Below are 57671 nucleotides of genomic sequence, written 5' to 3'. Positions count from 1 at the left end.
GCACACGCAACTGCCCAGGCTGCGGGTAGCGCTGGCGCAACCAGTCGAGCATGCCCAGCCGGTTGCCGACAGCCTCACGCCGCGCGGCAAGCTGAGTCTTGGCGATGAACACTTCAAGCTGCTGCCAGAATGGCGCGGTGCGTTCGACGTAGCGCGGCAAGGCCTGGTCCAGGTTTGCCCTGGCCAGCTCGAGCGCATCGGGCTCATCGAGCATGGCAAAGCCGATGCAGCCAAAGAAACTGTTTTCCAGGAAGGTCCGGTCAATACCCTGCCCTGGCATGAAAATCACCGGACAACCGCACAGCACTGCGAGCACGCAGGTCATCGACCATTCGTAGGTGTACAGCACTTGAGCCTTACGCAGCACCCCGGCAAGTTCGGGCAGGGGCAGCGCCTTCGCAATGCTCAGCAGCTGGATGTCCGAGGGCAGCTGCCCGTAGTCGATCCGCTCCAGGGGATGGCGATTCTGATACAGATAGCGGCCTTGGCGGGGGCTGTCGCAGGGGTCAGTGCGAAACAGCTGGATATCGACGGTCGGCAGGCACAACAGATCACCGCCCGGATTGCCATGGTGCTCGGCCAGGCGCGGGGCGTAATAGAAGAACAGGTCATCGGCCCTTGCGTGCATGGCCTTGCCGGAGATGAACCCTTCGAAGTTCAGGAGAAAACGCACCACCACCGGCAGGTTCAGCGGATTGCCTGAAGTGACTTCCGGGTACACCGCGATCGGCACCTTCCCCGCCACCTGGTGGCGCTCGGCTATTGCCGGCTCGAGCAACGGTGTCTTGAGGTCCGAATTCACGACCTGGGCGCCGCATAGATAGGCCTCACGGCCATTGAGATTGAGCAGATGGCAGAGGTAGTGCAGCGACACGATCCCTGAGGACGTCTCGTGGTAGTCGGGCGCGTAGATGTAGTAGGGATGTTCCGGCTTGGCAAACATCAGCCGCAAACGCGCCAGCGCCTCTTCGTGCGGTAGCAGGTCTGGCTGCGCAGGGTTCGACATCGGTGAACTCCAGGTTCAGATCACAATCGGGCAATCACGGCACCTGCCTTTTCAGGCAGCCCGTCGTTCCAGAAACGCCATGGCGTCGGCGCCGGTGTTGAACAAAAGATCGATTACGCTCACCGCGTGCTGGAACTCGCCAAACAACTGCGGGTACTCGGGATAACCTGCGTAGCTCATGTACGACAGCCCGATGCCAGCCGCGGCAAACGCCGCCTCGTCCAGGTAACAGCTGGCGGCCGGGCCGGACAGGTAATCGGTGCCCTGCACCGCCTGGCACAGGTGAATCAGGCGCTCATTGCGACCCTCTGCCTGGCCAAGCGCTTCGGAGCGGTACAGGGGCGTATGGATGCCCAGCAACGGGCACAGGCCGGCGATGAACAGCTGGTTGATGGCCGACAGGTGAGTCATGCTGCCCGCCTGCTCGTAGAGCGCGCGAACCTTGCCCTCCAGCTCGGCGAAGCAAGGCGCGCGCCGGTAGCTCATGGCGAGGGTCTTCCAGTGCTGCTCGGCCCAGTTCGGATCGCTGATCTCCACTTCATTGATCAACTGCTCGAAGCGCCCTTTGTTCTTTACCGGCACGCTCAGCCAGTGCTCGCCCTGGGCGGTCTTGATCTTGTTGCGGTTGCGCCAGTCGCGACGGGTGTATTGCACATCGTCGTAGAACACAAAAGCATCGACGCTGCGGATCAGGTCGAAGTAGCCCTTCCAGGGTATGTAGTTCGACTGCAGAACAGCCACTTTCTTTGGCATCGCTAACCCCGAACCAAGGCTTCAAATGCCAGCCCTGGCCTGTCAATAATTCGCCGCCCGGCATAAAAAAGCTGGGCCATTGGCCCAGCTAGTGCAAAACCCGAGCCAGCTATATCAACTACGCCAACTGAGCCAGCCATTGCAGCTGGGCGCTTGGCGCCGCGCCGCCACCGCACTGCGCCTGCCCGGTGAACACTGCAGGCCAGCGTGCAGCCAGTGCATCCCACGCGTGGGCCTCAGCCGCGCCAGGGGTGCTGACCTGCAGCTGCGAACGTGGTGTCCACAGCACCATCAGGCCGGCTTCTTTGGCGGCCAGGCACAAGTCGATGTCGGCACCTTGCAGCGTCTGCAGCCCGCCACAGTGGTCGAACAGTGCCTTGCGCACCATCAGGCAATCGCCGGACACGGCCGCACAGCTGCGCACCGAGCTGACCCAGTGTTCCTTGCGCGCCGCTTCGCTCGACAGCCCCTGCCACGGCGAGAACACCTGCGGGCCGGCAAGCAGCTCATAACCGGCATGCGCCAAGGTACCGTCAGCGGCATGCAGGCGCGCCCCGACAACACCGACTTCCGGACGCTGGGCCTCGTTGAGCAGGCCTTCGATCCAGGCCGGCGTGAGCACATTGCAATGCGCCGACAACAGCACCAGGTACTCGCCGCGAGCGTGGCTGGCGGCAAGGTTCAACAACTGCTCACGCGAGGCACCTGGCTCACCCGCCAGCAACTGAATGCGCCCGCCCAACGCCTTGCCGGCAGCACCGTCCAGGTCGAACTCACCCTGGGCACAGGCCACCAGTACTTCGTAACGCGGGTAGCGGCTGCGTTGCAGCACGGCGGCCAGGCACGCCTGCAATTGCGCCGTGTCGCCTTCGAAAGCCAGAAGGATACTGACCAGCGGCGTGGCGTCATGACGGAAATCGACCGTCAAGCCCGCATGTCCCTGGTCACTGACCTGGCTGCGATAACCCAGTTGCGCCAGATGCCTGCCCAGAACCGCCTGCGCTTGCTCTGCCAGCGCTGGCGAAGCCTGCCGCGCGACGACCAGGAACTCATCCATGTGCGCCAGGCTGCCCAGCCCCTGCGTTTCGACCAGACGCAGCAGCAGGTCGAGCTCGATGGCCTGACCGTTCGTCTCACTGTAACCGCCCAGCGCTAGCACCGCCTCGCGGCGCACCAGCCAATGCCGCGACATCAGCCCGGGTTGGCTACGCAGCAGGTCGAGGTCAGCACCAGGGCGCACGACACTGAACAGACGCCCTTCGTCGTCACGCTGCACTTCATTGGCCGCGATGGCCTGGCACGCTGGGGCCTCGCTCAACTCCACCGACAGGCGCAGCAGACCGCCAGCCAGCAGCTCGTCGCCGGCATCGAGCAGCAGCAGCCACTCGCTCGGCAGCTGGCGCACCGCCTGGTTAAGGTGGGTCACCCAGTTGCTGTCATTGACCTGGATGAAGTGCAGGGTATCGCGTGGCGTGGTGATCGCTGGCGCTTTGCCGGCCTTGAGCACCAGCAGCTTGAAATTGCGCAAGCCACTTTTGAGCAGGCTGTCGAACGTGGCTTGCAGTGCCAGGTCGTCGTTGCCGAGGTCGAGCACTATGAAGGCGACCTGCGCAGCGGGATGTTTAGCCAGGTGCGCAAGTACGCGCTGGCAACCGACCTGATCCGGTGTGGCGGCGGCAATGGCGGCAATGACCTGGCCGGATGCAGTACCCTGCAGGCGTTGCTGCTGATCGCCAGACGGGACCTGCTCAAGCCGCGCCAACCAGTCCGCCAATTCACGTGCACGCGCGATATCGGCGCCACCGCGCAGCATCGCCAACAGACGTTGGCACACTTCGATATTGAACAGGCCCAGCGCCAGGGCTTGCCAGTAGCGATGCAGCTGGCTCTCGGCATTATCGTTGGGGTGTTCCTGCAACAAGTCACGCTGACGCACCCAGATGCCTTCCAGCGCGTGCCGTTGCTGTTGGCCGGCGGGCCAGGCGTGGCAGAGGAACTCCAGGTGGGTCAGCTGCGCAAACAATGCACCGTTGTAGTAAGGCAGCTCGACATCCTGACGCGGCTCGAACTCACGCTCCGGCTCATCGAGCACGCTGCCCCAGCGGGAAGTGAAGATCAACGCTGCCGCGTCCTGGTCATAGCTGTTGCGCACGAACTGGTTGAGCACGGTGAAGCCGTCTTCGCCACCACACAGCTGATGCACGTCGGCATCCCACTGGCGCAGGGTTCGCACCAGCTGCGTCAGGTGCTCTTCGCGGGCGACCGGGTTGAGCGCGGGCGGCGCATGTTCGACGATCACGTCAGTCTGCGCCAGGTGCACCACCGGCCCCTGGGCCAGCAACGCATACGACAGGGCCACCCGCAGGGCAGCCGCATCAAGCTCATCTGGCAGCGTGGCCACTGCGCGCTGCAGGGCCGACACACGCATTACCGCGCGCCACGCCTGCTGCCCAGCCAGGGCATATTGTTCGAGCCTTGCCCAGGCTTGACCCTCGGCCAGCGGTGCAAAGGCCGCCCCCATCCTGTAGTAACGGACCAGCCCGCTGCCTACGGCGTGACCCAAGGCGTAGCCTTGGGCCGCCACTGCCGAGGGCTGAGCGGCCAGGCGGATGACCGCATTGTCCAGCGCCGACGCCAGCACGAAATCAGCATCCAGGGCCAAGGTCACAAAGGGGGTCGTCAGGTTGCCGAGCACTTGCAGCAAGGGCTGGATCTGCTCATCGCGGGCTGAACCGGACAACGGTTCAAGCACCACGCAAGGCACACCGGCCTCACGATAGTAGTGCTGCGCGCGGGCACGGCTGTCTGCTTGCCCCTGCCCCAGCAGTACAACGGTCACATCATTGCGCGAGCCAATTGCGGTTTCCATCATCATGCACCTGTTCAGTTTTCATTGCGGCGCGGGCACGGGCCTGCGCCAACGTTCAGTCCGCCAGCCAGGCGTTGGCCCAATGCTGCAAGTGGTGCGGCATCAGCATGTAGTCCTGCAGCACCGCCTCGCGCAGGGCATCACCCTGGCGATAGCTGGCCTGCGGGTCGGCCAGGTGCATGCGGATCGCATCCAGCCACTGTTGCGTGGTGTTGTCCTTGACCCGGGTGCACGGCAGATAGCCGGCGTAGGCCTTGGCATCCGTGCAGATGACCGGGAACCCGCAGGCACCGTACTCCAGCAGGCGCAGGTTGCTCTTGCAGTCGTTGAATAGATTTTGCTCCAACGGTGCCAATGCCAGGTCCAGGTTGAGGCTCGCCAGCTTGCGTGGGTAGTCGGCCATCGCAATTGCGCCGTGGAACTCCTTCACGTAAGGGCGCAAGACCTCCGGGCACATCCCGAAGAAGACCCAGTCCACCTCGTTGGCCAGCGTCCTGACCACTTCCAGCAGCAGCTCCAGATCACCCCGATGGCTGGTACCACCGGCCCATCCGACACGTGGCCGAGCGCTGGTCTGGCGTTGGCTGGCAAGGCCCGCCCACAACTGGGCCGACAACATGTTGGGTACCACGCGAATATCGTGGTGCATGCTAGACAGTGCATCGGCCAGAGGCTCGGTGGAGCAGACCACGCGATCACACAACGCAATACCTTGGGCAACCAGTTCACCGATGTTGCTGGGCAGGTTGCGGGCATGGTCGTTCTTCTTCGGTGGCTCGATGATGTAATCGTCCAGCTCGTAGATTCGCCGTGCATGGGAGAATCGCTTGAAGCGGGCCATTTCCTTGAGATTGGTCGGCGTGTAGCGGCACTGCAGGATCAGCACATCGGGCTTCTCCCGCTCCAGTTCGATCAATCCGGGGGTCGTATGGTTGATTCGCCCCTGGATCCAGCCCGCACGCTCAAGCTCGGTGAACGGCTGGATCACCCGGTAATGCCCAATCGCCGTGGTGTTGCTCGGCAACGCCAGCACCGAAGGCATCGCACGTGCAATGAAGGGGTCCCAGCCTGTGCGCAAGCCTGGCTCGAGGTTGAAATTGGCAAGCTTGAGGCTCAGGTTGTCGTTGTACGCCGGGTCACGTGCCAAGCGGGGCAGCCAGCGGTCGTAAACAACGTCCTGGTCGGCTTGTGTCACTTCATCTGCCGATCCAATTGCAGCGTCGCCGGACAGTTTGGCGACGCGTGCAAACGGCGTCCACACCACCAGATAACCTTGCTCGCGGGCACGTAGGCAAAGGTCGACGTCGTACAGCGTGGCCTGCAGGGCGTTGTCATCGAGGCCACCCAGGGCTTCGAAGAGTTCTCGACGCACCGCCAGGCAGTCAATGCTCACCGCACTCCAGTTCTGTACCTGGCGCAAGCGGCCCATGTATCCCTCTGCGCCCAGCTTGCTGCCCACAAACGGCGTGCCGGCGGTGCCATTGTTCAGGCCAAGCACCAAACCCGCGCAGACGACCTTGCCATCGCCTGCACAGAGCATTGGGCCAACGATGCCAACTTCGGGCCGCTGCGCCTGGCTCATCAACGTGCTCAGCCAGTGCTTCTCGAACAACGCACAGCCTGGGTCGAGCAGCAGCAGGTAGTCGCCACGTGCGAAACGGCTGGCCTGATTCAGCGCCGCCGCCCTGCCCTGCGCCTGCACGTCAACGATACGTAACTGATCGCCGCCCAGGCCGCGCATCGCCGTAAGCCAGTCGGCGAGGTCGCTAGACGCATTGCCGTCTGCAATTATCAGAACCTCGAAATGGCTGTAGTCGGTGTGCTGGAACAGCGATTCCACGCAACGCCTGAGCCCATGCAGATGCTTACCCGCCGGGATCAGGATCGACACGCTGGCCACACTGTCATGCAGGTAGGTCACGCGCGAAACCAGGCCAGTGCCGCCCCCTTCCACCGTGGCCGCCACACCCAGGCGCTGCAGGTGCGCCTTGACCACCTGCAATGCCTCCCGCTGCGCCTGCGGCTCATTGAACCAGTCTGCATAACCGCACTGACAATGCACCAGCATCTCGGCGACATGCTCCACCACCTGCAGACCATGGGCCTCGACCATTCGCCAGAGCAGGTCCTGCGGCGCCAGGCTCTGGTACTGGGTATCGAAACCGCCCAATGCTTGCAACGCCGCACGGTCGAACGCCAGCATGCGGCCCACATAAGGCACGCTACGCATCAGATCGAGGTTGAAATCGGGTTTGAAGATCGGATTGGAAGGCGCCAGGTTGTCGAAGGTGTCCTCGTCGCTGTACAGACACAGGCTCTGGCTGCGCAACGCCATGCGCTCGGCCATGATCACCAGCGCGTGCGCCTGCAAACGGTCCCCGGCACGCAACAGCAGCACCCAGTCGGCCGCCGCCGGGCTCGCCAGCCACTCATTGAGTTGCCCATAGCCGCTGCCGCGCAAAGTCAGATACTGCACGCCTGGAGCAGCGACTTCAGCGAAACCTTCCGGGACCAGAACCAGGACGCCCGCTGTCGCATACGACTGCACAGCGAGGCTGTCCAGGGTGGCAAGCAGGGCCCTTTCATCCCCTGCCTGGCACGACACCACCGGCACGATGCGCGGCCGAACCGGCCATTGCGCGATGCGCTTCGACAGCAGGCGCAGTTGCCCGGCGGACAGCGTTCGGCACTCCAGCCAGTCGGCATAGAGTTCGGAAAAACTCAGCGCGTGGCTGCCGACCTGCTGAGCGAAGTTGGCAACCTGCCCGGCAAAGAACCGTCGAATATCGAACTCTTCCCAGACCTGATCGGCATCCCCGGTGTAAGCGTCCAGCGCCAGATAGCGCACCCACCCGTTGGCCGGCGCAGGCTCGCCGGTGCGCGCTGCCAGCATCTGCTGCAGCCATTGGGTCTCGCTCTTGTAGGCTTCGGTCATGCCGACGTGATGGCTGAGCCGGCCGGCATGCATGCGCTCGACACTCAGCACCTGCTCCAGGCTGGCAAGGTGACCTCGACGCAACAGGCAAGCGTACAAGGCAAGGTCCAGGCGGGCCGCGAACCCCTGCCCATCAAGCACCAGTTGAGCCAGGTAATCCTCGACCTGGGCACGGCGGAACATCGCATGGCTCAGCCCACCGAACAGGTTGGGGGCATTGTCGGCGATACTGGCCAACAGGTCCGTGCCGATCAGCACTGCACTGTGCGGCGCGATCACGCTATTGAGGGCCCGGGACGGCAGCAGAATGTCATCCGCAGAGCAGATCAGGCGCTGAGCGATGACCATGCTGACCTGCTGCCACTGGGTCAGTACGCTGGCCTGACGGCTGATGCAACTGTCCAGCAGCAGGTCGTCATCACAGAGGAACTTGATCAGCTCCCCGCTCGCTTGCGCCAGGCAAGCCTGCAGGTTGCGCGCAAAGCCCATGCGGGCGGGGTTGCGAACATAGCGCAGGGGGGCCGCAGCGTCCTTGCTCAACGCGGCGCAGATCGCCTCGATCTCGCCGTCGGCACTGTCGTCGCAAACGATGATTTCCAGGTTCGGATAGTCCTGAGCCACCGCGCTGGCCAGGGTGCCGCGAAAGAACTCGGCATTGAAAGCTGGAATGGCGATGCTGACGAGAGGCTGCTCAGTCACGATGACGACCTTGATAAGGGGTGGCGCGGTTCGCCTGGAGAACGGGCCGGCTTCAAGCCGTTAGCGAAACAAGGGCACCCTGGCTTGGCATTGTCAGCCACCGCCGGAGCACCCTTGTGGAGGACCTGGCGAAGGTCCGGGCCAATCAGATGTAGTTGACCAGCGAAAGCCCGGCGACCTTGGCATAGGCCTGCAGGGACGCTTGCAGCATGTTGCTCTGCATCTGCAGGCGCACCATGACCTCGGCCTGATCGCTTTCGCGGATCGAGCTCTGGGTCTTGGTGTTTTCAGCGCCCAGGGCTTCGTTGGTCTCGGCCTGCACATCCAGCGCCTGGCCGCGGCCACCGATGGCACTGACCGACGAGGACACCTGGTTGATCGCGCTACCGACGTTACCGATGGCCGAGTCCAGCGCGGCCTTGAAGTTCTGCTTGGCTACCGGGTCGCTGTCTTGCGGCGTGCTCAGCGCCGCGCGCAGTTGGCTGATGGTGTCGAGCACGTTCTGGGTCTGGTGGGTGTCAACCTTCACCGAGAACGAGTCACCTGCCGCCGGCGCGCCGGACAGCTCGAAGCTCACGCCCGCCGCAGTGGCAGTGGTACCGTTCGGCCCACCCAGCGTGCCCGAGGCCACTGGGCGGCTGTCGGCACTGACCGGCGAGGCATACAGTTCAAACGTATTGGTGCCGGTGAACTTGAGCACGGCGCCGCCAGAGGGGAATGCGGCCTTGTAGGCATTCGGGTCGGTGATGGTCGCTCCTGTCACCTGCTCCGAGGACGCGTTGCCAGGGCTGCGGGTACCGGTTACCGCGTCGGCCTTGGAGCTCAAGGTGAAGGTATGGCCGGCGATCACCGCGTCTTCATTGCCCTTGTCACCGTCCTGGAATTTGATGCCCAGGCGCAAGTCGACACCGCGAAAGCTGATGGTGGTGTTGGTACCGTTGGGGTCGAACTTGCCACCCTGGCCCGCCTCCAGGGTGACATCGTTGCCGCCGGCGTCGGTGATCTTGAATTCGGTGCTGCTGACGAACTCGACCGTGTAGGGTTCACCGCTGCGGAAGCGGTCGTTATAGGTCGAGCTGCCCGAAACCTGGCCATTGGACAGGCTGACACGGCCATCGTCGATGGCTGGCGCGGTCATCTTGGTTTCGCTGCGGCTGGTATTGAGCGCCTGCTCGAAGGCGTCGTAACCGGTCTCGTTGGCCGCCAGGCTGAGCATGTCACCCACCTGCAGGTTCAGCTTGCCCTGGTCGCCCTGATAGCTGTAGGTGCCATCAGCATTACGCGAGTAAGGTGGGGTATCACCCTTGGAGCCGGAGAAGATGTACTTGCCGTTCTCGTCCTTGCTGTTCATCAGCGAGAACAGTTGGTCTTCCAGCGAGGCCAGCTCATCGGCATTGGCCTTGCGATCGGAATCGGTGAACGAGGCGTTGCCCGAGCTGATGGCCAGTTCGTTGACGCGCTGCAGGACGGTGCCGATCGCCTTCAAGGTGCTCTCGGCAGTGCCCAGGGCATTACGCACATTGACGATATTGCCGCTGTACTGCTTCAACATGTTCTGCTGCTGCTCCAACTGCAGCAACCGCGCAGCACCCACCGGGTCGTCCTTGGCCGACCGCACGCGAATGCCATCGCTGGCCTCCTGCTGCGTCCTCACCGTCTTGGCGAAGTTGCTTTGGTAGTTGGCCTGGTTGGTGTTGTAAAACTGCGAAGTAGAGATGCGTACACTCACGATCTACGGCTCCTTAAAGACTGTTGATCAGGGTGGCGAAAGTTTCCTGGGCCGCCTTGATGATCTGCGACGACGCGGTGTAGTACTGCTGGAACTTGACCAGGTTGCCCACTTCTTCGTCGACCGACACGCCCGACAGGCCGTTGCGGCTGTCCAGCGCAGAGCTGTGCAGCGCCGTGGTGGCGTCGGTGTCCATCTGGGCCTGGCCGGCTTTGCCGCCGACGTTGGACACCAGTTTGGCGTAGGCATCGGTGAAGCTGATGCCTTTGCCGTCGGCACCGACCTCGACCGTCGACTTGGTCTGCAAGTCGATCACCGACTGGCCATTGCGGTTGTCTGCCGAGCCTGCGCCGGTCAGTGCCACGGTGTAGCTGTCGCCGTTTTTCGGCGCACCGGACACGCTCATCTCGAAGGTGAAGTTGCCACCCAGCGCGTTGCCGTTGCCATCGACCAGCGGCACCGACAACTGCAACTTGTTCTCCTGACCCGGCACGATGGTGCCGCTGCCGATCTCGGTGCCCTTGGCGTCGTACATCTTGTAGGCCTGGGGCGAGGTGCCCTCGTCGCCGAACACCAGTTTGACCGGGGTCGAGTACTTCAGGCCGTTCTGCAGCTGCGTACGCTGGGCAGCATCATAGATGTCCAGCTTGGAGGTCAGCGTCGGTTGCGTGATAACACCGGTGCCCTTGTTGCCAGAACCGTTGGTGGCGGTCAGTGGCGAGGCCAGCGCCAGGCGCTTGGGGTCGCTGAGCACGGTGTCGATGTTGGCCGCAGCGTTGCGGGTCGGGGTGATCTTGAAGCTGTCACCAGCGCTCAACCCACCGCCGTTGAGCGACAAGGTAAAGCCATCGATCACCGGCGGCGGCGTATCAGTGAGGTCGAAGCTGCCCATGTCGGTGCCTTCGGGCAACTTGCGCACGCTGTAGCCGGTGGCGCTGGTAAAGGTCACCTGATAGTCGCTGGTGGACAGCTTGCCGGTATCCTTGATGGTCACATCCAGGTTGCCGGAGCCCGCGCTGTTGCCGGTCTTGGCGACACTGCGCTCGCTGATGGCCTTGGCGCTGTTGATGTCGCCGAACAGCGTGGCGCCGAAGTTACCGTTCTTGTCGATACCCTGGGCCAACTGGCTGTTGATCGCGTCGGCTACCACCAGCGCGACGCGGCCCAGCTCATTGAGGGCAGGGTCGAGGGTTTCCTTGCGATAGCGGATCAAGCCACCCAGCTCGCCACCGGTGGCGCTGCTGGTGATGTCCATCTTGGTCGAGCCGCGGTTGAGGATCAGGCTCATGCGGGTCGGGTCGGTCGCGCTCGGCTCCACGCCCAGGGTCTGGGTGGTCTTGCCCAGCACCAATGACTGGCCGTTCTTCAGGTAGATGTCGTAGTTGCCGTCACGCTCGACCACGTCGGTGCCGATCAGCGCATTGAGCTCGCGCACCGCGCCGTCGCGCTGGTCAAGCAGGTCGTTTGGCTGACCGGAAATGGAACTGACCCGAGAGATCTGTTCGTTGAGGTCGGCGATGGTCTTGGTCAGGTTGTTCACCTGGTTGGCCAGCGCGCCCATGTTGCTGTTGACGTTGCTGTTCTGCTGATTGAGCTGCGACGACAGGGTGTTGAAGCGCTTGGCCAGCGACTGCGCACTGGTCAGCAGGAGCTGGCGCGAAGCATCTTCGGTTGGCTTGGCGGCCGCATCCTGCATGGCGCTGAAGAAGCTTTGCAGCGCGGCAGTGATACCGGTGTCGCTGCTGGACAGGGCAGTGTCCAGGGGTGTGATCTGGTCCAGGTACGAGGAAGCCTCGCTGCTCAGCGAAGTGGTGGTGCGCAGCTGGTTCTCAAGGAACGCGTTGTACACCCGGCGCACATCGGCCAGCGTGGTACCGCTGCCGATGAAGACCTGGCCGACCTGCTGGCCGCCCTTGGTCTTTTGCACGTTCTGCTGGCGCGAGTAGCTTTCGACGTCGGCGTTGGCGATGTTGTTACCGAGGGTGTACATCCCCGACTGCGCGGCGCCAAGCCCCGACATACCAATGTTGATCAGACTCGCCATGGTTCCATGCCCTTAAAGTTGTGTTGTGGTACCAAGCGATGCATAGCTCTGGTACGACTTCATCTGTCTTGCAATCTGCGAGATCTTGCTGGCGTAATTCGGGTCGGTGGCGTACCCGGCCTTCTGCAACTCTTGCACGAACTGTTCTGGTTTATCGGCCGCCTTCACCGCATCTTGATAGCGGGAATTGTTCTGCAGCAGGCTGACCAGGTCGTGGAAACTGTCCTGGTAGGAGTCGTAGGAACGGAACGCTGCGGTCTCCTTGACGAACTGGCCGTCGCGGTATTCGCTGGTGATCGCCCGCGCCGAATCGCCTTCCCAGTTGCCGGTGGCCTTGATGCCGAACAGGTTGTGGCTGCTGCTGCCGTCGCTGTTGCGCATCACCGACCTGCCCCAGCCGGTTTCCAGGGCGGCCTGGGCCACCAGGTAACGCGGGTCGACGCCGATGCGCTTGGCGGCCTGCTCGGCCATCGGCAGCATGGTGGCGACGAATTGATCGCTGTCGGCGAACGCCTTCTGCGGCGCCAGCGGCGGCTGTGCCACGGCTCGCCCGGTGATGCGCAGGCCACGCTCAGGCACAGCGAAGCTCTGTGCCACCTGCTGCCCGTCACGGGCCGGCACGGCAGCGGTATTGGTCGCCGCTACCGGGCTGCCAGCCGACGGCACGATGCCGGCCAACAGGCGGTCGGTCAGCTTGCTCGGCAGGGCCAGGCGCCGTGCGTTGAGCGCGGCAACATCGTTGCGCGTGGCGCTCGACGGCGTGGCATGCACAGGTTCGGCCACCTTGTTGCCCCACAGCGGCGGTGCGCTGCCCTCGCTACGCGCAAACGGGCTGGTGCTGGGCGGGGCGCTCTTGTGCTTGGACAGCTGGCGAACCAGCACATCCTGCAAGCCGATACCGCCGCCTTCGCGGGACATGCTCACGGCCAGCTGCTGGTCGTACATGTCGCGGTACTGCTTGACCGTCTCGCTGTTCATCGGGTTGTCGTCGGCCAGTACATCGCTGGCCTTGCGCGAAGCCTTGAGCATCTCGCTGATGAACAGCGACTCGAACTCCTGGGCTACCTTGCGCACGTTGGCGTCGCTGTCGCGGTCACCATGCTTGAGCGAGCTCAGGCGATTGAGGTCGGTATAAGCGCCGCTGTCGGCGGTGCTGGAAACCAGGCTTTTCGAGTTCATCCGCGGCCTCCTCAGATCACGATCAGGTCGGCCTGCAGGGCGCCGGCCTGTTTCAGGGCTTCGAGGATGGCCATCAGGTCGCTGGGCGCCGCCCCCACCTGGTTCACCGCACGGACGATTTCATCCAGCGTGGTACCCGGGCCGAACTTGAACATCGGCTTGGCTTCCTGCTGCGCATTGACCCGCGAACGCGGCACCACGGCGGTCTGGCCATTGGAGAACGGCCCTGGCTGGCTGACGATCGGGTCTTCGGTGATGGTGACGGTGAGGCTGCCGTGGGTCACGGCCGCAGGTGAGACCTTGACGTTCTGGCCAATGACAATGGTGCCGGTACGCGAGTTGATGATGACCTTGGCCACGGCCTGGCCCGGGTCGATCTCCAGGTTCTCGAGGATCGACAGGTAATCGACGCGCTGGCTCGGGTCCATCGGTGCACTGACGCGCACCGAGCCACCGTCCACGGCCTGGGCCACGCCTGGGCCGAGCAGTTCGTTGACCTTGTCGACGATGCGCTTGGCCGTGGTGAAGTCGGGGCGATTGAGGTTCAAGGTCAGGGTGTTGCCCTGGTTGAAGCCACTCGGCACTGCCCGTTCTACAGAGGCACCACCGGGAATACGGCCAGCCGACGGAACATTGACGGTGATCTTCGAGCCGTCACGGCCTTCGGCGTCAAAACCACCGACTACCAGGTTGCCTTGGGCGATGGCGTAGACGTTGCCATCGATACCCTTGAGCGGGGTCATCAGCAGGCTGCCGCCGCGCAGGCTCTTGGAGTTACCGATCGACGACACGGTGATGTCCACCACCTGGCCCGGCTTGGCGAAAGGTGGCAGGTCGGCATGTACCGATACGGCGGCTACGTTTTTCAACTGCACGTTGCCCGAGCCAGGCGGCACCTTGATGCCGAACTGCGACAGCATGTTGTTGAAGGTCTGCAGGGTGAACGGTGTTTGGGTGGTCTGGTCACCCGTACCGTTGAGCCCTACCACCAGGCCGTAACCGATCAACTGGTTGGAACGCACGCCAGAGATGCTGGCGATGTCCTTCAGGCGCTCGGCATGGGCACCGAACGCACAGGACAGAAGCAGGGTTGCGGCAATCAGCTGCCTGAGGTTGAACATGTTCATCCGTACTCAGAAGGGCCAAAGCGGGCTGAGGAAGAAGCGGTCCAGCCACCCGGGCTGGCTGGCGTCGGCGAACGAACCCGTCCCTGAATAGGTGATACGCGCATCGGCCACGCGGGTCGACGGCACGGTGTTGTCGGTGGCGATGTCGTCGGCACGTATCAGGCCGGCAATGCGTACCAGTTCTTCACCTGTGTTCAGGGTCATCCACTTCTCGCCGCGCACGGCGATGATGCCGTTAGGCAGCACCTCGGCCACGGTGACCGTGATTGAGCCGGTCAGGGTATTGCCCTGGGTGGCCTTGCTGTCGCCCTTGGTGGTGCGGTCGCCGCTGTAGCCGGCTTCAAGCGACAGGTCGCCTCCGCCAAACGGGTTGTTGGTGTTTGGCGTGGAGCCGAACAGCGAAGTCAGGCCGATGTCTGCCTTGCTGTTCTTCTGGATCTGCGAGCCTGCGTTCTTGCTGGCCGACGTGCGCTCGTTGAGGGTGATGGTGATGATGTCACCCACGCGGAACGCCTTGCGGTCGGTGTACAGGCTCTGCTCGAAACCGGCCTGGTAGATCGAACCGTTGTTGGCCGCTGCCGGCAACGGGGTGCGCGGCAAAACCGGCGCATAGTACGGGTCGTTGGGCTTGGGCGTCGGTGCGACGCAACCAGCCAGAACCACCACCCCCCCCAGGGCGAATACGGACAACAAACGCTTCATGACGCATACCTCACGGTGTAACTGAACTAGGGCGGCCAGGGCTTACAGCTGCTGAGTGACGAACGACAGCATCTGGTCGGCGGTGGAGATGACCTTGGAGTTCATCTCGTAGGCACGCTGGGTGGTGATCATGTTCACCAGCTCTTCCACGGTGCTGACGTTGGAGTTTTCCAGGGTCTGCTGCAGGGTGGTGCCAAAGCCGTTCAGGCCTGGTGTACCGACCTGTGGCGCACCGCTGGCGGCGGTTTCCAGGAACAGGTTTTCACCGATGGCCTGCAGGCCAGCCGGGTTGATGAAGTCAGCGGTCTGGATGTTGCCGATAACCTGCGCAGCCGGGTTGCCGGCGGTGGTGATCGACACGGTGCCGTCCTGGCCGACGGTGAAGGTCTGGGCATCGTTGGGCACGACGATCGCAGGCTCGAGGGCAAAGCCGTTGGCGGTCACGATCTGGCCGTCGGAATTCAGGTGGAAGGTGCCGTCGCGGGTGTACGACACGGTGCCATCGGGCTGCAGAACCTGGAAGAAGCCACGGCCGTTGACGGCCATGTCCAGTGGGTTTTCGGTGGTCTGCAGGCTGCCGGTCTGGAAGTTCTTCTGGGTGCCGACGATGCGCACACCGGTACCGACCTGCAGGCCCGACGGCAACTCGCTGTCCTGAGTGGACTGCGCGCCTGGCTGGCGTTTGATCTGGTACAGCAGGTCCTGGAACTCGGCACGGTCACGCTTGAAACCGGTGGTCGAAACGTTGGCCAGGTTGTTGGAAATGACCGTGAGGTTGGTGTCCTGGGCGGACAGGCCGGTTTTAGCGACCCAAAGAGCCGGAAGCATCAGTATTCTCCTCGTGCGCCTGTTTTACGGCACCCGTTCAAGTGTGGTTAGCCGATTTGCAAAACACGCGCCATGGCTTCGTCGCCTTCCTTGGCCGCGTTCATCATCTTCACGTGCAGTTCGAATTGACGGGACAGCGCCAGCACCGAAGTCATTTCTTCCACGGCGTTGACGTTGCTGCCCTCCAGGAAGCCTGACACCACACGCACATTGACGTCGGCGGCGGCCGGCTGGCCATTCTGGGTGTGGATCAGCCCATCAAGGCCTTTGCTCAGGCCTTTGGTGTCCGGGTTGACCAGCTTGATGCGGTCGACTTCGGCCATCACCCGCGGGTCTTCGCCCATGGAGCGGATGCTGATGGTGCCATCGGCGCCCACTTCGACTTTCTGCTCTGGCGGAATGGCGATCGGGCCGCCGTTGCCGATCACCGGCATGCCATTGCCGGCGCGCAGGACGCCCAAGGCATCGATGTTCAGGCTGCCGGTGCGCACGTAAGCTTCACGGCCATCCGGTGCCTGCACGGCGATAAAGCCCTGCCCGGCCACGGCCACGTCCAGATCGCGCCCGGTCTCGACCATCGGCCCTTCACTGAAGTCCGTGGCAGGGCGCTCGGTCATGGCAAACGCCCGCGACGGAAAGCTGTCGCCGAACACCGGCATCGAACGCGCCTGCTCCAGGTCACGCTGGAAGCCGTTGGTGGAAATGTTCGCCAGGTTGTTGGCGTGGGCCTTCTGCGCCAGCGCGTTCTGGCTGGCGCCGGTCATGGCCACGTAAAGCATCTTGTCCACAGTCATCCTCCGCTGCACTGGCGATCGTTTGCCGCTCGCCGCTGCTGTGCAGGCGTAGAAGCAAGTTCCGAACCAACTTTTTGAAAGTGTGAAAAAGCCCGTGAATACGGGCCTTTGCGGGTGAGGGTGGCGAGGGGGACGCCGGTTATCCGGCGCCAGGTTGCCGATTGCGGCAAACCTGTACCGGCCTCTTCGCGGGGCAAGCCCGCTCCCACAGGTTTGAGGGCGCAACACAATTCCCTGTGGGAGCGGGCTTGCCCCGCGAAGAGGCCGGCACAAGACTCAACGATCGCGGCAACCACCATTGTTGTAGGGCCCGGCAAAACGCTTCCAGCCTTCCCCCGGCGACCACTGCGAACACACCAGGCGGCCATCCACCTGGCTCTCCCAGCGCCACCATGGCGCGGTGCCTGCCTGTGCCTGGTAAAGGCAGAAAGCGGCCAGCAATGCGACAACCCACTTTTTCATGTTCCCTCCCGCAGATGCGACAAACCCCTTCACGAGAAAGGGGTTCGCCCAAACACCATCACCCCGTGACCATCACGTCATCTGGATGATGGTCTGCATGACGGTGCTTTCGGTGGAGATGGTCTTGGCGTTCGCCTGGTAGTTGCTCTGCGCCTTGATCAATTCCACCAGCTCCTGGGTCAGGTTGACGTTGGAGCCTTCCAGCGCATTGGACTCGACGCTACCCAGGGTACCGGTCTTCGGCGAATCGATGCCGGGAATGCCAGAGGTGTAGGTTTCAGTCCAGCGGGTGCCGCCGATCTGCTGCAAGCCCTGCTCGTTGGCGAAGCTGGCCAGGGCCACCTGGCCGATGGCGCGCGACTGCTGGTTGGTGAAACTGGCGAACAGCACGCCGGTGGAGTCGATGCTCAAGCTCGACAGAATACCGGTGGCATAACCGTCCTGGGACTGCGACATACGGGCAGTGTCGGTGTTGTAGGAGGTGGTGCTGTTCATCGACAGCTTCATGCCATCGGGATTGCCATTCGCGCCGTTGGCGGCCCATGCTCCCGACGCATCCTGCACTGCTGGCACCCAACCGGCCATGGTGAAGACGTTGTTGGTCACGCTGAACGATGCGCCAGGCGGGTGGCCGGTGTTGTCGGCCGCCATGCTCTTCACCGAACCATCGCTGTTGAAGCTGATAGTGCCGGTCAGGGGCGTGGTGGAAGACGGGTCGAACGGGTTGCGACCGTCGACCAGGGTGTACATGGTCCACTCGTTGGTGCCGGTCTTGCGGTAGAACTGCTCCATGGTGTGCTCGTTGCCCTGGCTGTCATACACCTTGGTCGGGAACGACTTGGAGTAGGTGGTTTCGTCCGAGGGATCGAACACCTTGTTCGGCACCAGGTTGCCCGTGCCGTCATCGACTTCCAGCGGGATGTCGACAGACGACGAGTTCAGGTTGATGCCCTGGTCGATCAAGGTCGTGGCCTTGGGCTTGAGTGCCGACGTGTCGATTTGCAGGTCGGTCAGCACACCCTTCTGGATCTTGCCGTTCGAGTCGGCCGCATAGCCTTGCAGACGCAGGCCATCGGAAGTCACCACGAAGTTGTTCTTGTCGGGCTGGAACGCACCGGCACGGGTGTACACCTGGGCCCCGTTGTCGGACAGGACGAAGAAGCCTTGGCCCTGGATGCCCATGTCCAGCACGTTGCCGGTATTGTTCACGTCACCCTGGGTGAACTGCTGCGAAACAGCCGCCAGGCGCACACCGTTGCCGACCTGGTTCTTGCCTACGCCCAGGCGGTTGGCGCCGGCGTAGACGTCGGCGAACTCGGCGCGCGACGATTTGAAACCGGTGGTGTTGACGTTGGCAATGTTGTTGCCGGTAACGTCCAACTGCTTGTTGGCTGCGTACAGACCGCTAAGGCCGATATTGAAAGACATGAATTCACTCCTGTGCCGCGCTAGCGGGCCTTAGATACCGATGGTTTGTACGTCGGAGAGGGAAACCTTGCCGACACCCGCGAGGTTGAGCACCATTTCGCCCGTGGCGTTGAAGCTGACACTGGTCACCTTCGCCGGCAGCAGGGTGTTCATTTGCACTGTTTTGCCATCGACCGTGGTGCTGGCGGTGAAGGAATAGGTACCCGGGTCGACCTTCTCGCCCTTGGCGTTGGTGCCATCCCAGATGAAATCGGCGTAACCGGCTTTCTGCTCGCCCAGCTCGATGGTCTTGACGGTATTGCCGTCCTTGTCCTTGATGGTGATCTTCGCCTCGCTGATCGCTTGCGGCACGACGAACTGCGCGTTGAAGCTTTCCGTGGTATCGACCACCGCCTTGTCGTTCTGTACCACCACCGAACGGCCGACCAGCGAGGACGCCTGCAGGGCCTGGGACGAGGCCATGGCGTTGGTGATGCCGCTGACCGATTCGTTCAGCGTCGTGATGCCTTCCAGGCTGCTGAACTGTGCCAACTGGGCCACGAATTCGCCGTTGTCCTGGGGGTCCAGCGGGTTCTGGTGTTGCATCTGGGTAACCAGCAGCTGCAGGAACGCGTCCTTGCCGAGCGTGTCGGTACCGGTCTTGGATGCGGTGTCGGGGGTTTTCTTGGCGCTGCCACCCACGCCCGATGCCGACAAGACATCGTTGAGGTTCACACCGTTGGTGCTATCGACTGCCATGGTCTGGATTCCTTATCACTGACCGAGGGTCAGGACTTTCTGCATCATGTTCTTGGCGGTGTTCATCAGCTCGGCGTTGGTCTGGAACGCCCGGCTGGCAGAAATCATGTCAGCCATTTCCTCGACCACATTGACGTTCGGGTAGTACACGTAGCCGTCCTTGTTCGCCGCCGGGTGGTTTGGCTCGTAACGCGCCTCCAGGTTGCTCTGGTCTTCGATAATCCCCTTGACCTGCACGCCCTGCCCTGCCTCGCCCTGGTCCTCGAACAGCGACTGGCTGACACCGGCCTGGGCGTTCTGGAAGGTGGTGGCGAACACCGGGTGGCGCGCACGGTAGGTCTGGTCGATGCTCGACGAAACGGTTTCGGCGTTGGCGATGTTGGAAGCCACGGTGTTGAGGCGGGTGTTCTGCGCGCTCATGCCGCTACCGGCAATGTTGAAAACACTGGAAAGGGACATGGTCATTCTCCGCGCAGGGCCGAAACCAGCCCTTTGAATTTACTGTTGAGCAGCGTGAAGCTGGCTTGGAAGCCGATGGCGTTTTCGGTGTAGTTTGATTGCTCGATCTGGGCGTCCACGGTGTTCTGGTCAATCGACGGCTGCGTCGGCGTGCGGTACTGCAGCGTGTCGTCGGCCATCGCCAGGCCTTCGGCCTCGATGTGACGGCTATTGGTGCGCTCCATGGCGAAACGGCCACCGCTTTGCTGCTTCTGGCTTTCGGCAGCAAGCACCGAAGAGAAGTCCATGTCACGCGCCTTGTAGTTGGGCGTGTCGGCGTTGGCGATGTTGTTGGCCAGCACTTCGGCGCGCTGGGCACGGAAGCCCAAGGCCTTTTCATGGATGCCAAGCGCCTTGTCGAAACTGATGCTCATGTCGGGGAAACCTTCAAAGGTTGACCGGAAGATCGTTGACCAAGCTATAGCAAGGGCTGTGCCAAACCTTCAAAAACCCGAAAACACTGGGCTGCGCCAGGCATCAAGGGGCGGAGGATGCCAGAAAAGCGGCAAAGTGCTTCCGCTTGATGAGGGGAAAGCGGCAATTGCCGGACGGCAAAAGCGGCAAACCAAAAAATTGACGTCAACTGAAAGCGGCCACTGGCCTTGAAATCGGTGCAGCAGCAGGAGCCGGCTTACTGGCGACAGGGGGTCGAGCAAACAACAAAAAAGGCCGGCATCGTTACTGCCGGCCTTTTGCCTACTTGGCCTGGTAGATGATCCCCGGGCTGCACTGCACCATCTGGTAATGGTCCGGCAGCCCGTTGAGCGCTTCGGAGGCGCCCAGGAACAGGTACCCACCCGGCTTCAGGGTGCTGTGAATACGCAACAGGATGTCCCTCTTGACCTGCGCCGAGAAGTAGATCAGCACGTTGCGGCAGAACACGATGTCGAATTTGCCCAACGCTGCGTAGCTGTCGAGCAGGTTGAACGAACGGAACTCGACACGGCTGCGAATGGCCGGCTTGACCGCCCAGCGCCCCGGCCCCTTGGTATCGAAGTAGCGCTGCAGGCGCTCCTGGGACAGGCCGCGCGCGATCGCCAGGCTGTCGTATTCGCCGGTCTTGCAGTTGTTCAGCATCGACCCGGACAGGTCGGTGGCGACGATCTGCGCGCCCATCTTCAGTTGGCCAAGGTTGCTGCGCTCGAATTCGTCGATGGCCATCGAAATGGAATACGGCTCCTGGCCCGAAGAACAGGCCGCCGACCACATGCGCAGGCGCTGGCCTGGATTGTTCTTGATGAACTCCGGGATGACCTTGTTCTTGAGCACTTCGAACGGGTAGGTATCGCGAAACCACAAGGTCTCGTTGGTGGTCATGGCATCGACCACCTGCTCGCGCAGGCCGCTACGCGGCTGAGTCTGGATGCGCTGCACGAGCTCACCCAGGCTCTTGATGCCCTGTTGCTCCATGAGCTTGTTGAGACGGCTCGAGACCAGGTATTGCTTGTTCTCGCCCAGCAGGATGCCACAGGCTTTCTCCAGGAATACCCGGAACTGTTCGAAATCCAAATTACCCGTAGACACTACTGCAGCCTCTTTTCAATCACTGGTGCCGGGAACTGCCTCCCGGCTGCTTCAATGCGTTGCCTTGATCCGGTCGACCACTCGCTGGGCCAGATCGTCCGGCTTGAACTTGGCAAGGAAGTCATCCGCCCCGACTTTCTTGACCATCGCCTGGTTGAACACCCCGGACAGCGAAGTATGCAGGACGATGTGCAATTTTTGCATACGCGGGTCGTTACGGATCTCGGCCGTCAGCGTATAACCGTCCATTTCCGGCATTTCAATGTCCGAGATCATCATCAGGAACTCTTCTTCCGGCTTTTTGCCTTCGTCGACCAACTTGCGCAGGTAGTCCAAGGCCTGACGACCGTCATTGAGCGCCACCACCTCGACCCCGACGGTTTGCAGGCAGCGGCTGACCTGCTTGCGCGCCACCGACGAATCGTCGACAGTCAGCACCCGCAGCAGCACGGCCTTGTCCTGCACATCGGCATCGACCACACCGGCAGACACCGATTCGGACGATGGCGCTACCTCGGCCAGCACCTTTTCCACGTCGATGATCTCCACCATGCGGTTGTCCACACGGGTGACCGCGGTCAGGTAGTGATCACGGCCGGTACCCTTGGGTGGCGGATGGATCTCTTCCCAGTTCATGTTGACGATGCGCTCGACCGAATGCACCAGAAACCCCTGGGTCTTGGTGTTGTACTCGGTGATGATCACGAAGCTGTTGCGTGTTTCTTCCTTCAACCCAGGCAGGCCCGTTGCCATCGACAGGTCGAGGATCGGGATGGTTGCCCCGCGAATGTTCGCCACGCCGCGTACCACCGGGTGGGATTTGGGCAACAAGGTCAGCTCCGGGCACTGCAGCACCTCGCGCACCTTGAATACGTTGATCCCGTAAAGCTGCTCGCCATTGAGGCGGAACAGCAACAACTCCAGGCGATTCTGCCCCACCAGCTGCGTGCGCTGGTTGACCGAATCCATTACCCCCGCCATGCCTGACTCCTTATGGTTTGTGCTTTTCGTCGCCACTCGGTTAACGAGTCGGCACGGGCTTTGCTTTTTTGAGCGCCATGTACACGAAAACGACAATTTTCCGACGACTGCCCCACCTGCTCAGTGGCGCACTGGCCGTGCTGAGCCTGCTGGCGCCCGGCCTTCGTACGCTGGCGGACGCAGTTACCTTGCCTGAACAGCTTATCGGTGTCACCCAAGGGTTTCTTGAATTCACCGTCGAGGATTACCTGGCCACCACCCAGACCGCCGGGCGCTACGAGATCCAGGTCAACCCACTCGATCCGCGCCTGCGCATGCCGCTGTGCAGCCAGCCGCTGGACGCTTCGCTGGAAAGCCCGGCGCAGCCTCTGGGCCGGGTAACGGTGCGGGTACGCTGTGACAGCAGCGCGCCGTGGACCCTCTTCGTGCCGGCAACGGTGCGCTTGTTCCGCGACGTGGTGGTGGTCACCCGCCCGCTCAAGCGGGAAAACATCATTGCCGAGGGCGACGTAGCCTTGCGCGAGCGCGACGTGGGGACCCTCGGCCAGGGTTTCCTCACGGACCTCGACCAGGCAGTGGGCATGAAAATGCTGCGCCCTACGGTCATCGATCAGGTGCTTACCCCGCAGCACCTGGAACAGGCCGAAGTGATCCGTAAGGGCGACCATGTGGTGATCATCGCCCGCAGCGGCAGCCTCAGCGTGCGCATGCCGGGCGAAGCCTTGAGTAAAGGCGGCCAGGGTGAGCAGATACGGGTGCGCAACCTCAATTCGCAGCGAGTGGTGAAGGCCAGGGTCACCGGGCCTGGCCAGGTCGAGGTGGCCATGTAGATTGGGCTGGCGGTGGGGAACCGCTTTTCCTAAACTGTGTCAGAAAACGGGTACGCGGGCTTGCCGACAGGCGGCTGAGCATTTGTGCCTAAAGTTTCTTTCGGGTTGGCCGAAAACAAGGCAAGCGTCCAAATACCCAGAGGTTTCTGATCATGGTCATCGACTTCAGTCGTTTGAATAACTCTCCGTCCATCACGGGCGGCGTTCGCGGCAACACCGCGACCGGTAACGCCGACAAAGCCGGCGAAACCCACGAAGCGCCGAAAAGCGCTGGCGCCAGCGGAGAAGCGGTACACCTCAGCCAAGAGGCCCAGCAGTTGCAGAAGATCAGCGACAAGCTGCGTGATCAGCCCGCCGTCGACAGTGCCCGTGTGGCGCAGTTGAAACAGGCGATCGCTGATGGCAGCTACCAGGTCAATGCCGGCCGGGTCGCCAGCAAACTGCTCGATTTCGAAGCCCAGCGCTAACCGTTCGGCGCGCTGACTTCACGGACGCTATAAAAGCCAAGAGTTAGCCATGCACGACATCACCTTGCTGCAACTGATCGAAGACGACATCGCACCTACCCAGGAACTGCTCGACCTTCTGCAGAAGGAGTCGGTCGCCCTGCATGGGCGTGACATGGAACCGCTGGAAGGTATCCTGGCACGCAAGCAGTCACTGATCGTTCTGCTCGAGCAGCAAGGCCTGCGCCGCAACAACCTGCTCACCAGCCTCGGCCTGAGTGCCGACCGCGCCGGTGTCCAGGCGGTGGCCGAGCAGTCAGCCAATGGTGCCGTCATCCTGCAACAACTCAACGTGCTCACCCAGTTGATGGACGCCTGCCAGAAGGTCAATGAAACCAATGGCCGGATTATCCAGGTGCAGCAGCACGTCACGGCCAACCAAGTCAGAATCCTCATGGGCGGCGATTCCCCGTCGCTCTACGACAGCCGTGGCGCCACCTCGCCGCTGGCCAAGCCTCGGGCCATCAGCCAAGTGTGATTATTTCTATCAAGGCACGGAACATACTGGCAAAATGCCGTTACTTGCGTGTGTCGTTTTTGCCTGGAGATTGATAACCCGTGTTCAATGAAGCCGATGCCCCGCAGCCGCCAAAGGTGCTGAACACCCCTTTGGAGATCGCGGCCAACTTGCGCCAGCTGCAGGAGAGCCATGATCCTTTGATCATCACCTTCCACGAGCGCAGTCAGCGGTTCCAGAGCTACGTGGTGCATGTAGACCGTGAGAGCAACACCCTGGCGCTGGATGAGATGATCCCGCGCGACGGCGAAAAATACATCGAGAACGGCGAACCGTTCCGCGTCGAAGGTTTTCACGATGGTGTGCGCATTGCCTGGGACTGCAACCACGAACTGAAAATCACTGAAGTCGATGGTCACCGCTCGTACCGCGGTGCCCTGCCTGATGAAATGACCTACCACCAGCGCCGCAATGCGTTTCGTGCCGCGCTGAAACTGTCGCAACTGGTCGATGTGATCCTCGATGGCACCCACCTCAAAGGCAACGGTGCCCTGCGCGGCAAGCTGCTGGACATCTCGGCCACCGGTTGCAAACTGCGCTTTGAAGGCAATGTCGAGGACCGACTGCAACTGGGCCAGGTATACGAGCGCTTCAAGGCCAGCAACCCACTGGGCCTGGTGGACACCATGGTCGAATTGCGCCACCTGCACTACGAAGAGCGTATCAATACCACCTTCGCCGGCGTGCGCTTCCATAACCTCAATGGCCAGGCGCAGCGCAAGATCGAGAGCTTTGTTTATCAACTGCAGCGTGAGGCGCGGCGGTTTGATAAAGACGACTACTGATTTCGTCCTCAGTGTACGAACGCCACCTTTGGGTGGCGTTGGCTATGCGCCTGGGCGGTGCAGGCTATCAGACCAGTCGGTCGGCCTGGGCCTCAGGCTTGACGCCGTTCTCTGCCTGCACCGGCTCTTGCTCGGTATCTTCCGCTGCCACCGGCGCCTGCATCACATCCTGAACGGTCTGCTCATCAACCCGTGGGTCAAGCGCCGCCGACAACGGTGAACCGGCAGCCGGCATTGCCACGTGCCCCAGCGGTGCATCCTGCACCTGGTGCAGGCCGGTAACGGCTTTCGGGCGGATGCGCCATACCAGCACCAGGGCAAAGAACACGAAGAAGGCATACAGCATCTGAGCGCCCAGCACCTTCATCAGCACCCCCGCCGCCAACGGCCCGATGCACGCGCCCACCCCATAGGTAACCAGCAACATGGCGGTCAGCGAGACGCGTCGCTCGCTTTCCACATGGTCATTGGAAAACGCCACGGCCAAGGGGTACAGGCAGAACTGCAGCAGCGAGATGAGGAAACCAATGCCAAACAGCAACTCCAATGGCACGTCAGGCAGGATGGCCAGCGGCGCCGCCGCCAGCGCCAGGCCCACGGCCACACTGCGGATGAGCAGCGCACGGTCATAGCGGTCGGAGAGCCAGCCCAACGGCCACTGCACTACCAGGCCGGCGAAGATGCAGCTACCCATGAACAGGCCGATCTGTTCGGTAGAAAGCCCCTGGCTTGAAGCATACAGCGGCGCCAGGCCGTAGAACGAGCCGACGATCAGCCCTGAGCCCAGCACCGTACTCAGCGATTGGGGTACGCGCTTGATGAAAAACTTCGGCTCCATCGGTGCGGGGCGCAGCGGCGCCGGGTGGATGCGCCGGGTCATCGCCACCGGCACCAGGCACAGCGCGAAGCACATGGCGACCAGCATCAACAGTTCCGGACCGAGCTGCGGATGCACCACCAGGATCAACTGGCCGAGCACCAACCCCAGGTAGGAGGCGATCATGTAGCCACTGAACACGGCACCACGATGCTTGGCGTCGGCCTGCTCGTTGAGCCAGCTCTCGATGACCATATACTGGCACATCATCCCCAGGCCCACGATCATCCGCAGCCCGACCCAGGCCGGTAACCAGTTGGTCAGCCCATGCCCCAGCACGGCGGCCCCGACGATGCCGGCGCAGGTGGCATAGGCGCGGATATGGCCGACCCGGCCGATCAACCGGTGCCCGACCTTGCCGCCCACCGCCAGGCCAAAGTAGTTGGCCGCCATCAACGCACCGACCCAGAGGCTGTCGACATGGTCGGCCGCCAGGCGCAGCGCCAGGTAGGTACTGAGCAGACCCGAACCGATGAGCATCATCAAGGCAGCAAAGTACAGCGACTGAAACGGCTTCCAGATGTTTCGCATACGTCCCGTCGGGCTCCCTGTTCAGGTGGCGTTGGCTTGCTGGCAAGCATAAAAGCAAATGCGCCGCGGCGCAGGCCCCTGCAAGCGAAAATCTTGGCCAGAGGCGCGACCCATGGCGGTCATGTCGCGTTCAGGCCTGTCCCGCCAGCACGCGCCGCTCCCACGGCGTGATCTCGTCGAAGAAATCGGTCAGCTCCAGCGTCTTGGTGGCAACGTAGCCTTCGATGAACTCACGGCCGAACAGTTCCCGCGCCAGGGCGCTGCGCTTGAGGCGCTCGAGCGCTGCGTGCAGGGTACACGGCAGGCTCAGGTGGCCAGGCACCTCGAACTCGCCCTGGATGGCCGGCGCAGGCTGCAACCGTTGCTCGATACCGTGCAAGCCGGCCGCCAGGCTCGCAGCAATGGCCAGGTACGGGTTGGCATCGGCGCCCGGCAGGCGGTTTTCGACCCGCCGGGCCGCTGGCGCGCTGGCAGGAATACGCAGGCCGGCAGCGCGGTTGTCCTCGGACCAGCAGGCATTGTTGGGTGATGCATAGGGGTGGCAAAGGCGCTGGTACGAGTTGACGTTGGGCGCGAACAACGCCGTAAAGTCCGCCATGCAGGCCTGTAGGCCGCCAATGAAATGGTGGAACGTTTCGCTCGCCTGCCCCTGCTCATCGCTGAATACGTTACGCCCCGTGGCGGGCTCGACCAGGCTCTGGTGGATGTGCATGGAACTGCCTGGCGTATGCGCCAAAGGCTTGGCCATGCACACCACGTTCAGGCCATGCTTGAGCGCGACTTCCTTGAGCAGGTGCTTGAACAGGAAGGTCTGGTCGGCCAGCAGCAGCGGGTCGCCATGCAGCAGGTTGATTTCGAACTGGCTGACGCCCATTTCGTGCATGAAGGTATCGCGTGGCAGGCCCAGTGCCGCCATGCACTGGTAAACCTCCTGGAAGAACGGCCGCAGGCCATTGTTGGAACTGACACTGAACGCTGAGTGGCCGAGCTCACGGCGGCCGTCCTGGCCCAGCGGTGGCAGGAACGGCTGGAGCGGATCGCTGTTGGATGCAAAAACGAAAAACTCAAGCTCAGTGGCCACCACCGGCGCCAGCCCGCGTGCAGCGTACCGGGCAATCACCGCCTTGAGTAAACCGCGGGTAGACAACCCCGACGGCTGGCCGTCGAGCTCGTTGGCGTCGCAGATCGCCAACGCCAGCCCGTCGTCGTTCCAGGGCAGACGATGAATCTGCGTCGGCTCGGCCACCAGCGCCAAGTCGCCATCATCGCTGCCGTAGTATTTCGCCGGCGGGTAGCCGCCCATGATGCACTGCAGCAGGACGCCACGCGCCATCTGCAGGCGCCGCCCTTCGAGAAACCCTTCAGCGGTCATCACCTTGCCGCGCGGGACGCCGTTGAGGTCGGGTGTGACGCATTCGATCTAGTCGATGCCCTGGAGGTGCTCGGCGAGCGAGCGCGGGGCTGCAGTGCTCATGACGCGTGTCCTTGTTGTTATAGGCTGGCAACAACATAGGCTGGGGGTGTTTAAAATATCAAGCACCCTAAGCAGGCCCTCCTATTCCCGCAACGTCATGCCATTCGCAGGCAGCGGCAAGGCGGTCTTGTAGCGCACCTGCTTCAAGGCGAAACTCGAGCGGATGTTCGCCACCCCCGGCAACCGCGTCAGGTAGTCGAGAAACCGCTCCAGCGCCTGAATGCTCGGCAACAGCACGCGCAACAGATAGTCCGGGTCGCCGGTCATCAAGTAGCACTCCATCACCTCGGGCCGCTCGGCGATTTCTTCCTCGAAGCGGTGCAGCGCCTGCTCGACCTGCTTTTCCAGGCTGACATGGATGAACACGTTCACATCCAGCCCCAGCACCTGCGGCGACAGCAAGGTCACCTGCTGGCGGATCACGCCCAGCTCTTCCATGGCCTTGACCCGGTTGAAGCACGGCGTCGGCGACAGGTTCACCGAACGGGCCAGCTCTGCGTTGGTGATGCGGGCGTTGTCCTGCAGGCTGTTGAGAATACTGATATCGGTACGATCGAGTTTGCGCATGAGACAAATTCACCGGTTTTTTGTGTTTATGAGGAATGTTTATCTGCACCGACCGGCAAAGGCAATCAACTTGAGAGAAAAATTCTTTCGCGCTGTCTCTACTATGTAATTGACGCTGACCTACCAGTCACAAGCCGGTAGTTCAGCGGCGGCCGCTTCAGAGCTCACAAAAACAACATTCGAGCGAGCGTAAAAAGCATGAACGAGTACGCCCCCCTGCGTTTGCATGTGCCCGAGCCTACCGGCCGGCCAGGCTGCCAGACCGATTTCTCCTACCTGCGCCTGAACGACGCAGGTCAAGTCCGTAAACCCCCTGTCGATGTCGACGCTGCCGACACGGCGGACCTGTCCTCCAGCCTGGTCCGCGTGCTCGACGAACAGGGCAATGCCCTTGGCCCATGGGCCGAAGGCATCGATCCGCAGATCCTGCGCCAAGGCATGCGTGCCATGCTCAAGACGCGGATTTTCGACAGCCGCATGGTCGTCGCCCAGCGCCAGAAGAAAATGTCTTTCTACATGCAGAGCCTGGGCGAAGAAGCCATTGGCAGCGCCCAGGCGCTGGCGCTCAACCGCAGCGACATGTGCTTCCCGACCTACCGCCAGCAGAGCATCCTGATGGCCCGCGATGTGTCGCTGGTCGAGATGATCTGCCAGTTGCTGTCCAACGAGCGGGACCCGCTCAAGGGCCGCCAGCTGCCGATCATGTACTCGGTGCGCGACGCCGGTTTCTTCACCATCAGCGGCAACCTGGCGACCCAGTTCGTGCAAGCCGTCGGCTGGGCCATGGCTTCTGCGATCAAGGGCGACACCAAGATTGCCTCGGCCTGGATCGGCGACGGCGCCACCGCCGAGTCGGACTTCCACACCGCCCTCACCTTCGCCCATGTGTACCGTGCCCCGGTGATCCTCAACGTGGTCAACAACCAATGGGCGATTTCCACCTTCCAGGCCATCGCCGGTGGTGAGTCGACCACCTTCGCCGCCCGCGGCGTGGGCTGCGGCATCGCCTCGCTGCGCGTCGACGGCAACGACTTCGTCGCGGTGTATGCCGCCTCGCGCTGGGCCGCCGAACGCGCCCGCCGTGGCTTGGGCCCGTGCCTGATCGAATGGGTCACTTACCGCGCCGGCCCGCACTCGACGTCCGACGATCCGTCCAAGTATCGCCCGGCAGACGACTGGAGCCACTTCCCGCTGGGCGACCCGATCGCCCGCCTGAAGCAGCACCTGATCAAGATCGGCCAATGGTCCGAGGAAGAACACCAAGCCGTCACTGCCGAATTCGAAGCCGCGGTCATCGCCGCGCAGAAGGAAGCCGAACAGTACGGCACCCTGGCCAACGGCCACATCCCGAGCGCCGCCTCGATGTTCGAGGACGTGTACAAGGAAATGCCCGACCACCTGCGCCGTCAACGCCAGGAACTGGGGGTTTGAGATGAACGATCACAACAACAGCATCAAACCGGAAAACGCCATGGCCACCACCACCATGACCATGATCCAGGCCCTGCGCTCGGCCATGGATGTCATGCTCGAGCGCGACGACAATGTGGTGATCTACGGCCAGGACGTGGGCTACTTCGGCGGCGTGTTCCGCTGCACCGAGGGGCTGCAGACTAAATATGGCAAGTCCCGCGTGTTCGACGCGCCGATCTCCGAAAGCGGCATCGTCGGCACTGCCGTGGGCATGGGCGCCTATGGCCTGCGGCCGGTGGTGGAAATCCAGTTTGCCGACTACTTCTACCCCGCTTCCGACCAGATCGTATCGGAAATGGCCCGCCTGCGTTACCGCTCGGCCGGCGAGTTCATCGCTCCGCTGACCCTGCGCATGCCCTGCGGCGGCGGCATCTATGGTGGCCAGACCCACAGCCAGAGCCCTGAAGCGATGTTCACCCAGGTCTGCGGACTACGCACCGTCATGCCGTCCAACCCGTATGACGCCAAGGGCCTGTTGATCGCCTCGATCGAGTGCGACGACCCGGTGATCTTCCTCGAGCCCAAACGCCTGTACAACGGCCCGTTCGACGGCCATCACGACCGCCCTGTCACCCCGTGGTCCAAACACCCGCAAAGTGCCGTACCCGATGGCTACTACAGCGTGCCGCTGGACAAGGCAGCGATCACTCGTCCCGGCAACGACGTTACTGTGCTGACCTATGGCACCACCGTCTACGTGGCCCAGGTGGCCGCCGAAGAAACCGGCGTGGATGCCGAAGTGATCGACCTGCGCAGCCTCTGGCCGCTGGACCTGGAGACCATCGTTGCCTCGGTGAAGAAGACCGGCCGCTGCGTAGTCGTGCATGAAGCCACCCGCACCTGCGGCTTCGGGGCCGAGTTGGTGTCGCTGGTGCAGGAACATTGCTTCCATCACCTCGAAGCGCCCATCGAACGCGTCACCGGCTGGGACACCCCCTACCCTCACGCACAGGAATGGGCTTACTTCCCAGGCCCTTCGCGGGTAGGTGCGGCATTGAAACGGGTCATGGAGGTCTGAATGGGCACGCACGTCATCAAGATGCCGGACATCGGCGAAGGCATCGCGCAGGTCGAGTTGGTGGAGTGGTTCGTCAAGGTCGGCGATGTGATCGCCGAGGACCAGGTAGTGGCCGACGTCATGACCGACAAGGCCACCGTGGAAATCCCTTCGCCGGTCAGCGGCAAGGTACTGGCCCTGGGTGGCCAGCCAGGTGAAGTGATGGCGGTCGGCAGCGAGCTGATCCGCATCGAGGTGGAAGGCAGCGGCAACCATGTGGACGCGCCGCAGGCCAAGCCGACCGAGCCGCAGCCAGCACCGGTGGCCAGCAAACCCGAACCCCGTGTCGAGCCACAGCCTGTGGCCACCCCGGCATCCGCTGCACAGGGTGCTGCGCCGATTGTACCGCGCCAGGCCAGCGACAAGCCCCTGGCCTCTCCGGCCGTGCGCAAGCGCGCCCTGGACGCGGGTATCGAACTGCGTTACGTGCATGGCTCAGGCCCGGCCGGGCGCATCCTGCACGAAGACCTCGATGCCTTCATGAGCAAGCCGCCCCAGAGCCCTGCGGGCCAAGCGCCAGGCGGCTACGCCAGGCGCACCGACAGCGAGCAGGTGCAAGTGATCGGCCTGCGCCGCAAGATTGCCCAGCGTATGCAGGATGCCAAGCGCCGCGTCGCACACTTCAGCTACGTCGAAGAAATCGACGTCACCGCCCTGGAAGCCCTGCGCCAGCAGCTCAACAGCCAGCACGGCGAGCGCCGCGGCAAACTGACCCTGCTACCGTTCCTGGTCCGTGCACTGGTCGTCGCCCTGCGCGATTTCCCGCAGATCAACGCCACCTACGACGACGAAGCCCAGGTCATCACCCGCCATGGTGCGGTGCATGTCGGCATCGCCACGCAAGGTGACAACGGCCTGGTGGTACCGGTGCTGCGCCATGCCGAGGCCGGCAGCCTGTGGGGCAATGCCGGCGAGATTTCGCGCCTGGCCAGTGCCGCGCGCAACAACAAGGCCAGCCGCGAAGAACTGTCCGGCTCGACCATCACCCTGACCAGCCTCGGCGCATTGGGCGGCATCGTCAGCACGCCGGTGGTCAACACCCCGGAAGTGGCGATCGTTGGTGTCAACCGTATCGTCGAGCGGCCCGTGGTGATCGACGGCCAGATCGTCGTGCGCAAGATGATGAACCTGTCCAGCTCGTTCGACCACCGGGTGGTCGATGGCATGGATGCCGCATTGTTCATCCAGGCCGTACGCAGCCTGCTTGAGCAGCCCGCCTGCCTGTTCGTGGAGTGAGCATGCAACCGACTATCGATACCACCCTGCTGATCATTGGTGGCGGCCCCGGCGGCTACGTCGCCGCCATCCGCGCCGGCCAACTGGGCATCCCTACCGTGCTGGTGGAAGGCCAGGCGTTGGGCGGCACCTGCCTGAACATCGGTTGTATTCCGTCCAAGGCGCTGATCCATGTGGCCGAGCAGTTCCACCAGACCACCCGCTACACCGGGCAATCCGAACTGGGCATCAGCGTATCCTCGCCACACCTGGACATCAGCCGCAGCGTGGCCTGGAAGGACGGCATCGTCGACCGCCTGACCACCGGCGTGGCTGCGTTACTGAAAAAACACGGGGTCAAGGTGATCCATGGCTGGGCGAAGATCCTCGACGGCAAGCACGTCGATGTCGACGGCCAACGCATCCAGTGCGAGCACCTGCTGCTGGCCACCGGCTCGAACAGCGTCGAACTGCCCATGCTTCCCTTGGGCGGCCCCATCATTTCATCCACCGAGGCCTTGGCGCCGACCACGTTGCCACAGCATTTGGTGGTCGTAGGCGGCGGCTACATCGGCCTTGAGCTGGGCATCGCCTACCGCAAGCTGGGCGCGCAGGTCAGTGTGGTGGAGGCGCGTGAGCGTATCCTGCCCACCTACGACAGCGAACTCACCGCCCCGGTAACGGAGTCGTTGAAAAAGCTGGGCATTGCCCTGCATCTGGGCCACAGCGTGCAAGGGTACGAGAATGGCTGCCTGCTGGCGGCCGACGGCCAGGGCGGGCAGCTGCGCCTGGAGGCCGACCGGGTGCTGGTGGCTGTAGGCCGCCGGCCACGCACCCAGGGTTTCAACCTGGAATGCCTGGACCTGAAGATGAACGGCGCGGCCATCGCCATCGACGAACGCTGCCAGACCAGCATGCGCAACGTCTGGGCCATCGGCGACGTGGCGGGCGAACCGATGCTGGCCCACCGGGCGATGGCGCAAGGCGAGATGGTTGCTGAAATAATTGCCGGCAACGCGCGGCGTTTCGAACCCAGCGCAATTGCCGCGGTGTGCTTCACCGACCCGGAGGTGGTGGTCGTGGGCAAAACGCCGGTGCAGGCCAGCGAACAGGGCCTGGACTGCATCGTCGCGCAGTTCCCGTTTGCCGCCAATGGCCGGGCCATGAGCCTGGAGTCGAAAACGGGCTTCGTGCGCGTGGTGGCGCGGCGCGACAACCACCTGATCGTAGGTTGGCAGGCGGTTGGCGTGGCGGTTTCGGAGCTGTCCACAGCCTTCGCCCAGTCACTGGAAATGGGCGCCCGGCTGGAAGATATCGCGGGCACTATCCATGCCCATCCGACCTTGGGCGAAGCCGTGCAGGAAGCGGCGTTGCGCGCACTCGGCCACGCCCTGCACATCTGACACTGAAGCGGCTGCGGCCGATTTGACCCGCGGCGCCCCAGGCGCCACGGGTCTTTTTTCAGTGATCGTGGGCTACTCCGACACCGTATTCTTGCCCTTCCCTTTTGCCCGGTACAGGGCCTGGTCGGCACGGCCCAGCAGTGCAAGCTGGTCTTCACCTTCGCGCCATTGCACCACCCCATAGCTCATGGTGAGCCGGCACTCTCCCACAGGTTCCACCCGCATGAGCACCTGCTGCAGCGTTTGCGCCACCTCCAGCGCCTCGCCCAACGAAGTCTGCGGCAAGACCATGACAAACTCGTCACCCCCCCAGCGCGCCAGCAGATCCTGCTCGCGCAGGCAACTGCGCACCTGGTCGACCACCCGCACCAGCGCCGCATCGCCCCGCGCGTGGCCATAGCGATCATTGATCGGTTTGAAGTCATCCAGGTCCATGACGATCAGCGCCAGAGGCTGGCGAAAACGCAGAGCGCGCTCGCACGCCTGTTGCAGCGATTTTTCCAGCCGATAGCGATTGGCCACGCGGGTCAAGGCATCACGCTCGGCCAGCTCGCGGTTTTCGTCGAGCTGACGCTGCAACTGCTGGTTCACCCATGACAGCTCACGGGTATGTTCCGCCACCAAGGTTTCCAGAGACTGGTTTTTCTGCTCCAGTTCGGCCACCAGGCGTTTGCCCGCATCGATGTTGCGGTGGGCGCCCAGCATGCGCGCCACCGAGCCATCGGCGTTGCGGTCGATGATATGGCCGCTGTCTTCGATCCACAGGTAACTGCCGTCCTGGCAGCGGCAGCGGTACTCGATGAGGTAGCGCTCGTTGCGCTGGTTGATGTAGGCCTCGAAGTGCGCCATCACCCGTGGGTAGTCCTCGGGGTGGATCACGCTCTCCCAGGTCAGCACGGTATTGGCCAGCGAATGGCTGGGGTAGCCGAGCATGGCGTACCAGCCGGGGTTGCGGTAGACGTAGCCGCTATTGGCATGCCAGTCCCATATACCGTCACTGATCAAATCGAAAAGCGTGTGCAACTGCTGTTCACTGAAGCCCGCGGGCCCCGGCATTGGTTCCTGACTCATAGGACGCTCTCCCTGGTGTCCAGCAACTGCGCCCCGGTCAAGGCTGCCGACAATGCTCATGATTGCCGCAAGCGGCAAGTTCGTTCCCCTGCAGGGCGAGCATATGCCGTGCAGGTGGCGACCGGAATAGCCGCAATGGCCTATTTTCGCACCCCGGCGGGCTGGCATGGGTTTTGCCCAGGTTCCCCTGTTTTGCAATGTCCAAGGAGGCTACATGGCGATCACCCTCAACGGCCTGGGTTGGCAGGCCAACGTGCAACATCACCACCGCACCGGCCAGGACCCAGCGCCTGCCGCTGGCACCCCGTTTCGCGCGCCGCTGGCCACCCCCTCGGCTTCAGCGCAGCAGAACAGCCAGGGCAATACTTCGCAGCAAAACGCCGATGATGCGCGCGAAGAGGCCTTCGCCAAGCTCAAGGTGCTGCTGCAGAACCCAGGCCTTGCCACACACCGGCTGGCCGGCGCCCCGACCGAGCAAACCAGCAAGGCCGTGCAGGACTTCCGTGATTACATGGCCAAGTCACCGGAGGAGAAGATCAAGGAAAAGATCTTGCAAGAACTGGGCTTGACCGAGGATGACTACAACAGCCTGCCACCGGAGAAGAAAGACCAGGTCGACAGGCAAATCGCGCAGCGTCTGCAGGAAGACGTCCGGATGAAAACCCAGGCGAAAGTGGAACAGGAGGCTGCACGCGCTGCACAGGCTCGCCAGGGTACCGACATCGCCGCCTCGCAAGGCACCGATGAGCGTGAAAAAGCCCTGGAAACCAGGCCAGCCTGAGCACACCCTGCCACCTCGCGGGCGGGGTGGCATGGCGAAGGGTGGGCACAGCGTGGGTAATGTAGGCCTGTGCCAGCAAAGTCATGGGACATTTCTTCAATCAATGTCAGCAGGTCGTATAATCCCGCCCCCAAAAATCCGATGATGTTTTCTCATGAAGAAACTGCTGTACGTCGTAACCCTCGCCCTCACCGCCGTCTCGCCTGCCCTCGCCAATCCTCCCGCCACCTTTACCGAAGCCAAAGTTGTCGCCAAGCAGCGCATCTATCTTGACCAGGCCGATAGCGCCATGGGGGATCTGTACTGCGGCTGCAAGTGGACCTGGGTAGGCAAGTCCGGCGGCCGGGTAGACTTGAAGTCCTGTGGTTACCAGGCCCGCAAACTGCAGACCCGTGCCGAGCGTACCGAGTGGGAGCACATCGTGCCGGCGTGGACATTTGGCCACCAGCGCCAATGCTGGCAGAACGGTGGGCGCGAGCACTGCGTCGATAGCGACCCGACCTTCCGCGCCATGGAGGCCGACCTGTTCAACCTCTACCCGTCCGTGGGTGAAGTGAATGGTGACCGCAGCAACTTCAACTACGGCATGGTCTCGGGGGTTGCGCCACAATACGGCCAGTGCACCACCAGGATCGACTTCCAGCAAAAAGCTGCGGAACCGCGCGACGAAGTGAAAGGCTTGGTGGCGCGCACAACGTTCTACATGTTCGACCGGTACCAGTTGAGCATGTCGCGCCAGCAGCAACAGCTGCTCATGGCCTGGGACAAGCAGCATCCGGTGTCGGCATGGGAAAAGGAGCGCGACCAACGTATTGCCCAGGTCATGGGGCATGCCAACCCCTTCGTCACCGGCGAGCGCACCTGGACGCTTGGCTACAAGCCCGCAGGTGCCAGCATTGCCGCTTCAGTGCCCGCTCAGGCCAAGCCGACCCTGGCGAGCGCCTCGATAGACGGTGCGATCATCGGCAACCGCACCAGCCATCTGTATCACCTGGCCAGCGGCTGCCCGGGCTACAGCCAGGTGGCCCAGAAAAACCAAGTCGCTTTCGGCAGCGAAGCACAAGCGCAGGCTGCGGGCTATCGCAAGGCCGGTAACTGCAAATAGCAGTTCCATCCCCTGCAGCAGCGGGTCCACCCGCGAAGCACATGGCGCGGGCTTTACAGCCCGTCAGCCTTTGAGCGTGGGCCTGGCAACTTCAGGTGGCGCGCATACCAGGGCCTGCGCGGCACGCGCCGCAGCAGGTCACTGACATCGCTGTCCCCGCTGAAGGTGATACGCAATGCCAGTTTCATGGCCTCGACTTCCATTTCCCCTGCCCCGCCACCGGCGTCGGCGATACCTCCGCACCCATGGGTCAACGGCCCCAGCCAAGGGTCGGCCACGTCCACCCAGGGCCCGGGGGCGAACCAGGAAACACCGTTGACCACCCGGCGCTGCACCTCACCCGGGTGCGCGCGCTCGTGAGCGCGGTACCAGTCCTCGATACGGTCGTCGATCCAACCATGGAAGCGCCAGAACACCGGGTTCACGTGGGATGAAAACGGATCACCGAGAAAGTCGTTCTCGGCACGGTACCAGCGCGCCGCGTAGTCGACCTGGTCGCGATCACCCACCACCGGCATGCCGTTTGACGGGTCGCGGGTCACGGTGGCCCAGCGCATGTGCAACCAGTCGTGAATGTTCAGCTCGACTTCGGAACCAAACTGCCCCAGGGTCAGGCGACTGAGGTAGTCCGGGTCCTGATAATTCGATTCCCACACCTGGAAATTGCTGAAGAAGGTTTCTGCCGCCTTGATGCCGTGCAACCACTGGCTCAATTCATCGTCCTGCGCCGCGACCCAGGCAGGGGGCACCGAATTGCCATCGTGGTTTTCCTGGTAGCGAATGAACCCCACGCGGTCGTACTCGAGCTGCGGTGACGGCAATGGCAGGCGCGCCCAATTGGGCAGGTCCGGTTGCAGGCTACGGGCATACCCGAGCATGTGTCGGTGCATGAAGAAGAAATCCTCGCCTGAGCCATTGAGGTGCTTGCGCCGCCCTCGCGCCCCCCGCTCGGCGTCACGCGGGCCGGGTTGCCAGCCGGCACCGCGCAGGGCATCGCGCTTGTCCTGGTCAAGGCGGTGCCACTTGTCCCGTGTGGCATGCCACACCTGGTGGAACAGACGATGTTCGGGCGATACCAGCCAGGCCATCAGCGCGGGTGCCAGCGGCGTGACCTGGCGAGCCTCGGGGAAGGCGCGCTTGGTGGCAACAAAATGGCTGTCCGGCTCGGGCAGCGACAGCGGGCGGTCGATGCGGCGAATGCGCCCGGTCAGGGTACCTGCCCCCGCATCGCCCCAGGCACCCCAAACCTCGTCCAAGGTCGCTTCCAGCATGTGGCTGGGCACCGACTCGCCAGCCGGCACCAAGCGCCAGCGCAGCGTCCTGGCGTCGGCGGCAACCAGCTCGCCCAGCACCCGGTAGCGCGGCGTCTGTTCGCCACGCAGCCGTTCTGCGACGTCGATGAACCCACGCAGTGAACGGCCGCTGGGACCGACGTCGAGCAGCATCTGCACCGCCTGCAGCGGCAAACCGTCCAGGCCGCCGTCTACGCCGCCAAAGCGCAGGTCCCAGATGCCGCGCAGCGTATCGGCGATTCTCACCCCACCTGCTTCGGGGGCCTCGACACTGGCCTCGCCAGGCGTCAGCACCTCGTCCTTCTCGAGCGTTTCATCGTAGTCCCGCGGCTGACGTGCGTACCACGCCGCCGAACCCGCAGCCCCGGCTACCGCCAGCCCCACCATGAACCCACGCCTGGAAAACCTCATCGCCACATCCGTATCCGTGTCAGCCACGCCTTTGGAGCTAGAACGAGAGGCCACGAATCAAATTTACCGGTACTGCGGCGCTAAATTTCCCTGCAGCCCTCTCGTCCCTCCGTGACAGGCAAGCCCCGCAGCGGCGGGCGCCGGCATCGCATCGACCCTGGCAATCAACGGGATGGCAATGAACACGACCCGCTTCAGCAAGGCCCCCTACCTCGTCGCCCTGACGCTGATCATCGCGCTCGCGGCCACAGCGGCCTGGTACTTCTTCGCTTACCTGCCTGCAGGCTACCCACGCGAAGTGATCAAACAGGCCAATGCGCTGCAGGAGCGCATCATCTCCTTCGACAGCCACATCACCGTACCGCTGAACTTCGGCACCGAGGGCCAGGAAGCGGACAAGGACGGCGAGCATCAGTTCGACCTGGTCAAGGCTGGCCGTGGCCGCCTTTCCGGCGCCGCGCTGACCCTGTTTGGCTGGCCCGAGATCTGGAGCGGCGCCAACGCGCCCCATCGCCCCACCGCCGCCTTCGTCGACGAAGCCCGCCACCAACAGGAAGTACGCTACAAGATACTCACCGGCATGGTCCGCGACTTCCCCAACCAGGTCGGCATCGCCTACACCCCCGCCGATTTTCGTCGGCTGCACGGTGAAGGCAAGTTCGCCATCTTCCTCAGCATGCTCAATGCCTACCCCTTGGGCGAAGACCTCAACGCCCTGGACGACTGGGCTGCACGCGGCATGCGCATGTTCGGTTTCAGCTACGTGGGCAACAACGCGTGGGCCGACTCCTCGCGCCCGCTGCCCTTCCTCAATGATACGCCGGACGCCCTCGGCGGCCTGTCGCCCCTGGGCGAGCAGGCCGTGGCGCGGCTCAACGACCTGGGCGTGATCATCGACGTATCGCAGATGTCTACCCTGGCCCTGGAAGACGTGGCACGCCTGACCCGCGCCCCGATGGTGGCCTCCCACTCGGCACCGCGCGCGCTGGTGGACATTCCACGCAACCTCAGTGACCGCGAACTGCAAGCCATCAAGAAAAGCGGCGGCGTGGTCCAGGTAGTGGGCTTCCCCGCTTACCTCAAGCCGCTGAGCCAGGCCACCCTGGACAAGCTCAATGCCCTGCGCGCACGCTTCGACCTGCAACCGCTCAACGGCCTGGCCAACGCGCTGATGCCCGGCGACGCGATCATCGCCATCTGGCCAGAGCAGAAGTTCGGCGAGTATGCCAGCGCGCTGTACGCCATCCTCGAAGAAGAGCCTCGCGCCACCGTCAAGGACCTGGTGGACGCCATCGACTACACCGTGCGCAAGATCGGTATCGACCATGTCGGCATCGCCTCCGACTTCAACGACGGCGGCGGGGTTACGGGCTGGATGAACGTCGGTGAGTCGCGCAATGTCACCGCCGAGCTGATCCTGCGCGGTTACTCCGATGCGGACATCGCCAAACTGTGGGGCGGCAACTTCCTGCGGGTATGGGAAGCGGTGCAGCGCCTGGGCAAGCCCGGTGCTGCCGGCCAGGCACAAGCGGGGCGCGGCTGATGAACGACCGCCGTAATTTCCTGAAGCAGGCCGGCCTGCTCGCCGCCGGCTTGCCCCTGGCGGCCGGCTTCAGCCCTGTTGCCCAGGCCGCAAAGCCGCTGGCACAACCGACCCAGGACAAGTGGCAGGCCCTGCGCCAGCAGTTCGACCTGGACCCGGCCTACCTGCACTTCTGTAACTTCCTTCTCACCTCTCACCCCCGTGTGGTGAGCGACGCCATCGCCCACTTTCGCGCACGCCTGGACCAGAACCCCGGGGAAATGGTCGACTGGGACCGCGAGGAACTCTGGGGGTATGAACACGATGTGCGCGCCTGGGCCGGCCGGTATTTCGGCGTGCAGCCAGGCCAGGTAGCCCTGACCGGCAGCACCACAGATGGCTTGGCGATGATCTACGGTGGCCTGCAGGTACCGCCGGGCAAGGAGATTCTGGTCAGCGCCCACGAGCACTACTCCACCAATACCCGGCTTGACTACCGCGAACGGATGATGGGCACCCAGGTACGCCGCGTGACGCTGTTCAAGGACCCCCACCTGGCTTCGGTGGATGAAATGCTCGGCAATATCCGCCAGGCCATCCGCCCCGAGACGCGCGTGCTGGGCATGACCTGGGTGCAGTCCGGCAGCGGCGTCAAACTGCCAGTGCGCGAGGTCGGCGAGCTGGTGAAAACGCTCAACCAGGGCCGCGATGCGCACGACCGCATCCTCTACGTGGTCGACGGCGTGCACGGCTTCGGCATCGAAGACGTGACATTCGCCGACTTCAACTGCGACTACTTCATCGCCGGTACCCACAAGTGGCTGTTCGGCCCGCGCGGCACCGGCGTGATCATCGCCCGGGAGCAAGCGCCGCAACCTTACCTGGTGCCCAGCGTGCCCACCTTCACCAAGGGCGAGAACTTCGGCACCTTGATGACCCCCGGCGGCTACCACGCCTTCGACCACCGCCTGGCCCTGGGCAAGGCGTTCGAGCTGCACCTGCAACTGGGCAAAGCCGATGTCCAGGCACGGGTGCACCAGCTCAACGACTACCTCAAGGAGCGCCTGGCCGAGCACGCCAAGGTGCAACTGGTAACGCCACGCAGCAGCCAGCTTTCTGCCGGGTTCACCTTCTTTCGCGTCGAAGGCCGGGACTGCGACGCCGTGGCCCGTCACCTGATGGCCAACAAGGTGATCAGCGACGCCGTGGACCGCGATGTCGGCCCTGTGGTGCGGCTGGCCCCAAGCCTGCTCAACGACGAAACCGAGATCGACCGGGTGATGGCCATCCTCGCCCCACAACTTGCCTGACCTTTCGCCATTCATGAGAACCGCCATGCACGTATTCAAGCCCCTGGCCCTGGTGGCCGCGCTGTTCGCCACCGCCCCGGCCTTCGCCGCCGACGCACGTCAACCCGGCGCTGTGTTCCAGGACTGCAAGGATTGCCCAAAGATGGTGGTGCTGCCCGCCGGCAGCTTCACCATGGGTACGCCCGAGGATGAAGTCGGCCGCCAGCCCGATGAAGGCCCGCTGCACACCGTGACCTTCGCCAAACCGTTCGCCATCAGCCAGTTCCATGTCCTGGCCAAGGAGATGCAGGCCTGGCAGCGCGAGGCCAAGGTTACCCTCCCCGACGGCGACGACCGCCCGGGCCGCCTCTGCAGCAACGGCAAGCCCAGTTACCCGCAGGGGCCCGAGCAGCCGGCCGTGTGCATCAGCTATGACGAAGTGAAGGCCTACATCGCCTGGCTTTCGAAGAAGACCGGCAAGCATTACCGCATGGTCAGCGAAGCCGAACGCGAGTATGCCGCACGTGCCGGCAGCACCGGCCCGTTCCCCTTCCCCTTCGATGAAGGCAAGGAGTACAGCATCGCCAAGCACGCCAACACCTACGGCCCTGTCGACGGCTACAGCTTCACCTCACCGGCGGGCGCTTTCCCGCCCAATGCCTTCGGCGTCTACGACATGCATGGCAATGTCTATGAATGGGTGGCCGACTGCATGCACGACAGCTACGTAGGGGCGCCGACTGACGGCAGTGCCTGGATGGAAGCCAGCTGCGAATACAACCACATCCGTGGCAACGACTACAGCGAAGCCCCGGTGTTCTCCCGCTCCGGCAACCGCAATTACCGCGAACCCTACGTGCGCGGCGACTGGCTGGGCTTTCGTGTTGTGCGCGAGCTCTGACCCACCTCCCCCAACCAATGGCCAACAGGCACCGCAATCGGTGCCTCACTGGCCCCGGCCAACGGCCTGGGCCTGCTAAAGAACCACGCCTGCCGAACGTCTCCTTCACAGGGCAACCGCCCACACGGCGCCTGCCCGCGCAGCGCCGCAACCGCATCCGCGCATCCACCAGGAACCCACCATGAACCGATCGACCCCTGGCGCACTTCGCGAACTCCTCGGCCTGCTCAAACCCTACCGACTGATCGTCGCCCTTGCCGTAGGCCTGGGTATCATCGGCGGCTTGTGCATCACCCTGCTGCTCGCCAACATCAACAACCTGCTGCATGCCCCTGGCGCCCTGACCTGGGGCGTAGTGCTGGCCTTCGCCGGTATCTGTCTGGTGGCACTGGGTTCCTCCATCGCTTCGGACATCGGCACCAACTATGTTGGCCAGCACGTGATTGCCCGTTTGCGCCGGGAGCTGGGGGAGAAGGTGCTGAGCGCACCCATCGAACAGATCGAGCGCTACCGCAGCCATCGCCTGATCCCGGTCCTGACCCATGACGTGGACACCATCAGCGACTTCGCCTTCGCCTTCGCGCCACTGGCCATCTCGCTGTCGGTGACCCTGGGCTGCCTCGGTTACCTGGCGCAGCTTTCCTGGCAGATGTTCCTGATTGCTGCGCTCGCCGTGTTGCTGGGCACGGCGGTGCAGTATGTCGCACGCCTGCGCGGCATCAGCGGTTTCAACGATGCGCGCGAGGCCGAAGATGAATTGCAGAAGCACTATGATGGGGTCGCGTCCGGCGCCAAGGAGCTGCGCATCAGCCGCCCACGCCGCCAACGCATGTTCAGCGAGCGCATCACCCGTACGGCGAACTACATCCGCGATACCCACGTGCGCTCGATCAACATCTTCGTCATCGCCAAGAGCCTGGGCTCGATGCTGTTCTTCGTGGTCATCGGCCTGGTGCTGGCGCTACAGCAAGCCCAGCTGATCAGCGACCCCAAGGTCACCAGCGGGTTCGTCCTGGTGCTGTTGTACATGAAAGGGCCGCTGGAGCACCTGGTTTCAACCCTGCCCATCATCAGCCGGGCGCAGATCGCCTTCCGCCGCATCGCCGAGCTGTCCACCCAGTTCTCCTCGCCTGAGCCGCACCTGCTGCTCGACGCCGCTGAAGTACCGGACCAGCAGATCCGTAGCCTGGAACTGCGCGACGTACGCTTCGCCTTCCCGCCGGTGGACGGCGCGGCGCCCTTCATCCTGGGGCCGATCAACCTGCGCATCGCGCAGGGCGATATCCTTTTCATCGTCGGTGAGAACGGCTGCGGCAAGACCACCCTGATCAAGCTGCTGCTGGGCCTGTATGCCCCTCACCAGGGGGAAATCCTGCTGGATGGCCAGCCCGTCACCGCGGCCAGCCGTGACGACTATCGCCAACTGTTCACCACTGTGTTCGCCGACTACTACCTGTTCGATGACCTGCTGCAGGATGCCGAGGCCTTGCCCGCAGACGCTGGCAAATACCTGCAACGCCTGGAGATCGCACACAAGGTGCAGATTCGCGATGGGGCCTTCACCACCACCGACCTGTCCACCGGCCAGCGCAAGCGCCTGGCGCTGGTCAACGCGTGGCTGGAGAAGCGCCCGGTGCTGGTGTTCGATGAATGGGCCGCCGACCAGGACCCAACGTTCCGGCGCATCTTCTATACCCAGTTGCTGCCCGAACTGAAGCGCCTGGGCAAGACCATCATCGTCATCAGCCACGACGACCGTTACTTCGAGGTGGCCGATCACCTGTTGCGTCTGCGCGATGGAAAACGGGTGGAAACCGACGTGGCTGAATTTTCCAGCTGATTTTTTTCCGGTTCTGGGTGAGCTATACGTCACATAAATGCAAATAAAACTCATAAGTAATTCTGCCAACATTGAGTATCCGCATGACCACTAATACGCTTTCACCGCTGGCCCGGGCGGTTCGCAGAACATCACAGGCTTTGCTTGCTCCTTCGCTGCTTGCGTGCGCCCTGGCAGCTTCCATGAACGCCCAGGCCGAGCCGGTGGCGCTGGATATTCCGTCCCAAGGGCTGGTGGGGGCGCTCAACACCCTGGCCAAGCAGGCCGACCTGCAGTTGCTGTACAGCCCGGAAAACCTGCGCGACACCCCCGTCCCGGCGATCAAGGGCAACATGGAGCCAGAACAGGCCCTGCGCTTGCTGCTGCGCGGCAGCGGCCTGACCTACCAGCTCGACGGCCACACCGTGATTCTCAACGGGGCCAGCAACTCGTCGGCGATGGAACTGGGGCCGCTGAAAATCAATGCCAACCGCCTGGATGCGACCAGCGAAGGCACCGAGTCCTATGCTGGCCGGGCGGTCACGATCGGCAAGGGCACGCACACCCTGCGCGAAACACCCCAGGCCGTCACCGTGCTGACGCGCAAGTTCATGGATGACCAGAACATCAACACCATCGACCAGGCCATGGAAAAAACCCCTGGCATCGCGGTGTACGAGTCACCCATGGGCGGCAAGTACTTCTACTCCCGCGGCTTCATGATGCAGGGGCAGTACCAGTACGACGGCGTGCCGCTGGATGTGGGCGGTGAGTATGTCCAAGCCAACAGCTTCTCTGGCGACATGGCCTACTACGACCGGGTGGAGGTGCTCAAGGGCGCCGCCGGGATGATGAAAGGCTCGGGCAGCTCCGCGGGTGGAGTCAACTTCGTCCGTAAACGCGGGCAGAGCAAACCCACCACCAGCCTGAGCCTCTCAGCAGGCTCCTGGGACAACTACCGCGGCCAGGTCGACACCGGCGGCCCGCTCAACGAGTCAGGCACCCTGCGTGGCCGGGCGGTGGTGGCGCTGCAGGATCGCCAGTATTTCTACGACCTGGGCAAACGCAACGACCAGATCCTCTACGGCGCCCTGGACTACGACGTGACCCCCGACACCACCGTGGGGGTGGGCGTCGCCTACGAGCGGCTCGATGCCAGGCCCTGCTGGCACGGCCTGCCGCGTTACAGCGATGGCAAGGACCTGAAACTCAGCCGTTCGACCTGCCTGGGTGCATCCTGGAACACCTGGGACAGCGAGCGCACCACCGTGTTCGCCGACCTGACCCACCAGTTCAACGACAACTGGGCCTTGAAGTTCGCCGGTGTCTGGACCCATAACGACCAGGACATCAAATATGCCCTGTCGGAAACACCGGACGGCGTACCCCACGGTGCAAGCACAGCGCCCTCCTCGGTGTACTCCGGGCTGTTCGACTACGACCAGACCGACTACGGCTTCGATGCCTACGTGGATGGCAAATTCGATGCGTTCGGCCTGCAGCACGAGCTGATCGTCGGGGCCAACGCCAGCCGGGCCAAGACCCGCGACCACTGGGCCCTGATCAACATGACCGATTTGCTCGGCACCTCCCAGGACCCGTTCAACCCCAACCCGCACATCCCCGAACCAAGCGATCGGTTCTACCCACCCAACTCTTACCGGGGCGGCTCGGTTCCCACCGAAACGGACACCAAGCAGTACGGCACCTATGCCACGCTGCGGCTGAAGCTTGCCGAGCCGTTGACCTTCGTCCTGGGCTCGCGTGTCAGCTGGTACCGCAACAGCCGCGATTCCTACACCCAGTCGTGGGACTACTGGCAGCACGACAAGAGCCAGGAAAATGGCGAAGTCACCCCCTTCGCAGCGCTCATCTATGACTTGAACGACAACTGGTCCGTCTACACCAGCTACGCCAGTATCTTCCAGCCTCAGAGCACCTATACCGATGAGTCCGGCAGCCCGCTGCAACCCAAGACCGGCGCCAGTTACGAGTTGGGTATCAAGGGTGAGCTGATGGACGGCCGCGTCAACACCGCCTTCAACCTGTTCCGCACCATCGAGGAACACAGGGCCGAAGCCAACTACGACAGCTCCTGCCCAGGCTCGTCGGATGGCTTCTGCTACAGCGATGTCGGCAAGGTCAGGGCACAGGGCTTCGAGGCAGAAATCAGCGGCGAGGTCATCGACCGGCTGCAAGTGCTGGCAGGCTATACCTACACCCAGACCAAATACCTGGACAGCACCAACGACAACCCACAGGAGCCCGCCTTCTCGGTCAGCTACTTCCCGCGCCATCTGTTGCGCGCCTGGGCTGACTACCAGCTGGCCGGCGACCTCGATCGCTGGAGCGTGGGTGCCGGCGTAACGGCGCAGAGCGACGTTTCCTTCCGCGATGCGAACGTGGCGCCTGCGGTGAAATCGGTCCAGTCGGGTTATGCCATCTGGAGTGGCCGCATCGGCTACCGTATCGACGACAACTGGACCGTTGCGCTCAACGGCAACAACCTGCTCGACAAGAAGTACTACCAGAGCGTGGGGGCTGTTTCGTGGGGCAACTTCTACGGTGAGCCACGCAACTTCATGGTGACACTGAAAGGGACGTTCTGACGTCGCGTCCGGGCGCGTGTTCGCATCAATCAAAAGGGGCCGCATAGCGGCCCCTTTACTGTTCACGCGTACTTCATGCAACGGCTCGGTCAGCCGCCAGCAGCCGGGCCAACGCCTGGCACAAACGCTCGTGCACGTGCAGCACGTCTGGCACGACAGCCGCCATGCGCAACAGGTCATGGGTCAACCCCGGCAACTCCAGCAACTGGACCTCGACGCCGGCCGCACGCAAGCGCTCGGCATAGGCCAGCCCTTCATCCAACAGCGGATCGAGCCCGGCCAGGGCAACGATCGCCGGCGCCACGCCGCTCAGGTCATCGGCCAGCAATGGCGAGAAGCGCCAGTCCTGGCGGTCCTGTGGGGTGCGGGCGTAATGCCCGTAGAACCACTCCAGGGTCTCGTTTTCCAGCAGGTAGCCTTCACCGAACAGGGTGCGCGATACACGCTGGCGGCTCGCATCCGTGACCGGGTAGCAGAGCAGTTGGGCACGCGGCGTCAACACGGCACGCTCCCCAAGCCTGGCTGCCTCGATGGCCAGCACCGTGGCCAGGGTCGCACCCGCGCTGTCGCCTCCCAAGGCCACCCGGTCAAGGTCCAGGGCCAGGCGCTGACCTTGCTCGGCCAGCCAGGCCAGGCAATCCTGGCCATCTTCCAGCGCCACCGGGAAACGGTGCTCCGGCGCCAGTCGGTAGCCCACCGCAAGCACCGCGCAACCTGCACGCGCACTCAGTTCGCGGCACACACCGTCATGGCTGTCGAGGCTGCCAACCACAAAACCCCCGCCGTGGAAATACACCAGCACCGGCAGCGTACCCGCCACCTGTGCCGGGCGGTACAAGCGCAGCGGTAGGGTCCAGCCGTCCCTGGCCGGGGCCTGCAGGGCTTCAACGCTCACCCCCGGCGGCACCGGCCAACGCAACTGTTCGGTGGACTGCTCGAAGACCTTGCGGGCCTGTTCAGGGCTCATGCGGTGCAACGGCTCGTTGCCGGCATTGGCTTGGGCAAGGTCGAGAAAAGCTTCTAGTTCAGGATGCAGCATGGTGTTCCTCGGAGGGGGGAGGCCCGCAGCGGCCTCCCCCGATTGCATGACGGAAGGGTTCAGCCCAGGTGCTCCAGGCAGTGGTCGATCAGCAGTTCCAGCTCGGCGTGGTAGTCATCCATCAACGCTTGCACGGTTTCGGGGCGATAGCGGCGTGTGCTGTAGACACAGCGCAGCGCCAGGCAACCGTCGTAGACCTGGCCGATGATCTCCAGCCAGTTGGCCAGGCGGGCCGCCGGGCTGTAACAGTCCCCGGTGTCCTCGGCGGCGGGCACCAGCATCGCCTGGTCATCGAAGCTCTGGTCGAACTGCCCCAGGTAGTTGAAGGTGATGCGGGCCTGGGGCAGGCGCGCAAGACGCTCGCCCAGCGCAGGCTCGCCGAGGTAGCGCAGCACGCCATAGCCGATGCCTTTGTTAGGTATCGCCTGCAGTTGCCCCTGGATGGCCCGGATCGAGCCACCCATGTCCGCCTCGGGCTGCAAGCGCACCGGGAACATGCTGGTGAACCAGCCCAAGGTGCGGGACAGGTCGAGCGCCTCGAACAGGTCTTCGCGCCCGTGGCCCTCCAGTTGCACCAGCACCGACTCCTGCTCGCTCCAGCGGCACAACACGCGCCCCAGCGCAGTCAGCAGCAGGTCGTTGATCTGCGTGCCGTAGGCCGCAGGGGCCTCCTTGAGCAGGCGCGTGGTGTGGGCCGCCGAAAGCACGACCCTGGCCACCGCCTGCTGGCTGACCTCGTTGCGGCCCCTGGGGTTGTCGCAGGGCAGATCACGGCCGGGACGGTCCAATTGCCCCAGCCACCAGTCGGTTTCCTCGCTGGCGATGCGCCCTGCGTCCTGCGCCAGGCGCTCGACCCAGGCGCGGTAGCTGCTGCTGCGCATCGGCAGCACAGGCTCCAGGCCCTGGCAACAGGCCTCATAGGCGGTGCGCAGGTCCTCGAGCAGCACCCGCCAGGACACTGCGTCCACCACCAGGTGATGGATCACCAGCAACAGGCGTGCTTCACCGTCCGCCATGGCCACATGCAGCGCGCGCCACATCGGGCCGTTGGCCAGGTCGAGGCTGCGCTGCGCTTGATTGGCCAGGCAGTCCAGTGCCTGGGCATCGGCGGCCTCGCGGCGCCACAGCACCGGCGCACAGGCCTCTTCGTCCAGGTAATGCTGCATCCAGCGCCCACCGTCGCGGGTAAAGCGCAGGCGCAGCGAATCGTGGTGACGCTGGATCACCGCCAGGGCACGCTCCAGCGCATCCAGGTCCAAGGCGCTGCGCGCCTTGAGCATCAGTGCCTGGTTGAAGTGGTGCGGCTCGCTCATGTCCTCGGCGAACAACCACTCTTGAATCGGCAACAAGCGGAACGCCCCTTCGACGGCTTGCAGGCTGTCATCCTCCACCGGGCCAGCCAGGCTTTCCACTGGCCGCTCGCAGATGCCGGCGATGGTCTGGTAACGCAGCAGATCGCGCAGCTTGAGGTCGAGCGCCAGGTCCGGATGGTTCTTGACCCGCGACACCACCTGCAGGCTGAGAATCGAATCGCCCCCCAGCTCGAAGAAGTTGTCTTCGATCCCAACCTGCTCCACCTGCAGCACCTGGGCCCAGATCTCAGCCAGCAACTGTTCTTCAGGGGTGCGCGGGGCCACATAAGCCTCCTGCTGGAAGCTCGGCGCTGGCAGCGCCTTGCGGTCGAGCTTGCCGTTGGGGGTCACAGGGAACGCCGCCAGCACCATGACCTGCACCGGCACCATCCAGTCCGGCAGGCTGGCGCGCAGGGCCATTTTCAGGCTGTCCCCTGCCACCCGCTGATCCGCCACCACGTAACCCACCAACTGCTTGCCGGAGGCGCTTTCACGGGCCACCACCAGTGCATCCTCGACGCCCGCCTGACGGCGCAGGGCCGCCTCGACTTCACCCAGCTCGATCCGGAAACCGCGAATCTTCACCTGCTGGTCGATGCGCCCCAGGTAGTCGAGGATGCCATCTTCGCGCAAGCGTACCAGGTCACCGGTACGGTACAGGCGCGCACCCGGCACACCGAACGGGTCGGGCACGAAGCGCTCGGCCGTCTGCCCGGGTCGGTTCTGGTAGCCACGGGCAACACCTTCACCCCCGATGTAGAGTTCGCCTGCGAAGCCAGCCGGCAATGGGTTGAGCTGCTCGTCCAGCACATGCAGGCTGCGTTCACCCACCGCGCAGCCGATAGGCGCGTAGTCGGCGCCACAGCGGTCGCTGTCGGCGGCCTTCCACAGCAACGGGGTCACCACGGTTTCGGTAGGGCCGTAACCGTTGGTGAAGTAACGGGGGCGCAGCGCCGCCCTCACCTGCTCGAAGCTGCGCTCCGGCACCGCGTCGCCACCAAAGCAGTAGATACGCACGGGCGGTGCCGGCCTCCCACTGCCTTCGACGAATTCGGCCATCTGCTTGAGGTAGGCCGGTGGGAAGCAGGCGATGTCGATGCGCTGCTCATGCAATGCGCGGCAGGTCTGCTCGGGCGTCCACAGGCTGCCATCACGAATCACCAGCGTGCCGCCGACCATCAAGGTGGTCAGCCAGCGCTCGTGGGCACCGTCGAAGGCAAAGGACATGAAGTGCAGCTCGCGCACCCCGGGCCCCATCTCGTAGCGTTCGGCGATGGCCTGGCAATGCATGCTCAACGGCCCTTGGGGTACAGCTACCCCTTTTGGCCTGCCCGTGGAACCCGAGGTGTAGATCAGATAAGCCAGGTTGCCTGGGTCGGCCTGCACTGCAGGTGCCTGCTCTGGCCACTGACGGTCGTCGGTTTCATTGAGCAACACGCGCCGCAGGGTGACGGGGGCCGGTACACGGTCCTGCAGATCCTCCCGGGTGATCAACAGCGCCATCCCCGAGTCCTCGACCATGTAGGCCAGGCGCTCGGCCGGATAGTCGATGTCCAGTGGCAAGTACGCGGCGCCGCTTTTCATCACGGCCAGCAACGCCACCAAGGTCTGTACCGAGCGCTCCAGCGCGACGCCGATGACCACTTCCGGCCCAGCGCCCAACGCCAGCAAGCGGTTGGCCAAGCGGTTGGCGGCACGTTCCAGTTGCCGGTAATCCAGCTGCTGCGCGCCACACTGCACTGCCACCGCGTGTGGGCGCTGCTGGGCATGGCGCGAAATGAGCGCCACCAGCGGCTCAGGTTGCCAGGTATGGCCGGGGGTTTCACTCCAGCGTTGCAAGGCCTGGCGCTGCACCTGGGGCAAGCGTTGCAGGTTACCCAGTTGCACCTGCGGGTTGGCCAGGATCTCCTCCAGCAAATGCTCCATCATCGCGCGGATACCTTCCACCACCGGCTCGGCGAAGCAGCCACGCAGGTACAGGTATTCGATGGACAACTGGTCCCCCAGATGCACCGCAAGGTCCATGGGGAAGTTGGTGACGTCATGGTTGGACGACTGGCCAAAACTCAGCCCGCCCTGCGCACTGCCCCCCAGGCGTTGGTCGATGGGGTAGTTCTCGAACACGATGATGCTGTCGAACAACGGTTGACCACCCTGGCCAGACCAGCGCTGCACGTCGGCCAACGGCGCGTGGGCATGCTCGCGCAGTTCCAGGTTGTCACGCTGCAATGCCTGCAACCAGTCGATCAGACGTTGTTCGGCGTCCATCTGGCCGATCACTGGCAGGGTATTGATGAACAGGCCGAGCATGCGATCAGCCCCGGCCAACCGCTCCGGCCGCCCTGCGACGGTGGCGCCGAAGCACGGTGCCGACTGGCCGGTGTAGCGCTGCAGCAACAGCAGCCAGGCACCCTGCACCAGGGTATTGGCCGTGATGCGCAGCGCTCGGCAGCGTTGTTGCAAGTGGGCGGTACGCTCGGCATCCCAGCGGGTGTAGATCGCGTGGTGCCCTGGCGTGTCGCTGGCGTGGCGAGGGTGTACCGACTGGCTGAGCGACGTGGGCTCGTCCAGCCGCTGCAGGCGTGCTTTCCAGAAGCGTTCCAACGCGCCCTGGTCCTGACGCTGCAACCAGGCGATGAAGTCGCGGTAACGGCCGATCTCGGCACTGCTGCGGCCTTGGTGATATTGCTCCATCACCTCGCCGAACAGCTGCGAGCTGGACCACCCGTCCATGAGGATATGGTGGCTGGTCCAGGCCAGGTGATAGCGCTGCGGCGCCACACGGATCAGCAACAGCCGCTGCAGCGGTGCGCGGGTCAGGTCGAAGCCGCGGGCACACTCGGCTTCGGCGCGAGCCGTCAGGCGCTGCGCGTCCACCGCTTCGCCACTCCAGTCCAGCACCTCAAAATCCAGGCGCGCCTGGCGGTGCACTACCTGTACCGGGCGCGGCAACCCTTGCCAATGGAAACTGGTGCGCAGGATGTCGTGGCGGGCCATGACGCGTTGCCAGGCCGCTTCGAAGCGATCGGGGTCGAGACCGTCGACAGGCAGGCACACCTGGTTGACGTAGAGCGCCGAACCGCCATCGGAGAGGGTATGGAACAGCATGCCCTCCTGCATCGGCGACAACGCGTACAGGTCTTCGATGTCCTCCAGCGCCACCGGCAGCGCATCGAGCTGTGCCTGATCCAGGCCGGACAACGGGAAGTCCGACGGTGTCACGCCCCGATGGACCGGTTGCCGGCAATGCTCGACCAATGCCTGCAGGGCGTTCTCGAATGCCGTGGCCAGCGCCTGCACGCGGGCGGGCTCGAACACGCAGTCACTGAACGTCCAGTTCAGGCTCAGCGCCCCTTCATGCACCTGGCCGTCGAGGCTCAGCCAGTTGCCCAGCGGCGCGCCCTCATCCATACCGCTGCCGGACGCTTCCTCGGCCAGGGTCCACAAGGCATCTGCGCTCGCGCCAGCATCGAACTGCCCCAGGTAGTTGAAGGTGATGCGCGGCTGCGGCAAAGCCGACAGTGCATCCCGGGCGGCCTGTGGCCCGAGGTGGCGCAGCAGGCCATAGCCGAGGCCTTTGTTCGGCACGGCGCGCAGTTGTTCCTTGATGCGCTTGATCGACGCGCCGATGTCGGCTGCCGGTTCCAGGCGCACCGGGTAGAGGCTGGTGAACCAGCCTACGGTGCGGGACAGGTCGATGTCCTCGAACAGCGCCTCACGGCCATGCCCTTCCAATTGCACCAGCGCCGACGCTTCGCCGCTCCAGGCGCACAGGGCCTGGGCCAAGGCCGTCAGCAGCAGGTCATTGACCTGGGTGCGGTAGGCCGCTGGGGCCTCCTGCAACAATGCGCGGGTCAACACCGTGTCGAAGCGGCTGGTCAGGGTATGGGCATGACGCTTGGCCTGGCTGCCGTCGTGGTGGTCGGCCACAATGCCTTCGCCGCCGTTGGCCAGCAGGGCCTGCCAGTAGCCCAGTTCGGCGCCCATGGCCTCGGACTGGGCATGGGCCACCAGGCGCTCGCCCCAGGCCTTGAAGGCGCAGGTCTTGGCGGGCAGCCGCAGCGCTTGTGCCGCTTGCAGCTGACGGTAGGCTGCCTGCAGGTCCTCCAGAAGGATGCGCCAGGATACGCCGTCGACCACCAGGTGGTGGATGACCAACAGCAAACGCTGGCTGCCATCAGGTGCATTGGCCAGCAACGCCCGACACAGCGGCCCCTGCTCCAGCGACAGGCTGCGTTGGGCCTTGTCGAACGCCTGCTCAAGGTCACCGGCGGTGACCCGCTCCAGGTGCACCGCCGCGCCGGTGTCGACGTGCTGCTGCACCCAGCGCCCGTCCTCTTGGCGATAGCGCAGGCGCAAGCCATCATGGTGCGCCACGACATGCTGCAGCGCCGCCTCCAGCCGATCCGCGTCCAGGGTTTGGGTCGGGGTCAACAACAACGACTGGTTCCAATGTTGGCGGTTGGGGATGTCCGTTTCGAAGAACAGCCGCTGGATCGGCAGCAAAGGCGCCTCACCGGTCACCGGCCCTTGGTCCACCTCGCTCGCCGCCTCGGTCTGCTGGGCAACCATGGCCAGGCGCTGCAAGGTCTGCTGTTCGAAAACATCCTTGGGCGTGAAGCGCAAGCCCTGCTGACGCGCACGACTGACCAACTGGATGGAGACGATGGAGTCGCCGCCCAGCTCGAAGAAGTTGTCACCCAGGCCGACCTGGTCAATGCGCAACACGTCCTGCCAGATAACCGCCAGGCACTGCTCCACCTCGCTTTGCGGCGCCTCATATTCGCGCCGTGACTGGCCCAGCTCCGGCTTGGGCAGTGCCTTGCGATCGAGTTTGCCGTTGGGCGAGAGCGGCATGTGCTCGAGCAACACCCACTGGCTTGGCACCATGTAGTCGGGCAGCACGGCGGCCAGGTGGGCCTTGATCGCGTCCAGCCCCTCGGCCAACTCAGCCACCAGATAAGCCACCAGTTGCTTGCCGCTTGGGCCATCGGCAGCCACCACCACCGCTTCGCGTACTGCATCCTGCTCCTGCAGGCGCGCTTCGATTTCACCCAGCTCGATGCGCAGGCCGCGGATCTTCACCTGATGGTCGATACGCCCGGCATATTCGATCACCCCGTCCTCGCGCTGGCGCGCCAGGTCGCCGGTGCGGTACAGCCGCTCGCCGCTGCCAAACGGGGCAGTGACGAAGCGCTCGGCAGTCAGGGCCGGGCGGCGGTGGTAACCACGGGCCAGGCCGATGCCGCCCAGGTACAGCTCGCCAGTCACACCAGGGCTGACCGGGTTGAGCTCGCCGTCCAGCACGTAGGTGTGCAGGTTGGCGATCGGCTGACCGATCGGTACCGCGTCCTTGCCTTCCTCGACACAGGTCCAGTGGGTAACGTCGATTGCCGCTTCGGTCGGCCCGTACAGGTTGAACAGGCCGCTGTGCGGCAGCAGCGCCAGGGTTTGACGTTGCAGTTCCACCGGCAGTGCTTCGCCAGAGCAGATGATCCGCCGCAGCGACGTGCAGCGCGCGGCGTTCTCGTCGCCGACGAAGGCCTGCAGCATCGACGGCACGAAGTGCAAGGTGCTGATCTGCTCGGCAGTGATCAGCTGGACCAGGCGGGCCGGGTCACGGTGGTCACCCGGCAGCGCCATCACCAGGCGGGCGCCCTCCATCAGCGGCCAGAAGAACTCCCACACCGACACGTCGAAGCTGAACGGGGTTTTCTGCAGCACGCTGTCACCCGCGCCGAGCGGGTAAGCCTCTTGCATCCAGGCCAGGCGGTTGTGCAAGGCGACATGGCGGTTACCAGCCCCTTTGGGCTTGCCGGTGGAACCGGAGGTGTAGATGACATAGGCGAGGTTTTCCGGGTGCAGCAGCACCTCCGGGTTGTGCTCGCCCTGCTCGCTCCAGGCCTGGCGCTGGTCCAGCGCGAGCACCGCCAGCCCGGCAGGTATCGGCAGGTTGGCGCGCAGGTGCGACTGGGTCAGCAACAGGGCGATGCCGCTGTCCTCGAACATGTAGGCCAGGCGGTCCTCGGGGTATTCAGGGTCCAGCGGCACATAGGCGCCACCGGCCTTGAGGATCGCCAGCAGGCCGACGACCATGTCCACCGAACGTTCGGCGGCGATACCTACCAGCACGTCCGGGCCTACGCCCAGGCCACGCAGGTGGTGGGCCAGGCGGTTGGCCTCGACGTTCAGTTCGGCATAGCTCAGGGTGCGCTCGGCAAAGGTCAGCGCCGGGGCCTGCGGCTGGCGGGCAGCCTGCTGTTCGAACAGTTGGTGCACATAGGGCGTGCCGGGGTATGCCCGCGCCGTGGCATTCCACTGCTCGACTACCTGTTGCTGGTCGGCTTGCTCCAGTAGCGGCAACTCGCCCAGCGGCGTTTGGGGCTGCGCCATGAACTGCAGCAGCAGGTGCTGGAGCTGGCCGGCGATGCGCCGAATGGTCGGTTCGGCGAAGTCCTGGGTCAGGTAATTGAAGGCCAGCTCCAGTGCTTCACCGACCTGAGCGATCAGGGTCAAGGCATAGCCGCTCTGCTCGCTGTAGGCCAGGTTGCTGAAACCAAGACCGCCCGGCGCCGCCTGCAAAGCTTCGGAAACCGGATAGTTCTCGAACACCAGCAAGGTGTCGAACAGCGCCTCGCCGTTGCGACCGGCCAGGCGCTGGACCTCTGCCAACGGCATGTGTTCATGGTCGCGCAAGGCCAGGTTCTGCGCCTGCACCGCCTGAGCCCACTGGGCCACAGTGAGGGCGCCGTCTGGCGTGGCGACCACCGCCAGGCTGTTGATGAACAGCCCCAGTTGCTGCTCGATACCGACCAGCTCCACCGGGCGCCCGGACACCGTGGCACCGAAAGCCACGCTGCGCTGGCCGGTGTAGCGCTGCAACAGCAGCAGCCAGGCGGATTGCACCAGGGTGTTGAGCGTCACTTGCTGCTGTCGCGCGAAGGCCTGCAGGCGGCGCGTCTGTTCGCTGCTCAGGCGAACGCTGTGCAATGCCTGGCCGGGTTCGGCATCGGCCCCACGGGCGCAAGCCAAGGCCAGACGGGTTGGCTCCTCCAGAGGCGCCAGCTGGCCCTGCCAGAAACGCTGGCTGTCGGCTTTGTCCTGGCGCTGCAGCCAGGCGAGGTAATCCTGATAGCGGCCTTCCGGCGCAGCGACTGCCTGACCGGCGTAGGTTTGCAACACCTCCCCCAACAGACGTGAGTTGCTCCAGCCGTCCATCAGGATGTGGTGGCTGGTGTAGATCAGGTGATGACAGTCCGCCCCCGTGCGCAACAGGCACAAACGCAGCAACGGCGCACGCGCCAGGTCGAAACCACGGTCCAGTTCAGCGGTGGCCCGCTGATCGAGCGCTTGCGGGCATACGGGGTCAGCCTGTTCGACGACGATTTCCAAGGCGGCCTGACGGTAGATCACCTGACGCGGCGCCTCCAGCGCCGCCTCCCAGATGAAACCGGCGCGCAGCAGTTCATGACGATCCACCGCCTGTTGCCAGGCGCTGGCAAACCGTTCGACATCCAGGCCTCGGATGTCCAGGCGCATCTGGTTGACATACGCACGGCCGTTGGCTTCGTACAGGCTGTGGAAAAGCATGCCCTGTTGCATGGGTGACAGCGGGTAGACATCGGCAATTTCACGCGCCGGCAGCGCCAGGGTATCGAGCTGGGCCTGGTCCAGCCCGGCCAGCGGTACGTCGCTTGGTGTCAGCCCGGCATGGGCCTGGACCAGGCAATGCTCGATCAGCGCCTCCAGGGCCTGCTGGTAGGCCTGTGCCAGCCGGGCGATGGTGGCTTCGGCGTACACATCGCCGCTGAAGGTCCAGTTCAGGCTCAGTTCACCACCGAACACCTGGCCATCGACACTCAACCAGTTGCCCAGCGGCGCCAGTGGGTCCTGCCCGGCGCCACGCCCTTCTGCCGCCGGTACCCAGAGCGCGCCCTCGGCAAAGTCGCCATCGAACTGCCCCAGGTAGTTAAAGGTGATGCGTGGCTGCGGCAACCCGGCAAGGGTGGCACGCGCCTCCTCGCTACCCAGATGGCGCAACAGGCCATGGCCCAGGCCTTTGTCCGGGGTGGCGCGCAGTTGCTCCTTGATGCCCTTGATCGCAGCCGCCGTATCGCTGGCCGGCGTCAGGCGCACCGGGAACAGGCTGGTGAACCAACCTACCGTGCGCGACAGGTCGATGTCCTCGAACAGGTCCTCGCGGCCATGCCCTTCCAATTGCACCAGGGCGGACGACTCACCGCTCCAGGCACAGACCACCTGCGCCAGGGCGGTCAGCAACAGGTCGTTGACCTGGGTGCGATAGGCGCCAGGCGCCTCCTGCAGCAGCTGACGGGTACGGGTGGCATCCAGACGGGTCGCCACACTGCGGGCATGACGGTTGTCCATCGCGCCCGTCGGGTTGTCGCGTGGCAGGTCGTGCGGGGCGCCTGCCAGCAACCGTTGCCAGTAGCCGAGCTGCGCCACCATGGTCGCGCAGCGGGCATGCTCGGCCAGACGCTCGCCCCAGGCCTTGTACGAGGTGGTTTTGGCCGGTAGACGCGGCGCCTGGCCGGCCTGCAACTGGCGATAGGCCGCTTGCAGGTCTTCGAGCAGGATGCGCCAGGAGACGCCGTCCACCACCAGGTGGTGGATGGCCAGCAACAGGCGCTGCGTGCCGTCGGGCAACGTCATCAGGGCCAAACGCAGCATCGGGCCTGTGCTCAAGTCGAGGCTGCGTTGCACTTCGGTGCAGAAGGCCGGCAAGGCATCGAGGCTGTCGAACTGGCGATGCCAGACCTGTTCCTCGGCGCTCGGCAACGCCTGGTGCGTCTGCCCCCACACGCCGTCGGCCTGGTGATAGCGCAGGCGCAAGGCATCATGGTGTTGCAGCACCAGGGCCAGGGCCTGGGCCAGCAGATCGCCGTCCAGCGGCTCGGCCGGTGCCAACAGCAGCGACTGGTTCCAGTG

General features: G+C 63.8%; 40 protein-coding genes (2 of these 40 running past the window's edge). 15 read left to right on the top strand and 25 right to left on the bottom strand.

All coding sequences use genetic code 11. The features are described 5' to 3' along the window. The 18 genes from L6D80_RS01200 to L6D80_RS01115 all read right to left on the bottom strand — a co-directional run. A protein-coding gene (locus L6D80_RS01200; RefSeq protein WP_176514441.1) for a glycosyltransferase crosses the window boundary here: on the bottom strand, positions 1 to 1006 show its beginning. 2540 nt of this gene lie to the left of the window's left edge; only the first 1006 of its 3546 coding nucleotides appear in the window; the start codon lies at positions 1004 to 1006; the stop codon falls past the left edge of the window. 51 nt (positions 1007 to 1057) lie between these two features. After that, positions 1058 to 1759: a WbqC family protein gene (locus tag L6D80_RS01195; RefSeq protein ID WP_054900078.1), complete on the bottom strand. Its 702-nt coding sequence runs from the start codon at positions 1757 to 1759 to the stop codon at positions 1058 to 1060. A 118-nt stretch (positions 1760 to 1877) separates the two neighbouring features. Beyond that, positions 1878 to 4628 carry a glycosyltransferase gene (locus tag L6D80_RS01190; protein WP_236183027.1) on the bottom strand — a complete coding sequence of 917 codons (2751 nt, stop codon included), beginning with the start codon at positions 4626 to 4628 and terminating at the stop codon, positions 1878 to 1880. Positions 4629 to 4683: 55 nt separating this feature from the next. Then, positions 4684 to 8262, bottom strand: a complete 3579-nt coding sequence (locus L6D80_RS01185; protein WP_176514443.1) for a glycosyltransferase — start codon at positions 8260 to 8262, stop codon at positions 4684 to 4686. Positions 8263 to 8407: 145 nt separating this feature from the next. Then, entirely contained in the window at positions 8408 to 9991 is a 1584-nt protein-coding gene (locus L6D80_RS01180; protein WP_054900080.1) for a flagellar hook-associated protein 3, read from the bottom strand. Positions 9992 to 10004: 13 nt separating this feature from the next. Continuing rightward, a complete protein-coding gene (flgK, locus tag L6D80_RS01175; RefSeq protein ID WP_176514445.1) occupies positions 10005 to 12035 on the bottom strand; it encodes a flagellar hook-associated protein FlgK in 2031 nt (676 codons plus the stop codon). A 12-nt stretch (positions 12036 to 12047) separates the two neighbouring features. Further along, positions 12048 to 13214 (bottom strand): flagellar assembly peptidoglycan hydrolase FlgJ, encoded by a 1167-nt coding sequence (gene flgJ, locus L6D80_RS01170; protein WP_176514447.1) that lies wholly within the window; start codon positions 13212 to 13214, stop codon positions 12048 to 12050. Positions 13215 to 13225: 11 nt separating this feature from the next. Further along, a complete protein-coding gene (locus L6D80_RS01165) occupies positions 13226 to 14335 on the bottom strand; it encodes a flagellar basal body P-ring protein FlgI (RefSeq protein WP_054900119.1) in 1110 nt (369 codons plus the stop codon). A gap of 12 nt (positions 14336 to 14347) precedes the next feature. Next, the gene (gene flgH, locus L6D80_RS01160; protein ID WP_054900083.1) at positions 14348 to 15043 is read right to left on the bottom strand and encodes a flagellar basal body L-ring protein FlgH; all 696 of its coding nucleotides are present in this window, start codon (positions 15041 to 15043) and stop codon (positions 14348 to 14350) included. A 42-nt stretch (positions 15044 to 15085) separates the two neighbouring features. Then, positions 15086 to 15871, bottom strand: a complete 786-nt coding sequence (flgG, locus tag L6D80_RS01155) for a flagellar basal-body rod protein FlgG (protein WP_054900084.1) — start codon at positions 15869 to 15871, stop codon at positions 15086 to 15088. Positions 15872 to 15918: 47 nt separating this feature from the next. Continuing rightward, on the bottom strand, positions 15919 to 16659 hold the full coding sequence (flgF, locus tag L6D80_RS01150; protein WP_054900120.1) for a flagellar basal-body rod protein FlgF: 741 nt from the start codon (positions 16657 to 16659) through the stop codon (positions 15919 to 15921). Between the two features lie 282 nt (positions 16660 to 16941). Continuing rightward, positions 16942 to 17127: a hypothetical protein gene (locus L6D80_RS01145; RefSeq protein WP_054900085.1), complete on the bottom strand. Its 186-nt coding sequence runs from the start codon at positions 17125 to 17127 to the stop codon at positions 16942 to 16944. Between the two features lie 72 nt (positions 17128 to 17199). Continuing rightward, the gene (flgE, locus tag L6D80_RS01140) at positions 17200 to 18555 is read right to left on the bottom strand and encodes a flagellar hook protein FlgE (RefSeq protein ID WP_054900086.1); all 1356 of its coding nucleotides are present in this window, start codon (positions 18553 to 18555) and stop codon (positions 17200 to 17202) included. 30 nt (positions 18556 to 18585) lie between these two features. Continuing rightward, complete coding sequence (gene flgD / locus L6D80_RS01135; protein ID WP_176514448.1) at positions 18586 to 19293, bottom strand: flagellar hook assembly protein FlgD; 708 nt, start codon at positions 19291 to 19293, stop codon at positions 18586 to 18588. A 15-nt stretch (positions 19294 to 19308) separates the two neighbouring features. Beyond that, positions 19309 to 19752: a flagellar basal body rod protein FlgC gene (gene flgC, locus L6D80_RS01130; RefSeq protein WP_054900088.1), complete on the bottom strand. Its 444-nt coding sequence runs from the start codon at positions 19750 to 19752 to the stop codon at positions 19309 to 19311. Positions 19753 to 19754: 2 nt separating this feature from the next. Further along, positions 19755 to 20165: a flagellar basal body rod protein FlgB gene (gene flgB / locus L6D80_RS01125; protein WP_054900089.1), complete on the bottom strand. Its 411-nt coding sequence runs from the start codon at positions 20163 to 20165 to the stop codon at positions 19755 to 19757. Positions 20166 to 20487: 322 nt separating this feature from the next. Beyond that, the gene (cheR, locus tag L6D80_RS01120; protein ID WP_054900090.1) at positions 20488 to 21315 is read right to left on the bottom strand and encodes a protein-glutamate O-methyltransferase CheR; all 828 of its coding nucleotides are present in this window, start codon (positions 21313 to 21315) and stop codon (positions 20488 to 20490) included. A 51-nt stretch (positions 21316 to 21366) separates the two neighbouring features. Next, on the bottom strand, positions 21367 to 22296 hold the full coding sequence (locus L6D80_RS01115; RefSeq protein WP_054900091.1) for a chemotaxis protein CheV: 930 nt from the start codon (positions 22294 to 22296) through the stop codon (positions 21367 to 21369). Between the two features lie 77 nt (positions 22297 to 22373). Between L6D80_RS01115 and flgA the strand changes: the two genes are divergently transcribed. From flgA to L6D80_RS01095, 4 genes are all read left to right on the top strand, one after another. After that, entirely contained in the window at positions 22374 to 23126 is a 753-nt protein-coding gene (flgA, locus tag L6D80_RS01110) for a flagellar basal body P-ring formation chaperone FlgA (protein ID WP_054900092.1), read from the top strand. 152 nt (positions 23127 to 23278) lie between these two features. Continuing rightward, the gene (gene flgM, locus L6D80_RS01105) at positions 23279 to 23593 is read left to right on the top strand and encodes a flagellar biosynthesis anti-sigma factor FlgM (RefSeq protein ID WP_176514450.1); all 315 of its coding nucleotides are present in this window, start codon (positions 23279 to 23281) and stop codon (positions 23591 to 23593) included. 49 nt (positions 23594 to 23642) lie between these two features. Further along, positions 23643 to 24110 (top strand): flagella synthesis protein FlgN, encoded by a 468-nt coding sequence (locus tag L6D80_RS01100; RefSeq protein ID WP_054900094.1) that lies wholly within the window; start codon positions 23643 to 23645, stop codon positions 24108 to 24110. Between the two features lie 80 nt (positions 24111 to 24190). Beyond that, the gene (locus L6D80_RS01095; RefSeq protein WP_176514452.1) at positions 24191 to 24934 is read left to right on the top strand and encodes a flagellar brake protein; all 744 of its coding nucleotides are present in this window, start codon (positions 24191 to 24193) and stop codon (positions 24932 to 24934) included. Between the two features lie 67 nt (positions 24935 to 25001). Here the strand turns inward: L6D80_RS01095 and L6D80_RS01090 are convergent, their stop codons facing one another. The 3 genes from L6D80_RS01090 to bkdR form a co-directional block, all read right to left on the bottom strand. Then, positions 25002 to 26342 carry an MFS transporter gene (locus L6D80_RS01090; RefSeq protein WP_054900096.1) on the bottom strand — a complete coding sequence of 447 codons (1341 nt, stop codon included), beginning with the start codon at positions 26340 to 26342 and terminating at the stop codon, positions 25002 to 25004. Positions 26343 to 26472: 130 nt separating this feature from the next. Beyond that, complete coding sequence (locus L6D80_RS01085) at positions 26473 to 27714, bottom strand: glutamine synthetase family protein (RefSeq protein ID WP_176514453.1); 1242 nt, start codon at positions 27712 to 27714, stop codon at positions 26473 to 26475. A 183-nt stretch (positions 27715 to 27897) separates the two neighbouring features. Beyond that, positions 27898 to 28383 (bottom strand): Bkd operon transcriptional regulator BkdR, encoded by a 486-nt coding sequence (bkdR, locus tag L6D80_RS01080; protein ID WP_054900098.1) that lies wholly within the window; start codon positions 28381 to 28383, stop codon positions 27898 to 27900. A gap of 198 nt (positions 28384 to 28581) precedes the next feature. Between bkdR and L6D80_RS01075 the strand changes: the two genes are divergently transcribed. The 4 genes from L6D80_RS01075 to lpdA are packed head-to-tail and all read left to right on the top strand — an operon-like array spanning position 28582 to position 33531. Then, positions 28582 to 29814, top strand: a complete 1233-nt coding sequence (locus L6D80_RS01075) for a 3-methyl-2-oxobutanoate dehydrogenase (2-methylpropanoyl-transferring) subunit alpha (RefSeq protein ID WP_176514455.1) — start codon at positions 28582 to 28584, stop codon at positions 29812 to 29814. A gap of 1 nt (position 29815) precedes the next feature. Further along, positions 29816 to 30874, top strand: a complete 1059-nt coding sequence (locus tag L6D80_RS01070; RefSeq protein WP_054900100.1) for an alpha-ketoacid dehydrogenase subunit beta — start codon at positions 29816 to 29818, stop codon at positions 30872 to 30874. Beyond that, positions 30875 to 32149, top strand: coding sequence for a dihydrolipoamide acetyltransferase family protein (locus L6D80_RS01065; protein WP_176514457.1), 1275 nt, complete (start codon positions 30875 to 30877; stop codon positions 32147 to 32149). 2 nt (positions 32150 to 32151) lie between these two features. Beyond that, positions 32152 to 33531, top strand: a complete 1380-nt coding sequence (gene lpdA, locus L6D80_RS01060) for a dihydrolipoyl dehydrogenase (RefSeq protein WP_054900102.1) — start codon at positions 32152 to 32154, stop codon at positions 33529 to 33531. A 72-nt stretch (positions 33532 to 33603) separates the two neighbouring features. On the opposite strand, the gene L6D80_RS01055 is transcribed toward lpdA, so the two are convergent. Continuing rightward, a complete protein-coding gene (locus tag L6D80_RS01055; RefSeq protein WP_054900103.1) occupies positions 33604 to 34602 on the bottom strand; it encodes a sensor domain-containing diguanylate cyclase in 999 nt (332 codons plus the stop codon). A 214-nt stretch (positions 34603 to 34816) separates the two neighbouring features. On the opposite strand from L6D80_RS01055, the gene L6D80_RS01050 reads away from it, so the two are divergent. Both L6D80_RS01050 and L6D80_RS01045 read left to right on the top strand, forming a co-directional pair. Next, complete coding sequence (locus L6D80_RS01050) at positions 34817 to 35383, top strand: hypothetical protein (protein WP_176514460.1); 567 nt, start codon at positions 34817 to 34819, stop codon at positions 35381 to 35383. A 154-nt stretch (positions 35384 to 35537) separates the two neighbouring features. Beyond that, the gene (locus tag L6D80_RS01045) at positions 35538 to 36488 is read left to right on the top strand and encodes an endonuclease (protein WP_176514462.1); all 951 of its coding nucleotides are present in this window, start codon (positions 35538 to 35540) and stop codon (positions 36486 to 36488) included. A 53-nt stretch (positions 36489 to 36541) separates the two neighbouring features. Here L6D80_RS01045 and pvdP read toward each other — a convergent pair whose 3' ends face one another. Continuing rightward, complete coding sequence (gene pvdP / locus L6D80_RS01040; protein ID WP_176514464.1) at positions 36542 to 38191, bottom strand: pyoverdine maturation tyrosinase PvdP; 1650 nt, start codon at positions 38189 to 38191, stop codon at positions 36542 to 36544. A gap of 178 nt (positions 38192 to 38369) precedes the next feature. Between pvdP and pvdM the strand changes: the two genes are divergently transcribed. The 5 genes from pvdM to L6D80_RS01015 all read left to right on the top strand — a co-directional run bounded on the left by pvdM (position 38370) and on the right by L6D80_RS01015 (position 46331). Then, on the top strand, positions 38370 to 39734 hold the full coding sequence (gene pvdM, locus L6D80_RS01035) for a pyoverdine-tailoring dipeptidase-like protein PvdM (RefSeq protein WP_176514466.1): 1365 nt from the start codon (positions 38370 to 38372) through the stop codon (positions 39732 to 39734). Next, on the top strand, positions 39734 to 41023 hold the full coding sequence (gene pvdN, locus L6D80_RS01030) for a pyoverdine-tailoring periplasmic protein PvdN (RefSeq protein ID WP_176514468.1): 1290 nt from the start codon (positions 39734 to 39736) through the stop codon (positions 41021 to 41023). Before pvdM ends, pvdN begins: the two co-directional genes overlap by 1 nt. 25 nt (positions 41024 to 41048) lie before the next feature. Next, positions 41049 to 41903, top strand: coding sequence for a dihydropyoverdine dehydrogenase (gene pvdO, locus L6D80_RS01025; protein ID WP_176514470.1), 855 nt, complete (start codon positions 41049 to 41051; stop codon positions 41901 to 41903). Between the two features lie 181 nt (positions 41904 to 42084). Continuing rightward, positions 42085 to 43743 (top strand): cyclic peptide export ABC transporter, encoded by a 1659-nt coding sequence (locus L6D80_RS01020; protein ID WP_176514472.1) that lies wholly within the window; start codon positions 42085 to 42087, stop codon positions 43741 to 43743. 83 nt (positions 43744 to 43826) lie between these two features. Next, entirely contained in the window at positions 43827 to 46331 is a 2505-nt protein-coding gene (locus L6D80_RS01015) for a TonB-dependent siderophore receptor (RefSeq protein WP_176514473.1), read from the top strand. A 73-nt stretch (positions 46332 to 46404) separates the two neighbouring features. Here L6D80_RS01015 and L6D80_RS01010 read toward each other — a convergent pair whose 3' ends face one another. Further along, positions 46405 to 47370, bottom strand: coding sequence for an alpha/beta hydrolase (locus tag L6D80_RS01010; protein ID WP_054900111.1), 966 nt, complete (start codon positions 47368 to 47370; stop codon positions 46405 to 46407). A 59-nt stretch (positions 47371 to 47429) separates the two neighbouring features. Further along, positions 47430 to 57671, bottom strand: the 3' portion of a protein-coding gene (locus L6D80_RS01005; protein ID WP_236183026.1) for a non-ribosomal peptide synthase/polyketide synthase. Its footprint extends 3384 nt past the window's final position; the window shows 10242 of its 13626 coding nt (coding positions 3385-13626); the start codon falls outside the window, past its right edge; the stop codon is at positions 47430 to 47432.

This window comes from Pseudomonas ceruminis (genome assembly GCF_021602025.1).
GTDB lineage: Bacteria > Pseudomonadota > Gammaproteobacteria > Pseudomonadales > Pseudomonadaceae > Aquipseudomonas > Aquipseudomonas ceruminis.
Note: the sequence above shows the minus strand (reverse complement) of the source record. Positions and strands in the feature narration are given on the sequence as shown.

Excerpts from the sequence above, each read along its gene's own strand:
- L6D80_RS01195 (WP_054900078.1), bottom strand. The coding sequence starts at position 1,759 with ATGCCAAAGAAAGTGGCTGTTCTGCAGTCGAACTACATACCCTGGAAG.
- L6D80_RS01190 (WP_236183027.1), bottom strand. The coding sequence starts at position 4,628 with ATGGAAACCGCAATTGGCTCGCGCAATGATGTGACCGTTGTACTGCTG.
- flgK (WP_176514445.1), bottom strand. The coding sequence starts at position 12,035 with ATGGCGAGTCTGATCAACATTGGTATGTCGGGGCTTGGCGCCGCGCAG.
- flgJ (WP_176514447.1), bottom strand. The coding sequence starts at position 13,214 with ATGAACTCGAAAAGCCTGGTTTCCAGCACCGCCGACAGCGGCGCTTAT.
- L6D80_RS01165 (WP_054900119.1), bottom strand. The coding sequence starts at position 14,335 with ATGTTCAACCTCAGGCAGCTGATTGCCGCAACCCTGCTTCTGTCCTGT.
- flgH (WP_054900083.1), bottom strand. The coding sequence starts at position 15,043 with ATGAAGCGTTTGTTGTCCGTATTCGCCCTGGGGGGGGTGGTGGTTCTG.
- flgG (WP_054900084.1), bottom strand. The coding sequence starts at position 15,871 with ATGCTTCCGGCTCTTTGGGTCGCTAAAACCGGCCTGTCCGCCCAGGAC.
- L6D80_RS01145 (WP_054900085.1), bottom strand. The coding sequence starts at position 17,127 with ATGAAAAAGTGGGTTGTCGCATTGCTGGCCGCTTTCTGCCTTTACCAG.
- flgE (WP_054900086.1), bottom strand. The coding sequence starts at position 18,555 with ATGTCTTTCAATATCGGCCTTAGCGGTCTGTACGCAGCCAACAAGCAG.
- flgD (WP_176514448.1), bottom strand. The coding sequence starts at position 19,293 with ATGGCAGTCGATAGCACCAACGGTGTGAACCTCAACGATGTCTTGTCG.
- flgC (WP_054900088.1), bottom strand. The coding sequence starts at position 19,752 with ATGTCCCTTTCCAGTGTTTTCAACATTGCCGGTAGCGGCATGAGCGCG.
- flgB (WP_054900089.1), bottom strand. The coding sequence starts at position 20,165 with ATGAGCATCAGTTTCGACAAGGCGCTTGGCATCCATGAAAAGGCCTTG.
- L6D80_RS01115 (WP_054900091.1), bottom strand. The coding sequence starts at position 22,296 with ATGGCGGGGGTAATGGATTCGGTCAACCAGCGCACGCAGCTGGTGGGG.
- flgA (WP_054900092.1), top strand. The coding sequence starts at position 22,374 with ATGTACACGAAAACGACAATTTTCCGACGACTGCCCCACCTGCTCAGT.
- flgM (WP_176514450.1), top strand. The coding sequence starts at position 23,279 with ATGGTCATCGACTTCAGTCGTTTGAATAACTCTCCGTCCATCACGGGC.
- L6D80_RS01100 (WP_054900094.1), top strand. The coding sequence starts at position 23,643 with ATGCACGACATCACCTTGCTGCAACTGATCGAAGACGACATCGCACCT.
- L6D80_RS01090 (WP_054900096.1), bottom strand. The coding sequence starts at position 26,342 with ATGCGAAACATCTGGAAGCCGTTTCAGTCGCTGTACTTTGCTGCCTTG.
- L6D80_RS01085 (WP_176514453.1), bottom strand. The coding sequence starts at position 27,714 with ATGACCGCTGAAGGGTTTCTCGAAGGGCGGCGCCTGCAGATGGCGCGT.
- bkdR (WP_054900098.1), bottom strand. The coding sequence starts at position 28,383 with ATGCGCAAACTCGATCGTACCGATATCAGTATTCTCAACAGCCTGCAG.
- L6D80_RS01075 (WP_176514455.1), top strand. The coding sequence starts at position 28,582 with ATGAACGAGTACGCCCCCCTGCGTTTGCATGTGCCCGAGCCTACCGGC.
- L6D80_RS01070 (WP_054900100.1), top strand. The coding sequence starts at position 29,816 with ATGAACGATCACAACAACAGCATCAAACCGGAAAACGCCATGGCCACC.
- L6D80_RS01065 (WP_176514457.1), top strand. The coding sequence starts at position 30,875 with ATGGGCACGCACGTCATCAAGATGCCGGACATCGGCGAAGGCATCGCG.
- lpdA (WP_054900102.1), top strand. The coding sequence starts at position 32,152 with ATGCAACCGACTATCGATACCACCCTGCTGATCATTGGTGGCGGCCCC.
- L6D80_RS01055 (WP_054900103.1), bottom strand. The coding sequence starts at position 34,602 with ATGAGTCAGGAACCAATGCCGGGGCCCGCGGGCTTCAGTGAACAGCAG.
- L6D80_RS01050 (WP_176514460.1), top strand. The coding sequence starts at position 34,817 with ATGGCGATCACCCTCAACGGCCTGGGTTGGCAGGCCAACGTGCAACAT.
- L6D80_RS01045 (WP_176514462.1), top strand. The coding sequence starts at position 35,538 with ATGAAGAAACTGCTGTACGTCGTAACCCTCGCCCTCACCGCCGTCTCG.
- pvdP (WP_176514464.1), bottom strand. The coding sequence starts at position 38,191 with ATGAGGTTTTCCAGGCGTGGGTTCATGGTGGGGCTGGCGGTAGCCGGG.
- pvdM (WP_176514466.1), top strand. The coding sequence starts at position 38,370 with ATGAACACGACCCGCTTCAGCAAGGCCCCCTACCTCGTCGCCCTGACG.
- pvdN (WP_176514468.1), top strand. The coding sequence starts at position 39,734 with ATGAACGACCGCCGTAATTTCCTGAAGCAGGCCGGCCTGCTCGCCGCC.
- pvdO (WP_176514470.1), top strand. The coding sequence starts at position 41,049 with ATGCACGTATTCAAGCCCCTGGCCCTGGTGGCCGCGCTGTTCGCCACC.
- L6D80_RS01020 (WP_176514472.1), top strand. The coding sequence starts at position 42,085 with ATGAACCGATCGACCCCTGGCGCACTTCGCGAACTCCTCGGCCTGCTC.
- L6D80_RS01015 (WP_176514473.1), top strand. The coding sequence starts at position 43,827 with ATGACCACTAATACGCTTTCACCGCTGGCCCGGGCGGTTCGCAGAACA.
- L6D80_RS01010 (WP_054900111.1), bottom strand. The coding sequence starts at position 47,370 with ATGCTGCATCCTGAACTAGAAGCTTTTCTCGACCTTGCCCAAGCCAAT.